The organism is Butyricicoccus faecihominis, assembly GCF_014648015.1.
GTDB classification, from domain to species: domain Bacteria; phylum Bacillota; class Clostridia; order Oscillospirales; family Butyricicoccaceae; genus Agathobaculum; species Agathobaculum butyriciproducens.
Genome location: NZ_BMQH01000006.1, coordinates 97,657 through 155,327, shown reverse-complemented (window position 1 = coordinate 155,327; position 57,671 = coordinate 97,657). Strand labels below are relative to the sequence as shown.

Sequence of the window (57,671 nt, the reverse complement as noted above, 5' to 3'; positions counted from 1 at the left end):
GTCCAATCTGGGCATTGTAGAGCTGGCTGTCGCACTCGAGCGCGAGTTTGACTCCTCACGTGACCGCATCATCTACGATGTAGGTCATCAGTGCTATGTCCACAAGATCCTGACCGGTCGGCGCGATCGCTTTGACACGCTGCGGCAGTATGGCGGCCTGTGCGGCTTTATGAAGCCGGAGGAGAGCATCACCGACCCGTGCATCACGGGACATGCCTCGGATTCGGTTTCGGTGGCGCTCGGCATGGCGCATGCACGCACGCTTAAAAACCAGAAGTACCACGTTGTCGCGGTCATCGGCGACGGTGCACTGACCGGCGGCATGGCATATGAGGCGCTGAGCAGCGCCGGCACCTCTCGGGAGCCGCTGCTCGTGGTGCTCAACGACAACAATATGTCGATCGCCAAGAATGTCGGCGGACTCAGCCGTCATTTGTCGCGCCTGCGCGTCAGCCCGCAATATCTGCGTGCAAAAACCCGCATCAAGGAGCGACTCAGCCGCATTCCGGGCGGCGGAACAATCACGCGCGCGGTATCGCGCTTCAAGGCGAAGATCAAGCGGGCTGTCCTGCCGACCTCACTGTTCGAGCAGATGGGCTTTACCTATCTCGGTCCGGTGGACGGTCATGACATCAAGAGCGTGTGTGAGTTCATCGCACTGGCGAAAAAAATGAAAAAACCGGTTCTGCTGCACGTTATGACACAGAAGGGCAGAGGCTATGCCCCGAGTGAGCAGCATCCGGAGAAATACCACGGCGTTTCCAAGTTCGACCGCGTAACAGGCGCACCGCTTGCCGCGAAGAAGGAGGACTTCTCTGCGTTCTTCGGCAAAGAGCTTTGCGCACTGGCCGAGAAGGACAACCGCATTTGCGCGATCACAGCGGCTATGCCGTCCGGCACGGGACTGACCCGCTTTGCGGAGAAATTCCCGGAACGCTTTTTCGATGTCGGCATCGCCGAGGAGCACGCCATCGGTATGGCGGCTGGTATGGCGGCACAGGGACTGGTGCCGGTAGCGGCCATTTACTCGACCTTCCTGCAGCGCGCTTACGACCAGATTGTTCACGATATTGCAATCGAAGGTCTGCACGTTGTTCTGTGCGTGGACCGCGCGGGCATTGTCGGCGCGGACGGCGCAACGCATAACGGTGTGCTGGATATCGCGTTCCTGCGGTCTGTCCCGGGCGTGAAGATTTTCTGTCCGTCCGACTTTGCGGAACTCCGAGCCATGCTGTCCCGTGCGATTTACAGGGAGACCGGACCGGTCGCTATCCGTTACCCGCGCGGCAGCGAAGGCGCGTACCGCAGGGAGCTGTCGGCACAGCCGCTCGTGTGCGTACACGAGCAATCCGGCAGCGAGGTGACGATCGTCACACACGGCATTATGGTCAATCAGGCGATCGACGCCGCGGAAATCCTCATGCACGAGGGCATCCGCGCACAGGTTTACAAGGTAAATGAAATCGGCAGCGGACTGGAACAGGCGTATGCCGAGGAGAAGGAAAAACTCGGCGGCTGGTGTGTCGTTGCGGAGGACGTTGTGCCGAACGGCAGCGTCGGCGAGTGGCTTGCCGCGCACCGCAGCGAGCGTACCGATCTTCTGAATACCGGCAACCGCTTTCTGCCGCACGGCGGCGTAAACGAGCTGTACCGTCACTGCGGCATTGATGCCGAGGGCATTGCGGCATATATCATGAAAAATCGGAATGGGAAGGAGAACAGCGTTGGCTAAGAAGAGACTGGACGTATTGCTGTTTGAAAAGGGTCTTTGTCCCTCGCGGGAGCGTGCAAAGACTGCGATCATGGAGGGAATCGTTTACATTGCAGGCCAGAAGGCGGGCAAAGCAGGCGATATGGTTGACGAAAACGCCGAACTGGAGGTTCGCGGCAACGAGAACGCATTTGTGTCCCGCGGCGGCAAGAAGATCGAGAAGGCGCTCAACTACTTTAACATCGACCCGACCGATCTGGTCGTGATGGACGTTGGTGCATCGACCGGCGGCTTTACCGACTGCCTGCTGCGCCGCGGTGCGCGCAAGGTGTATTCCATCGACGTCGGCTATGGCCAGCTGGCGTGGAGTCTGCGTCAGGATCCGCGTGTCAAGTGCATGGAGCGCACCAATATCCGCTATGTAACGCCGGATATGCTGGAGGAAACGCCGTCGCTGTGCGTCATCGACGTGTCGTTTATTTCCCTCAAGCTGGTACTGCCGGTCGTTTCCAGCCTGCTGACCGAGGACGGCCATGTTGCCAACCTTATCAAGCCGCAGTTTGAGGCCGGCAAGGGCAAGGTCGGCAAAAAGGGCGTTGTCCGTGAGCCGGAGATTCACCTTGAGGTACTGCAGAATTATGTGGAAAACGCGCATGCGGCAGGCTTTAAGGTGCTTGATGTGACGTTTTCTCCCATCAAGGGACCTGAGGGCAATATTGAATTTCTCGGCTATCTGGAAAAGCAGGGCGAGGAGCACATTCCGGATCTGGCAGACGTTGTCCGTCAGGCACATGAGGAGCTGGACGCAAAGGCATGATGAAGAACATTTTCATCTATCCCAATCTGCGCAAGGACAGCGCACGCGATATCCTGCAGCCGGTGTGCGATCAGCTGCGGCGTGACGGTGTGCGGCTTATGCTGCCCAAGCAGATGCGGGTCGTGCCGCCCATCATTGAGGACGCAGATTACATGAAAACCGAGGACGCCGTGCAGTTTGCGGATATGGCGGTCGTGCTTGGCGGAGACGGAACCATGCTCCGTCTGGCACGAGAGGCGGCACAGAATCAGCTGCCGCTGCTCGGCATCAATGTCGGTCACGTCGGCTTTATGACCGAACTGGAACCGGCTGAGCTGCCCGAAATGGAAAAGCTGTTCACCGGTGAATTTTCACTGGACAGCCGTATGATGCTGCATGTTGCTGTGCAGCGCGGCGGGCGTATCGTGTATGAGAACGACGCGCTCAATGATATTGTTATCGCAAAGGGCACCGCGTTCCGCGTGGTGCGCGTCGGCATTTCGGCAGACAACGAGGAGGTCACCCGCTTTAACGGCGACGGCGTTATTGCAGCCACGCCGACCGGTTCGACCGCCTACGGTCTGTCGGCAGGCGGCCCGGTCATTGAGCCGAGCGCGGAAAACATCGCTGTTATTCCCATCTGTGCGCACGCACTGGCGGCAAAGTCGTTCGTGTTTGCGCCCGAGCGCAGCGTATCCATCACCGCAGCCTGTGAGGGCGGCAGTGAGGTGTTCATTTCGGCAGACGGCGGACAGGGCTTTGCCGTGCGGCCGGATGATCGGGTCATTATCACCCGTTCCGACCTGCAGACGCGGCTGATTCGTCTGAAAGGCAATAGTTTTTATCGAATTTTACAGCAGAAGCTGTGAGCGGCGCTGCTATAAGAGAGGAAAACGCGAACGATGAAGTTTCAACGACAGGCAAAAATCCTCGATCTCATCGACCGGTTTGAGATTGAAACGCAGGAGGATTTGACCGCACATCTGCGGGCACTAGGCTACAACACCACGCAGGCGACCATTTCGCGCGATATCAAGGAGCTGCGGCTTATCAAGACGCTCTCCTCGGAGACCGGCAAGTACAAGTACACCTCCTCGAACGCCGGGGCGGCAGACAGCTTCACTACGCGTCTGCGCAACATTTTCCGTGAGTGCGTTACGGATATTGATGCGGCACAGAATATGGTCGTCATTAAAACACTGCCCGGTCTGGGACAGGCGGCGGCAATGGCGATTGATGCCATGCGCGCACCCGATGTGGTCGGCACGCTTGGCGGCGACGATACCGTATTCGCCGTTATGCGCGATAACGACAGCGCGCAAAAGTTCTGCAAACAGGCAAGAGACATTCTAAAGTAAGCGAGGGATAAGGCGGCAATGCTGCAATTACTCCACATTGAAAATATAGCGGTCATCGAACGTGCAGACATCGAACTCGATAAGGGTTTGACCGTGCTTTCCGGCGAGACCGGCGCGGGCAAGAGTATCGTTATTGATTCGATCGGTGCGCTGCTCGGCAAGCGCGTCAGCCGCGACTTAGTGCGCTCGGGTGCGCAGAAAGGCTTTGTCAGCGCGGTATTCACCGATCTGCCGCGTGCTCTGCGCGAACTGCTTGACGAGCTTGCACTTTCCGGTGACGAGCCTGACACGCTGTACGTCCAGCGGCAGATTTCCGCGGACGGCAAGAGCACCTGCCGCGTGAATATGAAGCCGGCCAGTGCGGCTGTCCTGCGGCAGCTGGCGCCGTATTTGATCGACATTCACGGTCAGAATGACGGTCAGAAGCTGCTCGATGAAGCACATCACATCGAATATCTGGACGGCTACGCAGGCTGTGCCGAAATACTCGAGCGATACCGCCCGAAATATCAGGCGCTGGTGACACTACGGCGGGAAATTACTGCGCTGGAGACCGGCGAGCAGGAACGCCTGCAGCGCATCGATATGCTGACCTTCCACAAGGAGGAAATCGAGCAGGCGGCACTTAAACCCGACGAGGATGAGGCGCTTGCACAGCGCAAGGCGTATTTCGATCACGCGGGCAAGATCGCGGGTGCACTCGAGCAGGCGCGTATGGCGCTCTCGGGTGACGATGAAATTGCGGGTGCGTGTGAATTGCTCGATCAGGCGGCAAACGCCATCGAGAGCCTGCGCGAAGTGTCGGACGCCTTCGACGGCATGGCCGAGCAGGCCGAGGAAGTGCGCCTGCTGGCGGCAGATTTGCGCGACAGCGTGGCAAGTCAGGGGGATAATCTGGACTTTTCTCCGGCGGAGCGCGAGATGGTCGAGCAGCGCCTGGACGAAATCTACCGTCTGAAGCAGAAATACGGCGGTACGATTCCGGAAATCCTCGCGTATCTCGAGAAGATAACCGCCGAACTGGATACACTCGAGAATGCGGACGACCGCAGGGAAGAACTGCGGGAGCAGTACCGTGGTATGCTTGCGGAAGCCAAGGGCATCGCGGCGGAACTCACCGAACAGCGCCGCAAGGCCGCAAAGCAGCTGGAGAGCGAAATCGTGCGCGAGCTGAGTGAACTGGACATGGACAAGGTGAAAATGCGGGTTGCGGTCCGTACCGGAACTAAGCTGTCCGCGCACGGCTGCGACATCGTGACGTTTGAGATTTCGGTCAATCCGGGTGAGCCGGAAAAGCCGCTCTCCAAGGTGGCCTCCGGCGGCGAGCTGAGTCGCATCATGCTGGCGCTCAAAAACGTATTGACAGCGGGCGAAGATGTTGGTATGCTGATTTTTGACGAGATCGACACCGGCGTTTCCGGCCATGCGGCTCAGCAGATCGGCCGCAAGCTGTCCGCGATTGCGAAAAAGAAGCAGACACTGTGCGTTACCCATCTGCCGCAGATTGCCGCCATGGGCGACCATCACCTGCGCATTTCCAAATCCGTGCGGGACGGCCGCAGCTACACCGATGTCAGCCCGATGGACAGAGCACACCGCGTAGACGAAATTGCACGTCTGCTCTCCGGAGAGGCAATCTCGGATGCAGCACGCCGCAATGCAGAGGAACTGCTCGATGCGGCCGGACAGGGGGCGTGAACCCGTGGTAATCATAGACGAACGCAGAAAAGAGCGTGCTCCATAACGGTATTCGGACTCTTTTATCATAGAATGCAAACAAATTGAAATACAGGAGACAGAATAATGCAGCTTTACGACGAACTGAAAGCGCGCGGTCTGATCGCGCAGGTAACGAACGAAAAAGAGATCAGCGAGATGATCAACAACGGCAAGGCAACCTTCTACATCGGCTTTGACCCGACCGCAGACAGCCTGCACGTTGGTCACTTTATGGCGCTCTGCCTGATGAAGCGCATGCAGATGGCAGGCAACAAGCCGATTGCGCTGATCGGCGGCGGCACCGCTATGATCGGCGACCCGTCCGGCCGTACCGATATGCGCTCGATGATGACCGTCGAGACCATCCAGCACAACTGTGACTGCTTCAAGAAGCAGATGGAGCGCTTCATCGAATTCGGTGAGGGCAAGGCGCAGATGGTGAACAACGCCGACTGGCTGATGAACCTTAACTACATCGAGTTCATCCGCGACATCGGCTCGTGCTTCTCGGTCAACAACATGCTCCGCGCCGAGTGCTTCAAGCAGCGCATGGAGAAGGGTCTGAGCTTCCTCGAGTTCAACTACATGCCGATGCAGTCCTACGACTTCTACTACCTGTTCAAGAACTACGGCTGCAACATGCAGTTCGGCGGCAACGACCAGTGGAGCAACATGCTTGGCGGTACAGAGCTGATCCGCCGCAAGCTGGGCAAGGACGCGCACGCGATGACCATCACTCTGCTGCTCAACTCCGAGGGCAAGAAGATGGGCAAGACCGCTTCCGGCGCAGTTTGGCTCGATCCGAACAAGACTTCTCCTTACGATTTCTACCAGTACTGGCGCAATGTGGACGATGCGGACGTGCTCAAGTGCATCCGTATGCTGACCTTCCTGCCGCTTGAGGAGATCGAGGCGATGGACAGCTGGGAAGGTGCACAGCTGAACAAGGCAAAGGAAATCCTTGCTTATGAGCTGACCGCTCTGGTGCACGGCAAGGAGGAGGCCGAAAAGGCACAGACCGCTGCCAAGGAGATCTTCGTTTCCGGCGGTGCGGCTGCCAACATGCCGACCACCACGCTGACCGATGCGGACTTTACCGACGGCCAGATTGGCGTGCTGACTCTGCTCGTCAAGTGCGGCCTTGCAGCCTCCAACGGTGAGGCGCGCAAGCTGGTGCAGGGCGGCGGCGTTTCGCTGGACGGCGAAAAGGTCGCGGACTTCAAGCAGCAGCTGGCCAAGGACTTCTTTAACGAGGAGTGCATGATTAAGAAGGGCAAAAAGACTTTCCATAAGGTTGTTCTGGGATAACGTCTGTCGCGGAACGACATTTTCAAGAAGACGCAAAGAAGCGGCACAGACCGATTGGTCTGCGCCGCTTTTGTTATCTGGTTTTAGGAAAGAAAGCGTTCAGCCACCAGCATTACCAGCGGCAGCGTTGCCACGGACAGAATGGTGGACAGGCATACATACGACACCGCCTGCCGGTAGTCCTGATCGAACTTCTGCGCAAAGATGGCTGTGCTGCTGGCCACCGGCGTTGCCGCTGCGATCAGCGTAATCAGCGTGATCTCGCCGCGGGCAAAGGGGAACAGCAGGAAGATGAGCACCGTCACCGCCGGAACGACAAGCAGGCGCACGGCAGAGACAACGTACAGCCTTGCACTCGCAAACAGGTCGCGCAGGCGCACCTTGGACAGATAGAAACCGAGAATGATCATCGCCAGAGCAGTATTGGCATCCGCGATGTAGCCGATCGTGCCGGTGACGACCGAGGGCAGCGTCGGCTGAGCCACAAACAGGATGAGACCGATCACCATGGAGATGAAAACCGGATTGACGAACACCATTTTCAGATTGATGGTTTCCTTTTTGCCTGATATAATAACAATACCGTACGTCCACTGCAGCAGATTGACAAGCGTGCTGTATGAGACAACGTAGAACGCCGCCTCCGCGCCGAATACAGCTGTGACGAGCGGAATACCGATGAAGCCGGCGTTGCCGAACGCGACCGCAAAGTTTTCAATCCGGTGCCGGGTGCCGCAGGTGAGGTACGCCACGCCGATGGACGCGACAAATGCGATCACCGCGATAACGGCCGAAATGCCCATGGCACGCAGCTTGTCCACGCTGAACTCGGACATGTAGCTGCGCAGGATAACACACGGAATGACTGCGTACAGCAGCACGTTGGACAGATCACGGCTGCCCTGTTCGGTTATCATGCCGCGGCGGGAGAGGAGCAGACCGAGCATCATCAAAAGAAACATGATGATCGTCTGCTGAAGCAGAATTTGAGTAATCATAAGGGGAATTTTCCTGTACTTTCATAGAATGGAGGGGAATGCGATGGAATTATACCAGCTTCGACAGTTTGCTGCCGTAGCAAAATACGAAAATATGACGCGCGCCGCCGAGAGCCTGAACGTGGCACAGCCCGCTGTATCCAAAACCATACGGAATCTGGAAAGCGAGCTGGGAGCCGAGTTATTCGAGCGAACGGGAAAGGGATTGCGCCGCACCGAGCAGGGAGATATCCTGCTGCGGTACGCACGGACGATACTGGAAGCCGAGCGCGACGCACGTGGCGAAATCGAGGAGAGCCTGCACCGGACAGGTGGTCTGTGCATCTGTGCGCTGTCGTGCGCGGAGCGTATCAGCGAGATACTCGCGGGTTTTTCCACCGAGTACGGCAATCTGGATTTGCGCATCAGCAGTACGCCCGAGGGCAGCGATCTGCTGCTCGATTCCGCGGTATCGCGGGACGAGGTGCCTGCAGGCGCCGTCCTGCTGTACGATGAGGAGATGTGCGTGGCTGTGCCCGAGGGACACCGGTATGCCGATCGGGAAAGCGTATCGCTGACAGAACTTGCCGATGACCCGTTTATCGCGCTGAGCAATTCGCAGTCGTTCCGGCAGATTTCCGAGCATATTTTCCGGTCAGCAGGTATGGAGATGCACGCCGCTATCGAGTGCGACAGCGCGGCCTTGCAGATCCGACTGCTGTCGTGCGGCATGGGTGTTGCACTGGTCGCGTCCGGCGAGTGGCGGCAGGTCTGCGAGGACGCAGGCGTGCGCCTGCTGCACATCAAGGACGCACAGTGCCGCCGGTATATCTATGTGCAGACGCTCGGACGGTTCCGCACGCAGAGCATTCGCGCGTTTACTGCGTATTTGGAGCGGTATTTTACGCAGATGGCGTAAATCCGCGACAGATCATGCGGCGTGGACCTCGAGAGGAACTTTTTCACCGAGTTCAAACTGATGCAGGCTTTCGAGAGAGCACTGAACCATATCGAACACCGCCTGATCGGTGAAGAACGCAACATGCGGGGTAACGATAGTGTTCTGGAAGGATTTCAGGATGATGTAATCGTGGTTGGTGACGCGACTGTTGTAATTGTGATCGACGCGGATCACGTCATCCTCACCCTCAAAGCAGTCCACGCCGACCGAGCCGACACGGCCGGACTCAATGCCGTCGATCAGAGCACGGGTGTCGATCAGCGCGCCGCGTGCGCAGTTGATGATGACAACACCCGGCTTCATCTGCTGAATAGCCTCGGTGTTGATCATGTGGTAGGTGCTGTTGTTGAGGAAGGTGTGCAGCGTGATGACATCGGACTGCGCATACAGCGATTCGAGCGAAACGTACTCCACGCCCATCTGCTTCATTTCTTCGGACGGGTACGGGTCATGTGCGATAATGCGGCAGCCAAAGCCGGACAGATTGTGAATGACGGCCTTGCCGATACGGCCGGTGCCGATGACGCCGACGGTCAGGTTCTGCATCTCCATGCCGCGTGCTGCGCCGGATGCGCCGAGCGAGTAGTCTGCGGTGTGCGAGCGGAACATGATGTAGCCAGCCTTGCGGATGCACATCAGCATGAGCATGACCGTGTAGTTGGAAACCGCATACGGCGAATATCCGGCGTGGGATACGCGGATGCCGAGACGCTCTGCAGCTTTCAGGTCTACATTATCGTAGCCGATGGTGCGCAGGGCCACATAGCGGACACCGTTCTCGGCCAGCTTTTCCAGAATCGGCGCAGGCAGGTCGCAGGTGCAGGAAATGCCGTCGTAGCCGCGGGTCAGCGCAACATTATCGAGGGTCAGCGTGTCCTTCTGCAGCGTAAGGTCCATATTGAGCGACTGACTGAAGTGATCGAAAAACGCGCGTTCGTCCGGACGGGCGTTGAATGCCATAACTTTCATTTTTATTACTCCTTGATCCATTCGTGGGTGAGCTTGCCGAGAATTTCGATGCCCTTGACGATCTGTTCATCGGTCGGGGTAGAATAGTTGAGACGGAAGGCGTTGGACACCTGCTTTTCGTCTGCCAGGAACGCCGAGCCGGGCACGCAGAGTACACCGCGCTGAATCGCCTCGCGGACAAACGGCTGCGAATCCATGCCGTCCGGCAGGAAGGCCATGGCGAACAGGCCGCCTTCCGGCTGCGAGAACGTGACCGCCGGATGGAAGGTGCGGCGCATGGTATCGAGCATGAGATTGCACTTAGCGCGGTATACGTCACGCGCTTTGTCGAGGTGCGCGGCAAAATCGTACTTGGTCATGTACTCGTTGCAGACATACTGGAACAGCACGTTGGAGTGTACATCAGTGGTCTGCTTGGCGATGGTGAGCGGCATGGTGAGCGACTTGTTGAACACAAGGAAGCCCAGTCGGAACGCCGGCGCCATCACCTTGGAAAAGCTGCCTGCATACAGGACGCGGCCTTCGGTGTCCATCGACTTGATGGTTGGCACATCCTCGCCGGAGAAGCGCAGCTCGCCGTACGGGTTGTCCTCGAGGATGGCAATGTCGTATTTGCACGCCAGCTCATACACCTTTTTGCGCTTTTCAAGCGTAGTCGTGATGCCGGACGGGTTCTGGAAGGACGGGATCGTGTACAGCAGCTTGGTCTCGGGATGCGCCTGGAGAGCGGCCTCGAGCGCATCCGTGTCCATGCCATCCTGCTGCATCGGAATGCCGATCAGCTTGGCGCCATACGAGCGGAATGTGTTCAGGCAGCCGACAAAGGCAGGGTCCTCGGTCAGAATGACATCTCCCTCGTTTACCAGAACCTTGGTGGTCAGGTCGGCGCACTGCTGACCGCCGGACAGGATGAACAGCTCATTTTCCTCAAAATCAAAACCCTGTGTGCGGGTGAGGTAGTCCTTCACGGTCTCACGCAGCGGCATGTAGCCCTCGGACAGACCGTACTGCAGAACAGAGACCGGTGCGTTCTTCATGACGTCCGCGATGATGTCCGCAATCTCGGGCACCGGGAAGGTCTCTGCGGACGGGTTGCCGCCGCCGAACGAGATCATGTTCGGGTCCGCGCCGAGCTTGAACAGCTCGCGGATGGCCGAGCCGTGCACATCGCTCATACGGTTGGAAATTTCATACTGCATATCTATCGCTCCTGTTAAGATTTGGAATACAAGAAAACAAAAAGGTGCTGAAACCCCTTAGTCGGTAGGTTTCAGCGCCTTTGCTGATGATTCTATTGTAAACCTGCACAAGAAATTTGTCCAATATCTGTTGTTTATGACGATATAACGGGAAAGAATACATGCTATGCCTTGAAGAATCACGCAAAACCTGCGATAATAGTAGGAGTTAGAATCACTCGAATATGAAAGCGAATTTTGCTATGAAACATATCTGTATTGGCATCACGGCGCACGTTGATGCCGGAAAAACCACTCTGTCGGAAGCCATGCTGTATCAGGCGGGTGCACTGAAAAAATTAGGCCGCGTGGACCATCAGGATGCGTTCCTCGACACGTTTGCGCTTGAGCGCGCGCGCGGCATCACAATTTTCTCCAAGCAGGCGGAGTTCTCCCTGCCGCACACAGAGGTGACACTGCTGGACACGCCCGGTCACGTTGACTTTTCGGCGGAGATGGAGCGCACACTGCAGGTGCTCGACTGTGCGGTGCTGGTCATCAGCGGCACGGACGGCGTGCAGGCGCACACGGAAACGCTGTGGCGGCTGCTGACGCGGCAGGGAATCCCGACGTTTCTGTTCATCAACAAGATGGATTTGGACGGCGCAGACCGAAATGCACTCCTGCAGGAGTTGAAATCGCGGCTGGACAGCGGCTGCGTGGACTTCACTTCGACGGACACAATGGCAGAGGAGCTTGCCGTGTGCGATGAGGGTCTGCTCGAGCAGTACCTCGAGACAGGAATGGTGGACGACAGCCAGATCGCACAGCTGGTTGCGGAACGAAAAGCGTTCCCGTGCTATTTCGGCTCGGCACTCAGACTGGACGGCGTGGACGCGCTGCTGGATGGTCTGGAACGCTATCTTCCTGCACCGCAGTACGGCGCGGACTTCGGTGCGCGCGTGTTCAAGATCGCGCGTGACGCACAGGGCAACCGCCTGTCATATCTCAAAATCACCGGCGGTGCGCTGTCCGTGCGCGAGCAGCTTTCGGGCGGCGAGGACGGCGGCTGGCAGGAAAAAGTGAGCGGCATCCGCATCTACTCGGGTGAAAAATTCCGCACGGCTGAGCGCGTCGAGAGCGGCATGGTATGCGCCGTAACTGGGCTCACCCATACCCGTCCGGGTATGGGTCTTGGCGCGGAAGTCGGTGCGCTGCCGCCGGTTCTGGAACCCGTTCTCGGGTACCGCGTGTGCCTGCCGGAAGGGTGCGACGCACATGTCATGCTGCGCAACCTGCGCCAGCTTGAGGAGGAGGACCCACAGCTTCGCGTGGTGTGGAACGAACGGCTCGGTGAGATACATCTGCAGCTGATGGGAGAGGTACAGCTGGAAATCCTCACCAGCGTTATCGCGGAACGCTTCGGCGTGGATGTGACCTTTGACGAGGGCAGCATCGTCTACCGCGAGACCATCACCGAGCCGGTAATCGGCATCGGTCATTTCGAGCCGTTGCGGCATTACGCCGAGGTGCATCTGCTGCTTGAACCGGCAGAGCGCGGCAGTGGCATTCAGCTGTCAACGGCGTGCCCGACCGATGTGCTTGACCTCAACTGGCAGCGCCTGATCCTGACGCATCTGGCGGAAAAACCGCATTTGGGCGTGCTGACCGGTGCACCTATCACGGATGTGAAGATAACCATCCTTGCAGGACGCGCACACGTCAAGCACACGGAAGGCGGCGACTTCCGTGAGGCAACCTACCGCGCCGTCCGCAACGGCCTTATGCGCACGGAAAGCCTGCTGCTCGAGCCGTATTACGTCTTCCGGCTGGAGCTGCCGGACGAGTGCGTCGGACGCGCCATGACCGACATTCAGCGAATGAACGGCACGTTCGAGCCGCCCGAGCAGGGTGCTCACGGTTCGATTCTGACCGGAACGGCGCCGGTTTCCACCATGCGCAACTACTGGACCGAGGTCGCGGCGTACACCAAGGGACGCGGTCGGCTGTCGTGCACGCCGAACGGCTACGCGCCTTGCCACAACGCGGAGGAAGTCATCTCGGCAGCTGCCTACGACCCGACCGCCGATGTGGAGAATACGCCGGATTCCGTGTTCTGCTCGCACGGTGCAGGCTATGTTGTCAAGTGGAATGAGGTGCCGGAGCACGCGCATATTGATACTTCAAACGTGCTTAAACCTAGGGAAGAAGAGCCGGAACAAGTCCGCCCGGTGCGTTCCTCCGGCACAGGCGGTGGAGACGGCTTCGGCGGCGACGCGGAACTGCGGGCCTTGTTTGAACGCACCTACGGTCCGGTCAAAAACCGCGGCTTTGAAGCCTTCCAGCAGAGCCGTAAAAAGGCCGCGACGCTTGAGCAGCTGTACGTCACCCGCATTCGTGAGGACGATTATCTGCTCGTGGACGGCTACAACATCATCTTCTCGTGGGACGAGCTGCGCGACATTGCCGCCCGTGATGTCAACGCAGCCCGTGAAGCGCTCGTCAACGTGCTGAGCAATTATCAGGGTGTGCGCAGATGCCATCTTATTCTCGTGTTCGATGCCTATAAGGTCAAAGGCGGCACCGGCTCAATTGAGCAGCGCGGCGGCATCCATATTGTCTACACCAAGGAGGCCGAAACTGCGGATATGTACATTGAGCAGGCGTCCTACGACCTGTCGCGCAAGCACCGTGTTCGGGTGGCTACCTCGGATGGTATGGAGCAGATGATCATTCTCGGACATGGCGCAGAGCGTATCTCCGCGACCGAGCTGCACTGGGAAGTAGAGCAGGCCAATGAGCATATTGAGGCAATTCTGAAAAAATTGTAAACAAAAATCGGTTTGGACTTGAATTCATAGTAAACCTGTGGTATATTAGTAAAAAGGGGAATTTGCAACTATGAAGATTTCAACCAAAGGAAGATATGCGCTTCGTCTGATGATCGACTTGGCGCAGCATGACGCAGGCGGCTACATTCCGCTGCGCGATATTTCCAAGCGACAGCAGATTTCGGCCAAGTATCTGGAGCAGATCGTGGTGCAGCTTTCGCGTGCGGGCTTTGTTATCTCGACGCGAGGCGCACAGGGCGGCTACCAGCTGGCGCGGCATCCTTCGGAGTATACCGTGGGCGATATTCTGCGCATTACCGAAGGCTCTCTTGCACCGGTGGCTTGTTTGGAGCATGAGCCAGTGGATTGTCCTCGTGTAGATGAATGCATTACGCTCAGCTTTTGGCGCGGATTGTATGACGCAATCAATAATTATGTTGATTCGGTCACGCTCGAGGATCTTGTCAATAACGGAACGCTTAATTTTTCCATCTAACGCAAAAAGACAGACGATTTTTCGTCTGTCTTTTTTTCGTTCCAAGAGGATAAGAAACCTTGGTATCTATCCTTTGGGGCCATCCAACCGTCCGGACGGCTCCCATTCCGCATTCGGAGCGCAAAAAAAGGGAACACCCCGCAGGTATTCCCTTTGCATATAAGCTTATGCTCGATGCAGCAGCTTTTTGACACTGAGCAGCATCTCGCGGCTGTTGAGTGCCGCAACTGCGCCGAACAGCGCAATCTGCCAGACGAGCCACAGCGGCGGCTCAAACAGCATGAGCATGGACTGCACGGTAAGCAGAATCACGGTCAGCGCCAAGCGCGGCACCTTCCAGCGGACCGGCATGAACCGCCGGCTGTCAATCGCACGGTACAGGAACAGAGCCACATAGCTGATGAGCGTTGCCAGCGCTGCACCGGTGCCCCCCATCCGCGGGATGAGCAGAGCATTCAGACCGATGTTAATAACCGCGGAGAATGCCGTGGACAGGAAGGACGCAACCGTCTTCTTTTCCAGCAGGTACACGCTTTTCTGGAAGCTGGACAGGCAGTTGAAGCCCGCGCCGACCGCCAGAATCGGGATGAACGTCCAGCCGATATAGTAGCTGGGCACGGCGAGAACTGTCATAGCCAGCTTGGCGCACATTACGCCGCCGGACGCGATGATGAACACGATGGACGAGTATGTGTTGCCGACGTTCGAGAAGAACGTGATCTGCTCCTCCTTGGTGTTGTTGTTGACCATGGATATCTGCCATGCATCAACAAAGATGGACGCGACAAGCGCAATCAGTGTTGGCACACGGTAGGCGATCGAGTAGATGGCGCTGACTGCGGTATCCTGCATGGAAGCGAGGAACACCTGATCCGAGAAGCCGATAATATACACGAGAATCGCATCCGGCACGAGCGGCAGCGAGTACGCCAGCATTCCGCGCCACAGGTGTGTGTCCAGACGCTTGAGTTTGACGTACTTCCACAAACCGGCGATAATGAACAGGCAAACAGTGGAAAGTGCGTCCGAGCAGATGATGGAGAACACATAGCCGAGGATGTTCCAGCGGAACACCTTCAGGTAGAGGATGTTCAGCATGATGGTGACGAACGTACGGAAAATGCCGTCGATCGCGTACAGGCGGACGTGACCAAGCGCACGGATGAACTGGCTGCACACGTTCTGCGTGCACGAGGTCAGAACATACAGGTAGATGATCCACTGATACTCAAGCAGTGAGCCGGTAACACCCGCCGAGGTGTTATAGTGGATGAGACTCAGCAGCGGATGGAACGGCAGTGCGATAATAAAGCCGCACAGCACTGTCACGAGCGCAATGGTGAACACGCTTCGCTTGTAATACTTGCGCTCAAGTCCGTAGCGGATGACCGCCTGTCCGATGGACAGCGACACCACCGGGTACAGAATACTGGTGGTCTTGATGATCAGGTCAGCGACACCCATTTCATCCTGCGTCATCATGCCGGTGTAGAAACGCAGCATGAGGATGACGAGAATCTTGGAACTGAACGTGCCTATCGCAAAGATAAAGGTATTGCCGAGAAGGCGTTTGTATTGATTCATTTTTTGCCCTTTCTCAGCCGGAGTGTGTGGCACTGGTCGGTAACGCGGTCGGTCAGCCATGCAGCGATAATGCCGCACAGCACGCCGATGACCGCTCCGGCCAGTACGTCGGTCGGGTAATGGACGCTGGCATACAGCCGCGAAAACGCAATGGCTGCCGCCAGCAGAAAGGCCAGAAAACCGGTTTTATAGTGGAAGAAGTACAGCGCCGAAGCTGCCGCAAACGAGCTGAGCGTGTGTCCGGACGGAAACGACCACGGGTCCTCCGGAACGAGCAGCGCCGTCAGGTCGGTGTGGGTGACAAATGGACGCGGCCGCATGACAAGGTTCTTGAGGAACACGTTGCCAAGCAGAAAGCCGACACCGAGCGCGATCAGCATCGCCGCACCGGCGCGGCGTGTTCGCCGGAAGAACAGCAGCAGTACGGCAAGCGTAATCCAGACAGCACCGTAGCTGCCCAGCAGGGAGAACACCTTCCAGACTGTGTCGGACAGACCACCGCGCCAGTGCTCCGAGATGTACGCGAGAACGCCGTAGTCAACTGAATGCACAATATCGAGCAGAATATCCATTTACCGGAATCGCCGCCTTTCAGGAGATTGGAAGTTGTTTTATGACCGGGGGATGGTCATAAAACAACTTCCCGGTTATTTTTCGGAAGCAGAACGGTCTACCTTGTCCACGATGAGGGCAATCGCCTGGTCGCCGGTGACGTTGGTAGCAGTGCCGAAGCTGTCCTGCGAGAAGTGCAGGGCGATGATAAGCTGCTGCATCGGGTCGGTGAAGCCGAGCATCGAGGTGATCAGGCCGAGTGCCGACATAACGCCGCCGCCCGGTACACCCGGAGCCGCAACCATGGTAACGCCCAGCATGAATACAAACGGAGCAAACATGGCAAAGGTCGGGTTCATGCCGCTTGCAAGCATGATGCCCATCGAGCCGAGTACGAGGCAGATGGTATCGCCGTTGAGGTTGATGGTAGCGCACAGCGGAACGACAAAGTCGGCAACGTCGTTATTTATATTGTTATTATATGCACAGTTCAGCGCAATCGGAATAGTCGATGCAGACGACTGGGTGCCGAGTGCGGTAAAGTACGCCGGAGCGGCGTTCTTCATGCTTTTGAAGTGGTTCTTGCGGCAGACAATGCTTGCCAGACCAAACTGAGACAAGATGTACAGCAGCTGCAGCACAATAATGATAGCATACAGGGAAGCGAACATCTTGACGGTAGCCGCCAGACGGCCCTCGGCTGCGATATTGGCGAACAGACCAGCAATGTGAATCGGGATCAGCGGAATGATGATGCGGCTGAGTACGCCGGTAACGATTTTCTGCAGATCGCGGAAAACGTTCAGCAGGGAATCGCCCTTAAGATTTGCCATGCCGATGCCGATCACGAACGCGAGCACAAGTGCGGTCATAACGCCGAACACCGGGTCAACCGTGATGGAGAACAGCGGCTCGAAGGCGTTGCTCTCGAGTACATCGCCGGTGATGGGCTGAATGAGCCCCGGCAGAACGGCCTTGCCGATGAAGAAGGTCAGCAGGCCGGAAATAACGGTTGTGCCGTAGGCCAGCAGCAGGGTCAGACCGAACAGACGGTTGGCCTTCTTGCCAAGCTCTGCCATGCCGACCGTGATGAACGACAGGATGATCAGCGGGATCATGAATGACAGGAAGGTTGAGAACAGCGAGGTAAAGGTTGCCAGCAGGCGGATGATGGCAACGAAGAACCCAGTGTCCGCGATGCCGAACCACTGTCCGCACATACCGATGAGGATACCGGCGATGATGCCGATAATCAGTCGAATTAACAGTCCTAATTGTTTCACTTGCATTTACTCCTCTTTTTCACAAAAATTTTAGCATACTAATAATACTATAGCAGAAAAGAGCCGTGATAGCAAGTTAAAGCGACAGATTATGACGGCGTATACCGAATTTATCCGAATTTGTGGTTGCTATCATGAATACAGGGCGCTATAATATAAAGGTATACCTGTCGAATAATGGCGGGTGCATCGAGAATCCAAAGCATATTCCAAGCATAGATTAGTTAAGAGGTATACTCATGGCAGATAAAAGCGCAAACAAACCGAAGAAGGGAGCGCATTTGATCAAAAAGCAGGCCAAAAAGCCGGAAAAACCGGCGCAGGTCATCCAGACGGAAGCGAAGCAGCCGAAGAAGAAACGTCGTGTTCCTATCGGTGTAAAGATTGCCGTCGGCGTTGTCATTGCAGCGGCAGCCGGTGCATTCGGCTATGTGTACTGCTACCCGAATGTTTTTCCGGGCGTGACTGTCGGACCAATCGCGGTCGGGGGCATGAACCGCGATGATGCGGCAAACACCATCGAGGACCAGAGTGCGCCACTGTACGAGGGCAAGAATGTCACGGTGACGATTTACGGCTCCAACTATGATATTCCGGTCGATAAGGTGCTGAAAAACGTGGACGGCATCCAGTCCGCCGAGAACGCCTATGAAATAGGCCGCACCGGCAATCCGATCGAGCGCGTGCGCGATATCATCGGCGCAATGCGCGGTCACAGAGAGGCGCAGATTGCAGCAACTGTAGACGAGGAAAGCCTGCGCGGCACGCTCAACGAAATCGCGGACACGGCGCTGACCGAACCGGTCAATCCGACCTGGGAGCTGCAGGACAGCAATCTGATCGTGCATTCCGGCAAGCCGGGCGTCAAGTTTGACACGGATGCGGTAGAGCAGGCGCTGACTGATCAGATCCGCCTGATGGACTTTGAGCCGTATGAGGTCTCGACCGATGTGACAGCCGCTCCGGCGATTGACGTTGACAAGATTGCAGCCGACATTATCGGTGCCCCGGTCAACGCTACCGTCAGCAAGGAGGACGGCAAGACCATCATCGCAGGCAAGGCAGGCGTGTCGTTCGACACCGATAAGGCCAAGGAGATCATTGGCGACGGCTCGCAAGAGACCTACACCATTCCTGTGACGATCACCCAGCCGTCCATCACGGCAGAGGCGCTCAAGGCGAAGCTGTTCCACGATACACTCGCGCGTACGGCGACCAATCTCGATGAGGGCAACGCACCGCGTACGAACAACATCCGTCTGGCGGCTAAAGCCATCAACGGCACTATCCTCAATCCGGGCGACGAGTTTTCCTATAACGGCACGGTTGGCGAGCGCACAGCCGCACGCGGTTATCAGGAGGCGCATGCCTACTCGGGCGGCAAGATTATTGACGAGTTCGGCGGCGGTGTCTGCCAGCCGTCCTCGACGCTGTACATGGCTGTACTGCGTGCCGATTTGAAGGTGACCGAACGGCATAATCATTCGTTTACCGTGTCCTACACACCGCTTGGCGAGGACGCAACCGTGGATTACGGCAATCTGGATTTCCGGTTCGTCAACAATACGGCGTATCCGGTCAAGATTCTTGCCGAGCAGACCGACGGTCAGATGATTATGACCATTGTCGGCACCAAAACGAGCGACAAGACGGTCACGACCCGCACAGAGGTGCTCGAGACCTACAAGCCGGAGACCGTTACAAAGACGGACAGCTCGATGGAGGCAGGCGACAGTCGTGTGGAGACCTCGGGCATCACGGGCTACTCGACCAAGACCTACAAGCAGATTACTGAAAACGGCAAGACGACCGAGGTGCTGGCCAACAGCTCCACCTATTCCAAGCGGGATGAGGTCGTGTACGTCGGTGAATGATAAAGAAAATGGAGAATTTTATGAACAATTTTACAGCTGAGACCCGCAGACAGCTTAAGCGGGAGCAGAAGGCGCGTGTAATGGAAAACCTTGGCCGGTGTATCGGCATCCAGCTGATGTACCTCGTGCCGTATGTGCTGCTGATGGTGATCCTGTACGTTTCCGTGTTCGGCAGAGCGTTCGCGCTCATCGCAGGCGGTGTTTCTGCGAATGATTACCAGTTGATGGCGGCACTCTCGCGTGGACTGAATACGGTATGGTTGTGCATTGCGCTTATGCTGGCGATCACGGGTCCCCTGCAGTTCGGCCTCATGCACTTTTACATCGGCCTCGCACACGGCGAGGATGTAACGGTGGGTACACTCATGTATCCGTTTACCTCGCTGAAAAGTGTCTGGGCGGGCATCCGCATGGTGTTTACGCTGTGGCTGCGCGGCATTATCTGGTCAATCGTGCCGACCGTCATCTATTCGGCAATCGTATTTTCGGTTGCTGTGGCTGTCTCGGATACGGCACAGTATCAGGTGATTGCGGGAGCGCTGCAGGTTGTGTACCTGCTGGTGATGATTCCGATTCGCGTTAAGCTGCAGACTTATAACGCAGGCTGGCTCCTGCTCGCGCAGGATGAGAACCGCAGTGCATGGGCGGCTACGCGTGAGGCTTCATGGGCGTTCCGCGGAAATCTGATGAAGCTGTTTGTGTTCGATCTCAGCTTTACCGGCTGGTATGTACTGATCGCCGTTGTTCTGTGGGGATGTATCCTGCTCGGTACGGTCGGCCTGACTGCGATGAGCACCGGCATGGCGATTGCGGTATTCGCGGCGGCTCTGGTGGCGGCGCTATGCCTGACCGCTGTGCTGAACGGTTTTCTTTCGGCGTATATGGAAAGCTCGTTCGTGCGTGTGTATGAGCATCTGACCGAACCGTCGGCGGAGTTTTATCCGGAAGGGTAAGCATCCTGCCGGGCAACCTGCATTCGTGGAGGTTATGCGGTGATAGCATCAGGAAAACGATAGGATATCATTTATGAACGTGTGAAAAGCCTCGGAGATGTATGCTCCGAGGCTTTTCCTATTGTATCGTACCCGCAGATACGCTATAATAAACCTATCTCCGGAAAGAGAGGGAACCCTGATGTTTGAATGGTTTACAGAATTTATGGAATCGCCGCTGGGAAAGCTGATTTCCACGGGAATACTGGCCGTGGCGGTGCTGCTCCTGACGCTGGCGGCGGCCGGACTGGTCAATCGGCTGATGAAAAAGCTGGTTGATCGTCACCGGAAAACGAACAGCAGTATTGCGACCGTCTTAGGATTTGTGCGCTACATAGCGGTTGCTGCGGTGTACTTTGCGGGCGGCATGGTCATCGTAGGTGCGATTCCGGTGCTGTCGAGTGCGGTGCGTACTCTGCTGGCTACCGGCGGTGTGATTGCGGTGGTTGCCGGTCTTGCTGCACAGGAAGCCCTCGGCAGCGTGGTCAGCGGCATGATGATCCTCGCATTCAAGCCGTTTAAGATGGGCGATGTCGTGCGCTATGTCGATAATGACATCACCGGCTGCGTTGAGGAGATCACGCTGCACCATACTGCGGTCCGCACGTTCGAGAACAAGCGCGTCATCATCCCAAACAGCAAGATGAACAGTGCCATCATCGAGAACGCCGACTATGCGGACAGCAAGGTCTGCGTGTTCCTGACAGTGGGGATTACCTACGAAAGCGACCTCAAAAAAGCCAAAGAGCTGCTCGCCCGCGAGGTGCGGAAGCAGCCGGCCTTCCTCGATATTCGCACCGAGCAGCAGAAAAAGGACGGCGTGCCCGATGTGCCGGTCGTTGTGCTTGAGCTGGCGGATTCCGCAGTTGTCCTGCGTGCATCGCTGTGGGCGAAGGATAACGCCACTGCATTCGCGCTCAAGTGCGCCGTGCTCGAGGGCATTAAGCTCACCTATGACACGGAAGGCATTGATATTGCATATCCGCACATGCAAGTCGTAAAAAGTGAGAAATAAGGAGGCAGAAGTGAGGAGCGGACGATGATTTCCCGTGTTGTCGGGCGGCCGGTGGTCTCCTGCGCAGCGGTAAACCACAACCGAAACTCCTGTCTCCTGCCTGTAAGAAATCGCAAGATACTGTAAGACAACCACCTGCATTCCTTTTATAATATGGTCAAAGAGCAAAGGGAGGAACATAAGATGAAGAAATTACGCGTTGGTGTAATTGGCATTGGCGACATCAGCAATGTTTACCTGAACAATCTGAAAAAGTATGACGCAGTCGAGGTGGTGGCGTGTGCCTCACGCGGACTGGAGAAGGCACAGCGCAAGGCAGCGGAGCACGGTATTCCCAAGGCATACGCCTCCGGTATGGAGCTGATCGCTGACCCGGATATTGACATTATTCTCAATCTGACAACGCCGCAGGCACATTATGAGTATAATCTGGCAGCCTTGAAGGCAGGCAAGCATGTCTACACGGAGAAGCCGCTGGCGATGACGTTTGAGCAGGGCAGGGAGCTTGTTTCGCTTGCCAAGGAGAAGGGACTGCTGATTGGCTGCGCGCCGGACACCTTCCTCGGCGGTCGCTTGCAGAACATCCGCGAGCTCATCGACAGCGGCAGACTGGGCCGCATCACGGGCGGCGGTGCGTGGTTTGTCGGTCACGGGCACGAGTTCCACCATCCGGCTCCGGCATTCTTCTATCAGCCGGGTGCGGGCCCGCTGTACGACATGGGGCCGTACTACGTCACCGCGCTGCTCAGCCTGCTCGGCCCGGTAAAGCGCGTTTGCGCAATGGCCACCAAGGCAGGAGAGACGCGCACCGTGCCGTCCGGCCCGAGCAAGGGACAGGTGCTGCCGGTGGACGTGGATACTCATATCAACGCAATTCTTGAGTTTGTGTGCGGCGCACAGGTGACGCTGACCTGCAGTTTTGACGTCTGGGATTCCGAGCTGCCGCGTATGGAGATTTACGGTACCGAGGGAACCGTTCTCATTGATGAAAAGGATCCGATTTCCGGTCCTAACCTGTTCGGTGGCGATACGCTCATGCGCACGCCCGACCAGTACCGCTGGGCGGATGCCGAGCGCCGTCCGGAGAACGTAAACGCGCCGTGGCCGGTCGTGCCGAACAGCCATCCGTACAATTCGGTCAGCCACGCCGAGAACCCGCGCGGTATCGGTCTGGTGGATCTCGTCTACGCGCTCGAGGAGGGTCGCAAGCCGCGTGCCTCCGGCGAGATGGCGCTGCATTCGCTTGAGGTGATGGAGTGCATCCTCAAGAGTGCACATGAGCACATCTTCTGTGAGCCAACAACTACATTTGAGCAGCCGAAGCCGCTTGATTGGCAGTAATTGAGGTAAAAACCCGAGAAGGATTTTCCGTTCTCAATTACACCGCATGTCTACCTGAAAAAGACACCCCAAGGGGTGTCTTTTTTATTCCGCAAGTCCCATCGTGCCGTTGCCTTGGGTGGTGATGCAGGTCAGATCATCGCGGACATACAGCACGACATCAGGCTGATATTTTGCGATATAGTCGAGGATATTCTCGCCGTCATAGTGACGGTAATCCAGACTGCGCATTTCATCGCACGAGGTATACAGGATACCCTCTAAGGGGTTCGTGAACGAATCGCCGACGACAAGCACGCGCGGCAGACCGGGACGGTTTGTCTTGATAATGGTTTCGCCAATGTCGCCGCCCATGTAGTAATCGTACACGTTGTTGAAATTCTCATTGACCACCGTGCTGGCAACCGGCTTGCCGTTATCTTCTCGCGTAAAGGGTACGGGTGTGCCGAGCGTGAAGCGGTACAGCTTGTCATCCGTGGGGTACTCGCCGAGCAGCTTGCGGGAGCGGGAACCGAGGAACGGCCGCTCAATCTGCTCGATGGTCACATCGGTGGTGACAGGTGCGTCTATGCCGAGCGTCTGCAGGTGCTCCATAGTGCGCAGATAGGTCTCATACGCGCCGTAAAAGTTGTAGTGATGGTCGGTTTTGCTGTAATATTTCTCCGAATCGGTACAGAGATAGTCCGCCATGTTCAGGCAGTCAATGCCGCGCGCATCCAGTCCGGCGAGGAAGTCCGTGCGCATGGAATCATCCGTGTAGGTGCCGGACGTGAGGTATGACGGATATTTGTACCGCAAAGCACTGCTCTGCTCGGGAATGGACAGATAGATGAACTTTGCACCGACAGTCTCACACGCCGCGCTCACCTGCGAGAGCGCATCCAGTACGGTCTGCATATTTTCATGGTCATAATCGGTGCGCGGCTTGCCGTGATAGGGCAGCAGCGTATCGCCTGCGATAACCGTGTTGCTGACGACCGGATTGTGCAGCGCAAGCTCTTTGCGGACGTTCAGCCGCAGCAGCGGAACACGGCAGGCAAAGTGGTCGCTGATATAGGTCTCTACATCGGAGAAAAACGTGCCGTCCAGCACGGTCTCGACGCTCGGCACCGGAAAGACCGCCAGCCTGCGGTTTTCGTAAAACGAGCCTTTTTCCTTCGGACTGAATACGCTGACAGCCGAAAAAACGGCCAGCGTACCGCAGAACAGCACGGTTTTGACAATATGCTTCGCGTTTTTCATGTCTCAGCCCTCCTCAGAAGCGGAAGTAGATAAATGGGTTGTAGCTGCTGGCGAGCAGGCGCATCAGGCACAGTGTGAACAGGACAGCCAGCACCGGAAACTCCAGTACACGCCAGATACGGGTGGACTTGAGACGCGGGAACACCGGTGCGGACAATACAACACCGAACAGCAGGTATGGCCAGAACCGCAGCAGATATTCGATTACGAACCGGTTGAGCGGCACCGCCGAGGTGAACATGCTGCCGAGATACTGCACTGCCAGTCCCATCGAATCGCTGCGGAAGAACACCCAGCCGATGACGATAAAAAACAGCGCATAGACATGCTGCAGCACGGACGGCAGGCGCGTAATCCATCCGGCGAGGAATTTCTTTTCCAGAATGAGCAGCACGCCAAAGTACAGACCCCATGCCATAAACGTCCAGTTGGCACCGTGCCAGAAGCCGGTCAGCGTCCATACGGCAAGCAGATTGAAAATATGCCGTGCGGGCGAGCACCGGTTGCCGCCCAGCGGAATGTACACATAGTCGCGGAACCAGGTGGACAGCGAGATATGCCAGCGGCGCCAGAACTCGGTGACTGACTTGCTGATGTACGGGTAGTTGAAGTTTTCGAGAAACTCGAAGCCGAACATTTTGCCGAGACCGATCGCCATATCCGAGTAGCCGGAGAAATCGAAGTAAATCTGCAGCGTATAGCCAATCGCGCCCATCCACGCACCGGCAGCGGACAGCTCGCTCGGTGCATATTTGAATACGCCGTCCGCAATCTGCGCGAACACATTGGACAGCAGTACCTTTTTGCTGAGCCCGAACAGGAAGCGGCTGATACCCTCGGAAAACTGCGCAAACGAGTGTTTTCGCACGGCAAGCTGCACGTTGACATCGTGGTAGCGTACGATCGGGCCTGCGATAAGCTGCGGGAACATGGAAACGTATAGCGCCAGCGAAAACGGATCGTGCTGCGGCGGAACCTCCCGGCGGTATACGTCAATGACGTAGCTGAGCGCCTGAAAGGTGTAAAACGAGATGCCGATCGGCATGACAATGTCCGGCACCGGAATACCCAGTCCGAACAGGCTGTCCGCCGTGCTGATGAAGAAATTGAGATACTTGAACACGCCCAGCAGGCTCAGATTAGCGATAACGCACAAAATGAGCAGTGGTTTTCTGTATGTACTGCGCATGGACAGGCCGAACAGGTAGTTCATCAGTATCGAAAAAATCAGCATGCCGATCAGCCTTGGCTCTCCGTAGAAATAAAAGAACAGGCTGAATAAAAGCAGCACCGCGTTCCGCACTCGGATAAATTTCTGCGGCACGATATAATAGCAGAACAGCGCCGCCGGCAAAAAGAAAAATAGAAAAATCAGACTGCTGAAAACCATGTAGCAAACATCCCTGTATGGTAAAATTGCTGTCAGAAAGGCAAAACAACCGACAAAAAGCACCTTTAGTTTACCATGTTCTGCGCGGATTTGCAATCATGCATCAGATAGCCGCATCGTTTCTGAATTGTTGTTTACTTTTCCTAAGAACCATGCTATAATAAAGAAAATCTATTGGCTTTTTCAATCAAAAGGAGGAAGATAATATGAAAAAGATGAGAATCGCACTGGCATCCATGCTGGTTGCTGCCGGCATTACGGCAACAGCCGGTGCGGCGAACTTCACAAACTGTGCGGACCGCCTGAAGGACGTGGGACTGTTCCAGGGCACGAATCAGGGTTACCAGCTTGACAAGGCACCTACCCGTGCCGAGGCTTCGGCAATGCTGGTCCGCCTGCTGGGCAAGGAGGCTGAGGCGGAAAAGCTGACCTACACCGCACCGTTTACCGATCTGAAGGGCTGGGAAAAGCCGTATGTGCAGTACCTGTACGATAACGGCCTTGCCAACGGCATGAGTGAGACTGCCTATAACCCGACCGGCAAGTGCTCTGCACAGATGTATACCACGTTCCTGCTGCGCGCACTCGGCTACTCGGATGCCAAGGGCGATTTTACCTATGCCAAAGCACTGGATTTCGGTGAGCAGGTTGGCCTGGTGGACGATGTCAATTGCAGCACCAAGAATTTCCTGCGTGACAACGTAGTTGCAATGAGCCTGACCGCGCTTGATACCGATGTCAAGGGCAGTGACAGCATTCTGCTCGATAAGCTGGTTGCAGACGGTGCGGTTGACAAGACCAAGGCTGCTTCTCTGGGCGCATTTTTCGCAGACGCGGACACATTCAACACCGCTGCGAAGAACACCTCGGCGGAGTCCAAGATGGCTATGGATATGAACATCAAGGCAAGCGTTAAACTCGGCACCACCAAGCTGCTCGATATGTCCATGCCGATGACGGTTAAGACCGATATGAACCTCAAGGAGCTGGATAAGTCCGTGATGGCATTTGGCGGCAAGCTGAACATGACGATCGACCCGTCTTTGGCGAACGGCGGCGATACCAGTATTTCGCAGGATATTAACTATTACTTCACCAATGGCACTTACTACATGGATATGGGTGCACAGGGCAAGTACAAAATGGCGATGTCCTTTGATGATGTGCTGAACGGCATGGAGATTTCTGCTATGAACAGTTCTGTTCCGGTCAGCGCGATTGAGAGCATTACCAAGGGCAACGGCGGTATGACCGTTAAGTATAACATGAACAGTGTCTTCAGTTCCGACCTGTTTGATGAGCTGCTCGGCGGCATGCTGGACGGTGTTTCCATCAAAACCCGCGATATGAATGTTACCGCGAAGGCAGTCAATGGCATGCTTACCGATACCGCGATTTCCGGTACGGTTGATATTACGGCAGAGGGCGAGACCATCAGCGCAACCCTGAACGCAACCGCTAAGGTAACCGCTACCGGCGATGCGGTTAAGATTACGCTGCCGACCGATCTGGACAGCTATGTCGATCTGCCGACCGAGATTAACTGACGGCTTGACAATTCCGCACCTTTTATGATAAACTTATTTCACTAAAATTTGTGTGGATTTTTACAGCATCTCAAGATGTTCTTTTTCGCCGCACGACCGGGATTCCGGCCGTGCGGTTTTTTTATTTGCACAAAAGGGAGGAACCGAACGTGAACCAACGCTTTATGCGGGAAAAACCGATACTGCCGCTGCTGCTCTCAATGGCGTTGCCGATGGTGGTTTCCATGCTGGTGAACTCGCTGTATAACATTATCGACAGCCTGTTTGTTGCAAAAATAGGAGAGGACGCGATAACAGCGCTGTCACTGGTCTATCCGGTACAGAATTTGATAAACGCGCTCGCTATCGGCTTCGGCGTGGGCATTAACGCAGTGATTTCGTATCATCTCGGTGCCGGTGAGATTGATAAGGCAGACGCGGCGGCGACGCGCGGTATTGCATGCTCGATTGTCCACGGCGTAGTGAGCATGATCGTGTGCATCACCGTCATGCCGCGTTTCCTGCGGCTGTTCACGGATTCCGAGCAGGTAGCGGAGATGGGTACGCAGTACGCGTCCATCGCGTTCGCGTTCTCGGTGATTATCATGGTCGGCCTCGCATTCGAGAAGATTTATCAGGCGATGGGTCGCATGCAGGTGACCATGACAGCGCTGCTGTTCGGCTGTGTGACAAATATCGTGCTGGATCCGCTGCTCATCTTCGGTATCGGGCCGTTCCCGCAGCTTGGCATGCGCGGCGCAGCGCTCGCCACCGGCATCGGCCAGCTGGTAACGCTGGCATTCTATCTGGTGATATATCGGCTGCAGCCGGTGTCCGTGCATATCACACGCAAGGGGCTGCACGGTACTCGAGGCATTACGGCACGGCTGTATGCGGTCGGCATTCCGGCGGCACTCAATCTGGCGCTGCCGTCATTGCTCATCTCGTGTCTGAATGCGCTGCTGGCTGAGCTCAGTCAGGCGTATGTGGTCGTGCTCGGCATCTATTACAAATTGCAGACTTTCCTGTATTTGCCTGCGAGCGGCATTATTCAGGGGATGCGTCCGGTGATCGGTTACAACTACGGTGCGGGTGAGCGGGAACGCGTCAGCCGTATTTTTCAGGTAGCGCTTGCGCTGTGTGCGTGCATTATGATGATCGGCACTGTGCTGTGTCTGGCGTTCGCGTCTCCGCTGATGGCACTTTTCACCGAAAATGTCCGGACGGTAGCTATCGGTGCACATGCGCTGCGCATTATCTGTGTGGGATTTCTTGTTTCAGCGGTTTCGGTTACGGCGTCCGGCGCACTGGAAGGACTCGGAAAGGGTACGGCGTCACTCGTGATTTCGCTGTGCCGGTATACCGTAGTCATTCTGCCGATCGCGGTCGTGCTGTGTAGGATTATGGGCGCGAATGGCGTCTGGCATGCGTTCTGGGTGACGGAGTTTATCTCGGCAGGAGTTGCATTGGTCGCTTGGAAGCGAGTGTAACTGCGCTGACGCCGCGCCCGCGCGGTGGGCAAGAGGGTAGACACCTACGGTTTCTACCCTCTTAACTCCCGTTTCCTTTTGTTTCCGAGTCTGGCGCAGACCAGAGATCGGCGACCGCTTCGAAAACAAGGAATGGCAGAGGATTTTTTCTACCGTAGGAGAGCACAGTGTGCTCCCATTTCTTTACCTATTCGCAGTGTCAGATCCCATTCTGCTACACAGGTCGGCGATTCTACGCTGGGTGCGGCATGACAGTGCCGCACAATTTGTTAGCGTGTTATGATAGATAGGGCCTGCGAAGATAAATTGTATCAAACGCTTAATTCGTAGGTGCCGTGCGTTACAACGTGCCAAGGATTTGCGCGACACTGTTATGTCGCGCCTGCGGAGACAAAACCGCCTGTGTAGCAGTATGGTCTCCGACACTGCGAACAGGTTGCTTAAGAGGACGGACTCCGAAGGTAGTTCGTCCGTAGCAGAGAAAAATCCTCTGTCGTTCTTCTATTTCGCAGCGGTCGCTGGTCTCTGATTTGCGCCAGACTAAGAAATAAGGGAAAGGTAGGAGTTCAAAGAGGAAGGGAAACCGCAGGTGTCCCTTCCTTTTTGCCCCCGCGGCGGGTGCCGCGCTCTCCCGCGCTTCGCAGAGCGCAACTCCCCGCTGAGGTTCAGCGAAAAACTTCCCGCCCGTTAGGGGCGAACACGCTTGCGCAGTTCGAGCACCCCGGTCAGTCGGTGCCGAAAAAGAAGCTGCCCGGATAGGGCGAACCCACCTGCGCAGTTCGGCCTCGGTCAATCGGTGCAGGGAAACGGCAGCTTTCCTATTGACACAGTAGGCATTCCCCGCTATACTTATAACTAAGCGAAAAACTGCACGAAAGGGAGAAAAAACTTGCTCAATCAATTTTCGAGAACCGAGCTGCTGCTTGGCAAGCAGGGCATGGAGCGCCTGTACAACGCGCGTGTTGCGGTGTTCGGCATCGGCGGCGTGGGTGGCTACACGGTAGAAGCGTTGGCGCGTTCGGGTGTCGGTACACTTGACCTCATCGACGATGATAAGGTGTGCCTGACCAACATCAATCGCCAGATCATCGCTACCCGCAAGACGGTCGGTCAATACAAGGTAGAGGCCGCCGCCGAGCGTATTCACGATATCAATCCGGACTGCAAGGTCAACATTTACAAAACCTTTTACACGCCTGAGACCGCTCCTCAGTTCGATTTCACCCAATATGACTATGTTGTAGACGCTATCGACACCGTAACCGGCAAACTCGAGCTGATCGAGCAGGCAACCAAGGCCGGTACGCGCATCATCAGCTGCATGGGTGCAGGCAACAAGATTCACGCCGACAAGCTGGAAGTGACGGATATTTATAAGACCTCCGGCTGTCCGCTCGCGCGTGTTATGCGCTATGAGCTGCGCAAGCGCCGCATCCGCAAGCTCAAGGTCGTGTACTCCAAGGAGCCGGCTATGACGCCCATTGACGATATGGCGATCAGCTGCCGCCAGAACTGCATCTGCCCGCCGGGCACTGCCAGAAAATGCACACAGCGCCGACAGGTTCCGGGCAGCACTGCGTTTGTGCCTGCTGTTGCGGGTCTTATCATTGCAGGTGAAGTTGTTCAGGACCTGACCGGCGTGGAGAATAAAGGATAACACAGGCAAAACAAAAAACCGTCATCTCAAATGCAGAGATGACGGTTTTTGTTACTCTTTGACAATATTTGCAGCCAATGCCGCGTCAAACTCCGGCCAGCACCGCTTGAGGATAGCCGGTTTGCCCTCGGCGTTGATAAAGCAATGGCGGCTGTCTCCGGTACAGCGCAGCGTGCCGGTCGCCTTGTCGTAGACATCATAGTGCAGCGTCATGCGTACGCCGTTGTACTGCGTGATAGATGCTTCGATTCGCACGGTTTCGCCGAATTTCGACATGGTTTTGTACTGGCAGGAGACCTCCAGCACCGGACCGCTGTAACCGGCCTCTTCAATGCGGTCGTAGCCGAAGCCGAGCTGCTCGAGCAGATCCACGCGCGCCTCCTCGAACCAGCGGATGTAGTTCGAGTGGTGGACGATGCCCATGCCATCGGTTTCATAGTATTGGACTTTGTGCTCACAGGGGTTCATAAAAACACCTCGTTATTGGAAGAAAGTGAGTTGCGAAGTTTTTGGATTGCAAGTTTATTCTTTGACGTTAAAGAATATTTGGATAGATCATGAAAAGACAATTCATAGGAGCTGTTATAGAAACCACGCTCTGTATAAATTTCTGTTGTAGGTGCTCCTGTTATAAATAATCAAGATTATTGTAGGAAACGGCACAAAGATGCGAACAAAATGAGTCGTTTGCATATATAAAGATCAAGCATTCGTGACTATTGACAGGATCAAACTCGGTTCGATATACACCGAAAGAAAGTCTATTTCGTTGGCAAATATGAGCAAGATGACAATCGAACTGTGCGAGATCGGCAGTCTCTAATATAATTGGGGAAAATGCAGGAGTATCTCGTAGAATTTGCCGCCAATATGGGGATAAACTGATATACCCCAAAACGTCGTGCATGATGCTCTTATAGTATTTCTTTTTTTATCGCTTTATTTATTGATAGGAAAGCGCCCTCGTTGAGGGCGCTTTCTGCACAGGCTTTACTTAAAGTATTTCACGCCGTTTGCAAACAGCGGCTGATACTTTTCGCCGTAGATATTCTTGCCGACGAACGGGCTGTAACGCTCGGTATGACCCATCTTGCCGAGCACACGGCCGTCCGGAGAGGTGATACCCTCGATGGCGCACATGGAGCCGTTCGGGTTCCACGCGATGTCCATTGACGGGTCACCGTTCAGATCGGTGTACTGGAACGCTACCTGACCGTTCTTGATCAGGTCGTCGATGACGTTCTGCGGTGCCACGAAGCGGCCCTCGCCGTGAGAGAATGCGATGGAGTGCAGGTCGCCGACATTGCAGGAGGACAGCCACGGAGACTTGACCGACGCAACACGGGTGGTAGCGTAGCGGCTCTGGTGGCGGCCGATGAGGTTGAAGGTCAGCGTCGGGTCGTCGCCGGTCATCTCGTCACGGATTTCGCCGTAGGGAACCAGACCAAGCTTGATGAGCGCCTGGAAGCCGTTGCAGATGCCGAGCATCAGACCGTCGCGCTTGTTCAGCAGCTCGTGGATGCTATCCTTGATGCCTGCGTCGCGCAGGAAGGACGCAATGAACTTACCGGAACCGTCCGGCTCGTCACCGCCGGAGAAGCCGCCCGGCAGGATAACCATCTGCGCCTTACGGATGGAGTTTTCGAGCTGCTCAGCGCTCTCGCGGAGGGCATCCGCGGAGAAGTTGCGGACTACGACGATCTCAGCTGCGCCGCCTGCATTCTCAACCGCACGGGCGGTGTCGTACTCGCAGTTGGTGCCGGGGAATACCGGAATAACCGCCAGCGGCTTTGCGTTCTTGACCGCCGGAGCGGAAACATTGCGCTCGGTGAAGGAAACCTTGGTCAGATGCTCGTCGGAAGCAGCCGCCTTGGTCGGGAACACGCTCTCGAGCTTGCCCTCGAAGGCATTCGTCAGCTCGTCGATGGTGACGGACTCATCGGCAACCGTGATCTTCTCATCGTCGGTGGTATAGCCGACCAGCCAGTAAGCCGGGAGTTCGGATGCGGCTTCGATCAGGATGCCGCCGAAGTTCTTGAGGTACAGCGCGTCAGACGGGAAGGAATCGTCCATCTTAAAGCCAATTTTGTTGCCGAGCGCCATTTTGCACACGCCCTCAGCGATACCGCCGGTGGACAGCGCCCACGCGGAAACCGCCTTGCCGGACGCAATCAGGTTTGCGACCTCGTTCCACATGAACTTGAGCGTGGTGTAATCCGGCGTGCCGTCCTGATTGTACGGTGAGTCGAAGAAGTAAACCGGATGGCCTGCCGCTTTGAACTCAGGAGAGATCAGGCGGGAAGCGTCCTGCGGCGCGATGGCGAACGAAACCAGCGTGGGCGGTACGTCCATATCGTCGAACGAGCCGCTCATGGAGTCCTTGCCGCCGATAGCTGCCAGACACAGGTTCTCCTGTGCGGTGTACGCGCCCAACAGGGCAGACAGCGGCTTGCCGAAACGCTTCGGGTCCTTGCCGAGACGCTCGAAATACTCCTGGAAAGTGAGGTATGCGGTCTCAAAGTCACAGCCGGCAGCAACCAGCTTAGCTACAGACTCGATTACCGCGGAAGAAGCACCGAGATACGGGTTCTGCTCGGTGAAGTAGGGGTCAAAGCCGAATGCCATGACAGAGGCGGTTTCGCATTGACCGTTCAGTGCCGGCATGGTAGCCGCCATGACCTGCGTCGGGGTCAGCTGATACTTGCCGCCGAAGGGCATGAATACCGAGCTTGCACCGATGGAGCCGTCGAAACGCTCGACCAGACCGCGCTCGAGGCAGATGCCGAGGGTAGAGGCGTGGTTCAGCAGCTTTTCCTTTTCGGAATTGCCTGCCGGAGCGCAGGAGATGGACGGAGTCGGCAGTGCGCCAACCTCTGCGTCAACGTGCTTGGAGCAGCCATTGGTGTTGAGGAAATCACGGGAAACATCCACGATCTTAACACCGTTCCAGGTCATGCACAGGCGGTTCTTGTCGGTAACGGTGGCTACGACAACAGCCTCGATATTCTCCTTGGCCGCAGCCGCAATGAACGCATCGACGTCCTTTGCGCGGACAACGACAGCCATGCGCTCCTGCGACTCGGAGATGGCCAGCTCGGTGCCATCCAGACCGTCGTACTTCTTCGGTACAGCGTTCAGGTCGATGTCCAGACCGTCGGCCAGCTCGCCAATGGCAACCGAAACACCACCCGCGCCGAAGTCGTTGCAGCGGCGGATCATGCGGGTGACATTGCCGTCACGGAACAGACGCTGAATCTTGCGCTCCTCAGGCGGATTGCCCTTCTGTACCTCAGCACCGCAGGTCTCAAGGGACTCCTCAGTGTGCTTCTTAGAGGAGCCGGTAGCGCCGCCGCAGCCGTCACGGCCGGTCTTGCCGCCGAGCAGGATGACGATGTCGCCCGGCTCGGGTACCTCGCGGATGACGTTCTCCAGCGGAGCCGCACCGACAACAGCGCCGATCTCCATGCGCTTTGCGACATAGCCCGGGTGGTAGATCTCGTGTACGAGGCCGGTCGCAAGGCCGATCTGGTTGCCGTAGGAGGAGTAGCCCGCAGCAGCGGTCTGGCACAGCTTGCGCTGCGGCAGCTTGTGCTCGAGGGTTTCAGAGAGCGGCACGGTCGGGTCGCCCGCGCCGGTTACGCGCATTGCCTGATAAACGTAGGAGCGGCCGGACAGCGGGTCGCGGATCGCACCGCCGAGGCAGGTAGCAGCGCCGCCGAACGGCTCGATCTCGGTCGGGTGGTTGTGGGTCTCGTTCTTGAACATGAGCAGCCAGTCCTCGTAGTGACCGTTCACGAGTGCCTTCACCTTAATGGAGCAGGCGTTGATCTCCTCGGACTCGTCGATATTCTTCAGGTAGCCACGCTTTTTGAGCACCTTAGCCGCAATCGTACCCATGTCCATCAGCGTAACCGGGCGCTTGGCAGCCTTTTCCTCGCCGTAGACCTCCACGCGGGCAGCCATGTAGCGGTCAAATGCGTCCTGCACCATCTGATCTTCGAACTTTACGTCATCGATCTGGGTGAGGAAGGTGGTGTGGCGGCAGTGGTCGGACCAGTAAGTATCGACCATGCGAACCTCGGTGATGGTCGGGTCGCGCTTTTCGGTGTCGCGGAAGTAGGTCTGCAGGAACTTGAGGTCGTCCAGATCCATCGCCAGACCCATATTATGCAGCAGCTCAGAGAGAGCCGTCTCGTCCATGTGAGTAAAGCCGACAACCGATGCCACGCTGGTCGGGATAGCGTACTCTACCTTGAGGGTTGCAGGCTTAGCCATCGAAGCCTCGCGGGTGTCTACGGGGTTAATCAGATAACCGCGGATCTTGTCCATGTCCTCAGCAGTGAGCTCGCCTTCCAGAACGTAGATTTTAGCAGCGGCAACGGTCGGGCGTTCGCCGCCGGTGAGCAGCTGGATGCACTGTGCGCAGGAATCGGCGCGCTGATCGAACTGACCGGGCAGCGGCTCTACCGCAAGGATGGTGTGAGCGCCTTCCGGACGGGGGAAGTCCTCGTCGTAGCACACATCAGCCATAGGCTCGGAGAATACGATGCCCTTTGCCTTCTCGTAGGTCTCAGGTGCAAGTCCCTCTGCGTCGTAGCGGCAGAGATAGCGCACATGAGTCAGGTTTTTGATTTCCAACAGGTCGTGCAGGCTGGAGAACAGGCTGCGTGCTTCGACATCGAAGCCGTTTTTTTTCTCGGAATAACAACGATTGACGCTCATGATCGTGTTCGCTCCTTTATTGCATGATACATCTATTCTACCTTTTTCACGCAGATAAATCAATCGGTGAGGGCGACAAAATATTGTTGATTTCGATGGAGAAGTTTTCTATACCGTTAGAACAAATTAGTAATCAGGAATTAGCAAACGGTAATTGACGGTGTGGTGCAGCCTTCTTCTGGGGATAGCTCATTAAAAACGGAAACCGCAGGATGTGACAAGCTGCAGCAGTGGGAAGAAGATGAAACCGTGAGGTGATCTCCACTCCTCACTCTTTTCTTTCAATTTCCAAAGAGGTGTGATATAATGTAAGTCAAGAGGAGGGCGACTGTACATGTCGCCCTCGTATTCAAAAAGACGGCGCCGTGCAAACCGGTTGAACACACAGGCGCGTCTGGTATCAAATTATGCCGCGGAACACTCTGCGGTTACAGGAGGAACTGTTATGGAAATCAAGCTCTCACCGTCTATTCTGTCCGCAGATTTTGCAAATCTTGCACGCGATATTAAAATTGCCACCGATGCCGGTGCGGAATACGTTCACGTTGACGTTATGGACGGTCACTTCGTGCCGAATATCACCATCGGCGCTCCGGTGGTTAAGGCGCTGCGCAAGGCGACCGACAAGGTGCTCGATGTACATCTAATGATCTCGGACCCCGATCAGTATCTGGACGACTTCATCAAGGCCGGCTCGGATATCATCACCGTACACTACGAGTCCAACGGTGATACGCTTGAGCAGCTGAAGAAAATCCGCGCAGCCGGTGTCAAGGCAGCCTGCGTTATCAAGCCGAAAACCCCCGCTGAGGTGCTGTTCCCGCTGCTGCCGTACTGCGATATGGTGCTCATCATGACCGTTGAGCCGGGTTTTGGCGGTCAGGGCTTTATCCCGGAGTGCATGGACAAAATCAAGGCTGTCCGCGCGGAAATCCAGAAGAACGGCTATAAGTGCGAGCTGGAGATCGACGGCGGCGCAAAGCTGAACAATACCGCTGACATCGTAGCCGCCGGTGCAGACGTTATCGTTGCAGGTTCTGCCGTGTTCGGCGGTGACATTGCAGCCAATGTCAAGGGCTTCCATGAGGTGTTCAAAGAAGGCGCAGCCAAGGCAGCCTGGAGCAAGTAATCATATAAGTGTGAACAACCCCCAATCGTTAGCCTGTCTGACCGTTGGGGGTTTTCTAATAGAGATGAGGGATAAAATGAACGAACTGACAAAGCGAATCGTTTCGTGTGTGCTGCTGATGATGATCGGACTCGGGTGCTTTTTCGGTATCTCGGGATGGCAGTCCTCACCGGAGACGCACCGGACGAGCATTGAATACTTAAACGAAAAACAGGCGACTGTGATGAAGCTGACTGCGGCTTCCACGGCAGCGTCCGCAGCTGTTTCGGCTCTGCCGGGAGACACAGGCAGCGCCATCGCGGAAAAGCTGGCTGATCTCACGTCGGATTTTCTGATCGTGCTGTGTGCCATTATGTTAGAGAAATATCTGCTCACCATTACCGGATACGCGGTTTTCCGGTTTATTTTACCGGCAGCGTGCGTGCTGCTCATCGTCCGTCAGTTCCGCAGCAGTGAGATTCTGGCGAAACTCGCATTCAAGCTGGCGCTGTTCGGCATGGCGGTTTGGCTGGCTGTTCCGGGCGGCATCACAGTATCGCGCATGATCGAGGCCACCTATGAAACCTCTCTGTCGCAGACCATTGAGGACGCGCAAAGTGCAGCGGATGATATCGATACCAGTGCGGGTTCGGACTCGGATTCAGACAGCGAAAAGAACGGTTTCTGGTCGGATATCACGTCCTCGGTGCAGAATGCGGTCTCCGGTGTGACGGAAAAGTTTGAAAAACTGCTCAGCAATGTTATGGAGGCACTCGCCGTGCTAATCGTTACCTCGTGTGTGCTGCCAGTGCTCGTACTGCTGTTCCTGCTGTGGATTGTGAAAATGCTCACCGGGATTGACTTCAATCTGCCGAAGCGGAAATCAACGGTGTAATTAAGAGTGGAGATCGGATAGTAAAGATGACGTAGCGATTTACCCTTCTTCACATGATTCTATCTTGTTATTAAAGGTATACCATAGGGGACGCTGGCTTTGCACATCGCCGCTAACCCATCTGCATAGACCTAACCGCTCGGGAGACCATTGGTCTCCCGAGCAACATAAACTCAAACACTTCCTAAAGGGAGTGACAAACGTGGGTTTCAAATATTGTCAGACCTGCAAGGTCAATCCGCCTCAAACCGGCAGCTGTAGGACCTTGTTAAAATAATAAAACCGCCTGAAAAGGCGGTTTTGGTTTTATTGTGTATTAGCTATGGTAAATTAATGTTGCGGGTGTTATTTTACGCTGTGTTTCATCTGGTATATGCATACGCCTGCATTTACAACAGCCGCCAATGGGTGGAATAGAAAGGACAATATTACGCAGCAAATAAACCCTCACATCAATTCCTAACGCTTAATTACTAATTCAGCATTGACAGAACCGCCCACAGAGGATATACTGTATGTAGAAATTAACATACTATTAAAAAGTATTTTGAAAAGAGGTGCACCATGGCAGACACAGGAAAACTCAAGCGGGAGAACACAGCTCTGCTCCGGCAGGCGATGCAGCACGGCTCTGCCGGCAAGAACGATCTTGCGCGGCTGACACATCTCAGCTTTCCGACCGTCAGCCGCATTGTGGATGAGATGGTCGAGCGCGGAGAAGCGCAAGAAATCGGCACGGCAGCCTCCACTGGCGGACGCTGCGCCATGCAGTACCGGCTGAACCCGCAGTACCGGCTGTTCCTGTGTCTGCGGCTGGAGCAGGACACGCTGCACTGGTTTGTGTGCGACCTCGACGGTACACCGCTCGAACAGGAACAGCAGACCTGCTCCGGCGATGTGCGCGAATTTCTCGACACGCTTCTGATGCGTGTTAGGGCGCGTTACCCGCGGCTTGCAGCGGTGATGCTCGGCTTTGCCGGAACAATGCATAACGGCATCGTCACCGAGAGTTTCGGCTACCCTGAGCTGCGGGGCGTAAGCCTTAGTGCGTATCTTCACGATAAAACCGGTCTGCCGTGCATGGCGGCTCGTGATATGCAGGTCGGGGCTGCAGGCTACGCGGCGCAGTACACGCCCGCACCGAAAGCCGCTGTGTGCATTTACATCGGCAAGCTGGGTGCAGGCGCAGGTATCGTGCTGAACGGAAAGGTCTGGGGCGGTGCCGCAGGCTTTGCCGGCGAACTGCATTATCTTCCAATCGAACACAATCTCGAATACGCGCAGAATCACTTTGCAGGCGCGGATATAAGCGACTATTTCACCAAGGTCATCTGCGGCTGTGCGGCGCTCATCAATCCGGACAGGGTGGTGCTGTATGCCGATTCCCGTCTGACCGATAAGGCAGCGCGGATACGCGAAAGCTGTGCGCAGGCGCTGCCGGAGCAGGCTATGCCGACCATAGAGCTGTCTCAGTCCTTCGAGCAGGACTATACCCGAGGGTTATTTACCTTGGCGAAAAAGATGGAGGAAACCACATGAAATACTTTGTTTTTGACATTGACGGCACGCTGATCGACTCCTCAAAGGTAGATCAGTGGGCCATGCGCACTGCACTTGCCGAGTTCGGCTATGAGTTCACCTACGAGCAGCTGATCTTCTCCTTCGGTATGCCCGGCAGACGCGCATTGGCGAAATTAGGCATTCCGGCCGAGCGGGTTGAGCCAATCATGGCTCGCTGGGAAGCGCTGGCGTATGACCGTCTGGACGAAATCCCGATGTACGACGGCATTCCCGAAACGATAGAGGAACTCAGAAAATCCGGCTGTTCGTGTGGCATTGTCACCTCGCGGACACGTTTGCAGCTCAAGCAGGGGATTGAACCCATTGGCTTCACGCCGTGGTTTGATGAGATCATCTGTGCGGATGATGTCGAGCATCCCAAGCCTGCGCCGGACGCTCTGCTCGAGTGTCTGCGTCGGTTCGGCTGTAAACCCGAGGACGCCGTCTATATCGGTGACAGCGAATATGATATGCAGTGCGCGAAAAGTGCAGGCGTCAAGAGCGTCCTCGCCCTGTGGGGGTGCTCCGAGGCGGAGAAGTTAATGTCGGATATGAGGTTTGAACATCCGGCAGAGATTCTGTCGCTTAGATAAATATAATTGTATATGCTTAGGGGCGGACCAATGTGTCCGCCCTCTCTTTCTGGTCTGTTCCTTGTTGTGGGTATAGGCAAAAAGAAACCCTTCCTCATTACGAGAGAGGGTTTCCTTTTGTACAGATTTACTCGGATTTATGCAGCAGATCCATAAATTCTTCGCCGGTGATGGTTTCTTTTTCCAGAAGGAAGTGCGCCAGACGGTGCAGGGCATCCATATTATTCTGCAGGATGCCGATGGCCTTCTCATGCGCGGTCTTGACGGTGGCAATCACTTCCTCATCAATCTTCGCAGCGGTCTCCGCCGAGCAAGCGAGCGCGGTATCGCCCGACAAATACTGATTCGTCACGGTTTCGAGCGCAACCATATCGAACTTGCGGCTCATGCCGTAGCGCGTGATCATCGAGCGCGTCAGCTTGGTGGCCTGCTCGATGTCGTTGGATGCACCGGTGGTAATCGAGCCGAAAATCAGCTCCTCGGCTGCACGGCCGCCGGTGAGCGTTGCCACCTTGTTCAGCAGCTCGTCCTTGCTCATCAGATTGTGCTCGCCCTCATCCACCTGCATGGTGTAGCCGAGTGCACCCGAGGTGCGCGGCACAATGGTAATCTTGGTGACAGGCGCGGAGTCGGTCTGCTTGGCAGCCACCAGTGCGTGACCAATCTCGTGATATGCAACGATCTCCTTCTCCTTGGCGCTGAGTACGGCGTTCTTGCGCTGCGCACCAGCAATGACGGTCTCAACGCTCTCATCCAGATCAGCCTGAATGACGCTGTTTCGTCCCAGACGAACGGCACGCAGAGCCGCCTCGTTGATAATGTTGGCAAGGTCAGCACCGGAAGCGCCGGAGGTTGCGCGGGCAATCGAGTTGAAGTCGATATTGCCGGACATGTGAACATCCTTAGCGTGCACCTTCAAAATTGCGATACGACCCTGCAGATCGGGCAGCTGCACCGGAATGCGGCGGTCAAAACGGCCCGGACGCAGCAGAGCCGGGTCAAGCGACTCCGGACGGTTGGTCGCCGCCAGAATAACGACGCCCTTGGTGCCGTCAAAGCCGTCCATCTCGGTCAGCAATTGGTTGAGCGTCTGCTCGCGCTCGTCGTTGCCGCCCATGCCTGCGCCGTCGCGCTTTTTACCGATGGTATCAATCTCGTCGATGAACACGATGCACGGTGCTTTTTCGCTGGCCTGCTTGAATAGATCGCGTACCTTGGCCGCGCCCATGCCGACGAACATTTCGACGAACTCCGAGCCGGAAATCGAGAAGAACGGCACATGCGCTTCGCCGGCAACGGCTTTCGCCAGCAAGGTCTTGCCGGTGCCCGGAGGGCCGACCAGCAGTGCGCCCTTGGGCAGCTTCGCGCCGATGGAGGCGTATTTGCCCGGGTTGTGCAGGAAGTCCACGATCTCGGTGAGGGCCTCCTTGGCTTCATCCTGACCGGCGACATCAGCAAAGGTCTTGCCGGTCTCGGTCTCGGCGTAAATCTTGGCGTTGGATTTGCCGAAGCTCATCATGTTGCCGCCCATGTTCTTCATCATCTTTTTCTGCAGCCATTGACCGACCGCGATAATGAGCACAATTGGCACAACGTAGCTGATGAGCATGCTCAGCAGGGGAGAGGTCTGGGTCGGGATCTCAGCGGCAAATTTAACATTGGCCCCCAGCAGACGGCCGACCAGCTCGTCATCCGGGAAGATACCGGTCTTGTAGAGCGCGTCCTTGCCCTTGTCGTTCTTGGCCTCGAAGGTGATCTCCTGGTTCTGCTTGTCATAAGCGATGGTCTCGACCTGACCCTTGTCCACCATGGAGATGAACTCGTCGTAGCCGACCTCGGTCACCTGCCGCTGCAGCAAGCTCGGAAACAGCAGCCAGTTGAGCATCATAAGCACGAGCAGCATGACAGCATAATAGAAGATCAGCGGTTTTTTGGGATTTTTTGCCCCGTTGGGGTTGTTATTCATGTGAGTTTCGTCCTTTCGAGTAAATCGTTGAGGTTTCGCTGCATTTTCTGCATCACACTGCACAGGGTCTGCATTTCCTGCTCGGAGATACCCTGCTGCAGTGTCAGCGCAAAGGTTTCGCAGCGGTGATGGAGCGCTTTGGCGGCAGCGTGTCCTTCATCAGACAGGTGCAGGTGCACCAGACGGCGGTCGTTCCCGTCGCGCACGCAGTAGAGCAGACCGCGCCTCTGCAGTCCGTCTACGCTGCGCGTCACCAGCGGCTTAGAAACGTTCCACGCCTGTGCAATGACAGTTGCGGTGTCCTGCTCGGGCGCGTTGCGGTACAGAAACAGCAGCACGAACATCTCATTTGGCGTAAAGCCGCAGTTTTCGGTCAGCTCGCGGAAGCAGCTGCGGTACAGCTGACCCGCGTGGAACGCATCGGCGGCAAAATCATGGGGAGAGCCGGGCATGCGGTGTCCTCCTTTCGGCAAACGGTTTACTTGTAAACTATAATAGACCGAAAGCGAGCGAACGTCAATCGTCCAAATGTGAACATTCTGAAAATTCAGGCATTCTCAATTCTTCATCCGAAACAAAAAAGACGCCGAGAAACTCTCAGCGTCTTTCTGCGGTTTACTTCATGGTACCGCGGGTGCCCCAGTTGGAGAACTCGGAGTACGTCAGGTAAATGCTGTCATCGTGCAGACCGGTGTGCAGCTCGACAGCATCAAACAGTGCTTCGGTCAGTGCCTTCTTGTTCTCAAACTCGGTCGAACCGTAGCAGCGAACATCAACGTACGCCAGCTTGCGCTTCTCGCCTGCAAAGTACATGGTGTGGTTATCGGAGATGTCAACCATCAGAGCAGCCTCGGTCTTGCCCGGAATCAGGGAGATCTTCTGGCCGATGGTCTTCTTCAGCTCGTCCTTCTGCTCGTCGGACAGGGCCTTGGAGGTGGTAACAGCAATATACGGCATGGGTATATCCTTCTTTCTTTTGAATTGGGCAATACAGCACTGCCCGTGATTTATTTTATTGTAGCACATCGGTCGCTGTTTGCGATATCGTAATCCTGCATAATTTGCAGTCGGGAAAGGTATTTAAAAATCAGCAATTTTTGACAGTGCATTTTTAAATGAACTGTGAACTTTATCAAAAAACAGGTGCACGATAAGTGAATTTGTGGTATAGTATTAACAGCAAAGAAGTACAGTCCATGATCGGGTGTTGTATATGAATATCAAGTGTACGCAAAATATTTACAAAAGTGCTAATGGTGTTTCCAATGTCACCTATTATATTCTTGTTCCCGAAGGAGTAGAGGTGCGCGGTATCGTGCAGCTGTCTCACGGCATGTGCGAGTATTTTTCGCGCTACACCGCGTTTGCGAAGTATCTCTGCGGACTGGGCTTCATTGTCTGCGGAAACGATCATATCGGACACGGAGCATCGGTCTCACGCACGGCGGATCTCGGTTTTTTTGCCGCCCGTGACGGTTGGAAGTATCTTGTTGAGGATGTCAAGCACCTGACCGACCTGATGCAGCGCCGCTATCCCGACCTGCCGTATTTCCTGCTCGGGCACTCGATGGGTTCGCTGATCGCACGGCTGTACCTGCTCGATTACGGAGAGAAGCTGTCCGGCTGCATTCTTATCGGAACAGTCGGCCCGATCGCTGCCTCCGGCAGCATCGTACATCTTGCGGATTCGGTAGCGCGCTCGCGCGGCATCACCTATCGCAGCGGACTGCTGTCCAATCTGGTGTTCAAGGGCTTCAACAGGAAAATCAAGCAGCCGAAAACCGTGTTTGACTGGCTCAGCCGCGATGAGGCGGTCGTGTCGCTCTATCAGTCGGATGAAAAGTGCAATTTCGTGTTCACCGCGACCGGATTCCGCGACCTGTTTACGCTCATCACCAAGGCGAACAATCCGGTGACCTTCCGAAAAACACCGAAGGACCTGCCGCTGCTGTTCATCTCGGGTGATAAGGACCCGGTTGGGCGGTACGGTGAGGGTGTGCGCCGTACGGTCAATCTGTACCGCGGCAACGGCGTGAAGAATATCGAGGTCATCTTTTATAAGGATGCGCGCCACGAGGTGCTCAACGAGCTTGACAGACTTGAAACCTTCGGAGATATTTCCCGTTGGCTGGAGACACACCTTGACGCAAGAGCTGCAAGGCAGGCTGTCGAGCAGGAGCCGGAAACGGCAGCGGAATAAAAATAAAACCTCTCTCAAAACGCTTGAGAGAGGTTTTTTGTGCTTTTTAGGCGCGGGAGACCGCCTTGCTATGCTGTCTGCCCTTGAAATACCGTGCATTGAGCACTGCCGAGACAACGAGCAGCACGCCTGCGATCAGCAGGGTAGCAAAACCCCAGCGGATACCCGCACGGTTGGCAGCGATGCCGATCGCAGCCGGAGCTATAGCTGCGCCGAAGCCGTTAAGTGTAACATAAATGCCCATGGATGCCGGATAGCGCGAGAACAAATCTCCGGCATTGGCCACCGTTGTGCCGTACATGCCGGACATGCACAGACCCAGACCAATCGTCGCAACGGTGAGAATCGGCAGCGTGGTTCCGGTGACGAGCAGCACGAGGAACGCCGCTACGCCGAAGCACATGACCGTGATCATCTGCCACGGACGGAACTTCGCAGCGATCACGCTGCACGAGAAGCGGCCGATCAGCAGCGAAACCCACAGCAGGGAAGTGATGATCTGCGCAGCGTCTGCGGCGAGCACGCCGGAATCAATGTAAAAGCTGGTCAGCCAGCCCATCATGGAAGCCTCAACAGCCTCGTAGAAAAAGCAGAGCGCTGTGCACAGCCAGAACAGCTTTTCGCGGAAAAAGCCGTAATCGGTTGCGGATTTCTGCTCGGTTTTCGTGGATTTATCGTCATCCATCTTCATAAACAGACCGAAGATAAACGAAGCCGTCAGCAGTACAATGGAAATCTCGAGCGCAAGACGCCAGCCGTTGTCACCGCCCAGCTTATGGCAGGCGAGTACGGCCAGCGGCGCCACACACGCACCAAATGCATACGCCGCGTGCATCATGTTGAGCGGGGTCGCGCTGCCGTTCGCGTATTCGCTCATTACGCGGTTGTTGTAATCCGTGATAGCGCCCTTGGAAATGCCGGTCAGGAACATGGCCGCCAGCAGCCAGACCGGCGAGCCGTTGGTTAACAGCATGACAAAGCCGACCGCGAATACATAATATAGGATGAGGTACGCGCGTTTGAGTCCCCATTTGATGGCGGCCAGACCGGACAGCAGGCCGATGCCGAGATAGCCGATCGACTGTGCGGACAGCAGCGTGCCGCCGATCTGGTAATCCAGCGCGTAGGCCGCGCGTAAATCCGGCAGCACAGAGCCGAGCATGATGGAGCTCAGCCCCTGTGCGAAATAAACGAGAAGCAGTTCCGCGACAACATAGCGCTTGCTGCGGCTCAGCGAGGATAGAAATGCTTTCATTGGTGTATCCCTTCAATTTGTGTGGAATATGCGGTTTTTTTGACCGCGATTATTAGTATAATCTCCTGTGGTGCGATGTACTACTAAATTCTTGCGATTTACATCTGCGAAAAGATAGCGTGTTTCTGCGAAAAACTGCTGAAACAGGCTACATGAGCGAAATCCTGTGTAGGGATGCTCACAGCTTTTATACAATCTTGCGATTGGGCGCAAAGAAACAGCGAACCACTATATTATGGTTCGCTGTCTGCGAATTTGCTTGTTAGATGCGGCAGGCTTCAAGAAGCTCGTTCTTGCAGCTCCACAGCTTTTTGGAGAGATCCACGAAGTAGGTCTGCGGATTTTCGAAACGCTTGATCTGATCCCACAGTGTATCGACCTCACGGATGCAGTACTTGCGGATGTCCTCAACATCCGGGCTGTTGTAAATGCACTTGCCGTGCTTGAACAGCTGTACGCGCAGCGGACGAACCGTATAATCGGTAACGATACGCTGCTTCCAGGTGTAGACCGGATGGAACAGTACATACGGCAGAGAAGCGTCGATCTGCTCATCGTGCACGGTGAGTACGTCGCCGAGCGCCTTGCCGGTCTTGTTGTCGAACAGGCGGTACACCTGCTTGAAGTGCGGTGTGGTGATCTTCTCGACGTTCTCGGAAACCTTGATCTTCGGGATGATCTCGCCGTTTTCGTCCTCAACGGCAGCCAGCTTGTATACGCCGCCGAATACCGGCTCGGACTTGGAGGTGATGAGTCGCTCGCCGATGCCGAACGAGTCTACGCGGGCACCCTGCACGAGCAGGTCGCGCACCAGATACTCATCGAGCGAGTTGGACGCCATGATCTGCATATCCTCGAAGCCTGCGGCATCGAGCATTTTGCGGGCCTCGATAGAAAGGTAAGCGATATCGCCGGAATCCAGACGGATGCCGCGTGCGCGGATGCCCTTCTCTGCTTCCAGTTCCTTGGCGACACGGATTGCGTTCGGCACACCGGACTTGAGTACATTATAAGTGTCAACCAGGAATACGCAGTTATCCGGATAAATATCCGCATAAGCCTTGAAGGCTTCGTACTCGCTGTCAAACATCTGCACCCAGGAGTGCGCCATCGTACCGCCGGCCGGAATCTTGTAGTCACGGTCGGACAGAACGCAGGCCGTGCCCTGACAGCCGCCGATGTAGGCAGCGCGGGCACCGAGGATAGCACCGTCGTAGCCCTGTGCCCGGCGGGAGCCGAACTCAAGTACGGTACGGCCCTCTGCTGCACGCGTGATGCGGTTTGCCTTGGTGGCGATCAGGGTCTGGTGGTTGATGGTCAGCAGGATCATGGTTTCGACAAACTGTGCCTGGATCATCGGACCGGCCACCGTTACGAGCGGCTCACCGGGAAATACCGGCGTACCCTCGGGTACGGCCCATACGTCGCATTCAAACTCAAAATCGCGCAGATAATTGAGGAAGGACTCCGAGAAGCACTTGCGGTTGCGAAGATATGCAATATCCTCTTCGGAAAAATGCAGGTTATTGAAGTATTCAATCAGCTGTTCCACGCCTGCCATGATGGCATATCCGCCGCCGTCCGGTACACGGCGGAAGAACATATCGAAGTATGCGCGGCGGTTGCCGATACCCTTTTCGAAGTATCCGTTCGCCATCGTAAACTCGTAAAAGTCAGTGAGCATGGTTAAATTTCTTTCGGTCATTGCGGAAAACGCCCCTTTGCGCACCATTTTTTGTGCGCTTTTATTCATTCCGTGCAATCTGTCTTGACACAGTGCATTTATAATATAATAGTACGTTTTTACAGAAAGTGCAAGCATTATTTATCAAATTCAAATTCATAGTATGCATAAATATACAATGGAGAAAATAATTATAAATTTTGCTTGCCAAATGAGTATGGCGGTAGTATAATAAAACCATCGAAAAAAACGCAGAATGCGAGGTCGAAAAACATGGAAAAGAAATATAACAAAGTTGTTCTGGCATATTCCGGCGGTCTGGATACTTCGGTACTCATTCCGTGGCTGAAGGAGCATTACGGCTGTGAGGTTATCGCGGTTTCCGGCAACGTCGGTCAGGGCACCGAGCTGGACGGTCTGGAGGAGAAGGCGCTCAAGACCGGCGCGTCCAAGCTGTACATCGAGGATCTGACCAAGGACTTCGTTGATGACTACATCATCCCGACCATGAAGGCGGGCGCAACCTACGAGCAGTACCTGCTGGGAACCTCGTTCGCTCGTCCGATCATCGCAAAGCGTATTGTTGATATTGCACTGAAGGAAGGCGCTGACGCGATCTGCCACGGCTGCACCGGCAAGGGCAACGATCAGGTTCGTTTCGAGCTGGCTATTCATGCATTTGCACCGCAGATGGACATCATTGCTCCGTGGCGTTTCTGGGAGCTGAATAGCCGTGAGAAGGAGATCGAGTATGCGGAAGCGCACAACATTCCGCTGAAGATCAACAAGGAGACCAACTACTCCAAGGATAAGAATCTGTGGCACCTCAGCCATGAGGGTCTGGATCTCGAGCTGCCGTCCAACGAAGCACCGATCAACAAGCCGGGCTTCCTCGAGCTGGGCGTTTCCCCGGAAATGGCTCCGGACAAGCCGACCTATGTTACCATTCATTTCGAGAAGGGCGTTCCGACCGCAGTTGATGGCGAGAAGCTCGAGTCCGTTGCCCTGATCGAGAAGCTGAACACGCTCGGCGGCGAGAACGGCATCGGTATCCTCGATATCGTTGAGAACCGTCTGGTCGGTATGAAGAGCCGCGGTGTTTATGAGACTCCGGGCGGTGCGATCCTGTACGCAGCACATGCAAAGCTGGAGGAGATCACCCTCGACAAGGAGACCGCACATTATAAGAATCAGGTTGCTCTCAAGTTCGGCGAGCTGGTTTACAACGGCCAGTGGTACACGCCGCTGCGCAAGGCGCTCTCTGCATTTGTTGACTCCACCCAGGAGACCGTTACCGGCGATGTTAAGCTGAAGCTGTACAAGGGCAACATCATCCCGGCTTCCGTAACCTCTCCGTACAGCCTGTACTCCGAGGATATGGCAACCTTTAACGAGGATGACTGCTACGATCAGGCCGATTCTGCAGGCTTCATCAACCTGTTCGGTCTGCCGCTCAAGGTTCGTGCCCTGAACGATCAGATCCTGTACAAGAAGACCGGTGAGCATTTCCCGTCTGTTGAAAAGTAAGTAAAAGAAATCATAGGGCGGCACGCCCGTCGTGTGCCGCCCTATGAGTGTTTTGTGAGGTAACATAAATATGGCAAAATTATGGGCAGGACGTTTCCAGAAGGAAACCGATCTGGTGGTAAACGACTTTAACTCTTCCATCCTGTTTGACTGCCGCTTATATAAGGAAGATATCACCGGCTCTATCGCGCACGCTACCATGCTGGGTAAGCAGGGCATCATCGAGGAGCATGAGGCCGAAAAGATCGTCGAGGGTCTTAAGGGCATTCTGAAGGATATCGAGGACGGCAAGGTTGAGTTCTCGCTCGATTACGAGGACATCCACATGAACGTCGAGCAGCTGCTGACCGAGCGCATCGGTGATACCGGCAAGCGTCTGCACACCGGCCGTTCGAGAAACGATCAGGTTGCACTTGATATGCGTCTGTACGTCAAGAAGGAGATCAAGGAGATCATCAAGCTGATCCTCGGCTTTATGAAGGCGCTGACTGTAAAGAGCCGTGAGAATCTCGATGCGGTTATGCCGGGCTACACCCATCTGCAGCGCGCACAGCCGACGACCTTTGCACATTATATGATGGCGTATGCCAACATGCTCAAGCGCGACGTATCCCGCCTGCAGGATTGCTACGAGCGCATGGACGAAATGCCGCTCGGCTCGGGTGCATTGGCTTCGACCACTTATCCCATCGACCGCGACTTCGTTCGTCAGCAGCTTGGCTTTGCCCGCCTGACCGACAACTCGCTCGACGGCGTATCCGACCGTGACTACTGCGTGGAACTGCTCTCCGCGCTGTCCATCCTGATGATGCATCTGTCCCGTCTGTCCGAGGAAATTATTTCGTGGTGCTCGTGGGAGTTTAAGTTTGTCGAGCTGGACGATGCGTACTCCACCGGCTCGTCCATCATGCCGCAGAAGAAGAACCCGGACGTCTGCGAGCTGATCCGCGGCAAGACCGGCCGTGTTTACGGTGCGCTGACCACCATGCTGACCGTACTCAAGGGTCTGCCGCTGGCGTATAACAAGGATATGCAGGAGGACAAGGAGGCTGTATTCGGCGCGATCGACACCGTAAAGCAGTGCCTTGAGGTATTTACGCCGATGTTCTCCACCATGACGCTGCGCCGCGACAACATGCGCAAGGCAGCCTCCCGCGGCTTTATCAACGCAACCGACTGCGCCGACTACCTGACCAAGAAGGGTGTTCCGTTCCGCGATGCGTACAAGACGGTCGGCCGTCTGGTCAACCAGTGTATCAAGGCCGATGAGACCCTCGAGACCATGACCATGCGCGACTTTGCAGCAATTTCCAACAAGTTCGGCGACGACGTATACGACGCACTCGACCTGCGCACCTGTGTTGCTGAGCGTAAGGTCATCGGCGGCCCGGCTCCGCAGGAAGTAACCCGCCAGATTGATAAAATTGACAAGTTCATCGCGGAGGTTGAGGACGATGAAGCCTAAAATTTACATCGACGGCAAAGAGGGCACGACCGGTCTCCAGATTTACGAGCGCCTCGGCGGCCGCGACGACATCGAGCTGCTGCTCATCGATGAGGATAAGCGCAAGGACACCGAGGAGCGCCGCAAGTTCCTCAATGCAGCCGACATTGCGTTTCTGTGCCTGCCGGATGCGGCGGCGAAAGAGGCGGTTTCGCTCATCGAGAATGATACCACCCGTGTCATCGATGCATCGACCGCGCATCGCACCGACCCGGACTGGGATTACGGCTTTGCCGAGCTTTCCAAGGCGCACCGCGAAGCCATCAAGAACTCCAAGCGCGTTGCCAATCCGGGCTGCCACGCAAGCGGATTTATTTCCTCGGTTTACCCACTGGTAGCAAACGGTATCATTGCCGAGGACACCGCGCTCACCTGTGCTTCGCTGACCGGTTACTCCGGCGGCGGCAAGAAAATGATCGCGGAGTATCAGGACGAGAACCGCGATCCGCGACACGATTCCGAGCGCATTTACGGTCTGAACCTGCACCATAAGCACCTGCCGGAGATGGGCTACATCTGCGGTCTGACGCAGGCGCCGGTGTTCGTGCCAATCGTAGGTGACTTTTACAAGGGTATGGCCACCACAGTTATGCTCCCGGGCGTAGATGCACATCTCGTGCATGCGACGCTCACCAGGCACTACGAGGGTCAACAGCTTGTCACCGTGGCGCCGTTCGGCGGTGAAGAGCCGATGATCTACGCCAACACACTGGCTGGTCACGACAGCCTCAAGCTGATCGTCTGCGGCCACGAGGAGCAGACCATTGTCACCGCACTGTTTGACAATCTCGGCAAGGGCGCTTCGGGCGCTGCCGTGCAGAATATGAATATCATGCTCGGTCTGGATGAAACGACCGGCTTAAACCTCTGATTTCAGCAGGGAGAATTATTATGAAAATTATCGAAGGCGGCGTTTGCGCCGCAAAGGGCTTTAAGGCGGGCAGTGTGCGCTGCGGCGTCAAGGAAAGCCGCACGAATGACGATACCGCAATCATTTTCAGCGAATGCGAATGCACCGCGGCTGCCACCTACACGATGAACCGCGTCAAGGCGGCTCCGCTGTATGTTACCATGGAGCATCTCGAGGACGGCGTAGCACGCGCGATCGTCGCCAATGCGGGCAACGCGAACGCCTGTGCACCGGACGGTATGGAGAACGCTCGCCGTATGGCGCAGGCAGCGGCCAAGCTGCTCGGCGTAGCCGAAACCGATGTTGCCGTTGCATCCACCGGTGTGATCGGTCAGCGCCTCAACATCGAGTGCATCGAGGAGCACCTGCCGGAACTGGTTCTGGAGGACAACGCCTCCGAGAAGGCAAATCGCGCCATCATGACCACCGACACCAAGCCCAAGACTGCGGCTGTTGAGTTCACCATCGGCGGCAAGACCTGTCGCATCGGCGGCATCTGCAAGGGCAGCGGCATGATTCATCCGAACATGGGCACTATGCTGTCCTTCATCACGACTGACTGCGCCATCACGCATGAAATGCTGACTGATGCACTTCAGGAGAACGTAAAAAAGACCTACAACCGTGTAACGGTTGACGGCGACACCTCCACCAACGATATGTGCATCGTGCTCGCAAACGGCATGGCAGGCAATACACTCATCGAGTGGCAGGACGAGGAATATCAGGCGTTCTGCAAGGCACTCAACGAGGTCAACACCCGCCTGGCACGCCAGATCGCCGCAGACGGCGAAGGTGCAACCAAGCTGGTTACCTGCACCGTTAAGAACTCCCGCTCCGAGGAAGCAGCTGAGCGACTGGCCAAGGCCGTTGTCGGCTCCAATCTTGTCAAGGCGGCCATGTTCGGCGCAGATGCAAACTGGGGACGCGTGCTGTGTGCAATGGGCTACTCCAAGGCGCCGTTCCGTCCGGAGTACGTTTCTGTGGTGTTCGAGTCCGCTGCAGGCAGCGTAGCAGTCTGCGACAAGGGTGCTGCTCTGGATTTTGATGAAGATCTGGCGAAGAAGGTGCTCTCCGAGAACGAGGTTACCATTGCGGTTGATGTAAATGAGGGCGAGGACAGCGCTACTGCATGGGGCTGCGACCTTACTTACGATTATGTGAAAATTAACGGAGATTATAGAACGTAATCGCTGCTTATAACAGGATAAAGGAACGAATTAGTATGGATACTCAACTTGATGCGGAGCTGCGCGCCAATATTCTGGTCGAAGCACTTCCGTATATTCAGGAATATTACGGTCAGACCGTTGTCGTAAAATACGGTGGCAACGCAATGATCAACGAGGAGCTGAAGGACGCGGTCATCCACGATCTGGTACTGCTCAATCTGGTCGGCGTCAAGGTCGTTATCGTACACGGCGGCGGCCCGGAAATCAATGAAATGCTGGGAAAGATCGGCAAGGAGAGCAAGTTTGTCAACGGTCTGCGCTATACCGATCGTGAAACCATGGATATTGTCCAGATGGTGCTGTGCGGCAAGGTCAACAAGGACCTTGTAACCCTGATCGAGAAGGCAGGCGGCCGCGGCATCGGTCTCGGCGGCATGGACGGCGGCCTGTTTCAGGCGAAGCGCCTGACCGACCGCTCGGGTACGGATTACGGCTACGTCGGCGACATTATGGACGTAGACCCGGCTCCGGTTATCGATGTGCTGCAGCAGGGCTATATCCCGGTCGTTTCTACCGTTGCACAGGGCATCGACGATGAAACCAACTACAACATCAACGCTGATACCGCAGCCAGCAAGCTGGCAGTTGCACTCGGTGCAAAAAAGCTGATTCTGCTGACCGACGTACGCGGTCTGATGCAGGACATTAACGATCCGGACAGTGTCATTCACCGTCTCAAGGTGTCCGAGGTGCCGAAGCTGGTGCGCGACGGCATCATCAAGGGCGGCATGATCCCCAAGGTAGACTGCTGTGTTGAGGCAGTCCGCAAGGGCGTTGAGCGTGCCACCATTCTGGATGGCCGTGTCAAGCATTCGATTCTGATCGAGCTGCTTTCCAAGGTCGGCGCAGGCACTATGTTTCAGTAATTGAGAATTGAAAATGGAGAATGGAGAATGATTCGCTCCGTATCTCCGATAAAAGGTGATACCCTATGACTTACAATGAATTAAAAAGCGAAGAAAATAAATATGTAATGAACACCTATGGCCGTTTCCCGATTGCACTGGACCACGGCGAGGGTGCGACCCTGTGGGACGTTGAGGGCAAGAAGTACATCGACCTTGCTTCCGGCATCGGTGTAAACTGTCTGGGTTATGCCAATCCGGCAATCATTGACGCGATCGATAAGCAGGCGCACAAGCTGATGCATGTTTCCAACCTGTTCACCACCGAGCCGATGGTTCAGGTTGCCAAGAAGCTGGTAGAAAAGACACATCTGGGTGGCAAGGTATTCTTTGCCAACTCGGGCGCTGAGGCAAACGAGGGTGCCATCAAGCTGGCGCGCAAGTACTCGTTCGACAAGTATGGTGAGGGCCGCTTCAAGGTGCTGACGCTCATCAATTCCTTCCACGGACGTACCGTAACCACGCTGAAGGCCACCGGTCAGGAGCGTTTCCACAACTATTTCTTCCCGTTTACCGAGGGCTTTGATTACGCGGTTGCCAACGACATCAAATCGGTACGCGCAAAGGCGGATGATATGACCTGCGCCATCATGATGGAGCTGATTCAGGGCGAGGGCGGTGTTCTGCCGCTTGACCGCGAGTTCGTCAAGGAGGTAGAGAAGCTCTGCCGCGAGAAGGATATGCTGCTTATCATCGACGAGGTGCAGACCGGTATCGGTCGTACCGGCAGCCTGTTTGCCTTCCAGCAGTACGATATCAAGCCGGACGTTGTCACTATGGCAAAGGGTCTTGGCGGCGGCATGCCGATCGGCGCTGTCATGGCGGCGGATACCTGCTGCAACGTCCTGACGCCGGGCACGCACGCGACCACCTTCGGCGGTACGCCGATTGTCTGCTCCGCAGCAAACGTCGTGCTCGATACTGTCGGTGACGGCCAGTTCCTGATGAAAGTGCGCGAAAAGGGCGAGTACCTTCGCAACGGCATCCTGTCCCTTGGCTCGCCGAATATCAAGGGCGTGCGCGGCATGGGTCTCATGCTCGGCATCATCGTTGAGGAAGGAAAGCACTCCGTGTTTGCCAATAAGCTGATCGAAAACGGCGTTCTGGCGATCACCGCCGGCAAAAATGCCGTTCGTCTGCTCCCGCCGCTCACCATTTCGAAGGAAGAAATGGATGAAGCACTCGCTATCATGGCAAAGGTATTTTAATCAAAGGTCTTGACAATTAGTAATTAACGTGATTATCGTACTGGTGCAGCAGCACCCAAATAATTACTAACTACTAATTATTCATTGCTAATTTGCAGAAAGGGTTTATTACAATGAAGCATTTACTGAAGCTGCTTGACTGCTCCACCGAGGAGATCATCGGTCTGCTCGATCTGGCGGATCAGCTCAAGTATGAGAGAAAGCACAACATTTCCCATCGTCACCTGGAAGGCAAGAACCTTGGCATGATCTTCCAGAAGTCCTCCACCCGTACCCGCGTTTCCTTCGAGACCGGCATGTATCAGCTGGGCGGTCAGGCGCTGTTCCTGTCCAACCGTGATCTGCAGATTGGCCGCGGCGAACCGGTACAGGATACGGCCCGCGTGCTGAGCCGCTATCTGGACGGCATCATGATCCGCACCTATGAGCAGAAGGAAGTAGAGGATCTGGCAAACTACGGCTCTATTCCGATCATCAACGGTCTGACTGATTTCTGCCATCCGTGTCAGGTTCTGGCGGACCTCATGACCATCCGTGAGAAGTTTGCCGTTCTTGAGGGTCTCAAGATGTGCTACATTGGCGACGGCAACAACATGGCAAACTCGCTGATCGTCGGCGGCCTCAAGACCGGCATGAGGGTTTCCATCGCAACGCCGGTGGACTACCGTCCGGACGCTGAGGTTATGGCATTCGCAGAGCCGAACCCGAACTTCTTCATCACCGATGACCCGATGAAGGCTGCTGAGAACGCAGACGTTGTTATCACTGATACATGGGCGTCCATGGGACAGGAAGCCGAGAAGGAAGTCCGCATGAAGGCATTCCAGGGCTATCAGGTCAATGATGAGCTGCTGGCTGCTGCAAAGCCGGGCTGCATGGTGCAGCACTGCCTGCCGGCCTACCGTGAGCAGGAGATCACCACCAAGGTGTTCGAGGAGCACGCAAACGAAATTTTCGAGGAAGCAGAAAACCGCCTGCACGCACAGAAGGCCGTTATGGTTACTCTGATGAGCAGCAAGGAAGACTGATTTCTGATAAAAAGCCGCTTTCGCAAGGGAAGGCGGCTTTTATGTTTTTTCTTGCTGAAGTGTTGACAAGTCCTTTACTGGTGACTATAATAGCAATATAAATAAATCAGTTCTGTTTCAGGGCGGAGTGAAAGTCTCCACCGGCAGTATACAGGCTTCGAGCCTGATAGTCTGCGAGCCGCAAGGCATGATGGGTTAGAATCCCAACCGACGGTTATAGTCCGGATGAGAGAAACAGATGTACCTATCGCTACGTCTGTATGCCTCTGGAGCAATCCAGGGGTTTGTTTTATTTATGGAACAGGACTCCTGAAAGGGAGAAAACAGCAATGACCAAAACCAGCAAGATCACCTACACCGCAATTTTCGCGGCTATCGCAACCGTACTGATGTACTTTGAATTTCCGATTCCGTTCATGCCGCCGTTCCTCAAGGTGGATCTGTCCGGTGCAGTCGTGCTCATCGGTGCGTTTATTTTCGGCATCGCTCCGGCGATCACGATGATCGGCATCAAGGACATCATTCATCTGACCCAGACCCAGACCGGCGGCTCCGGTGAGGTCGCAGATTTCCTGATGCTTTCCACGCTCGTTGTTATTGCCGTGCTGCTGTACCGCGGTCACAAGAGCCGCAAGATGGCTGTCCTCGGCTGTGCAGCTGGCTCGGTTGCTATGGCGTGTGTCGGCATGTTGACCAACTATTTTCTTATCATTCCGTTTTATTCGCAGGTTATGCCGCTGCAGGCTATCTTTGATGCATGCAACGCGATCAACCCGTATGTGACCGGCATGCAGGGCTATCTGCTGCTCGGCGTTCTGCCGTTCAATCTCATCAAAGGCGCAATCCTGACTGCGATTACCATGCTTGCCTACAAGAAACTGAGCGTGTTCATCAAGTCCAAGCAGATCGAATTGCACCACTCCAGACAGCGTGTCGGCTAAGTAAAAAACGAAGGTGCTCTCCAGCAAACGGAGAGCACCTTTTTGTTCAATAATCGCAAACAGTGCGGTAACATCTATGATTTCGACAAAGATCTGTATACGAATTGACAAAATGCGTGGCCAAGATTATATCACATGCGTGCATCTAATAGACTCGGTCCCGTCAAGATTTGTGCGCAAAATTGTTTGCAGGTTCTCCGGCTGAGTGAAGTCAGCCGGCAATGAAGGCGTCGTCCAGCGCCGCCTCCGAGTACTTCATGTTCATATATTTTTTCTGCCCCACTGCGTGCCCGCCACATGGCGAAGCCGAGCGAAGACCAGCATCAGAGCAGAGTTGCCGTCAGGGAATGTTCCCACCACGCGGGTTCTGCGGCGGATTTCACAATTCAGCCGCTTGATCACATTGTTGGTGCGGATGCGCGTCCAATGCTCACTGGGAAAATCGCAGTAGGTCAGCGTCTCCTCAATGCCGTCCTCGACCTTCTTGGCAGCCTCCTTCAGCTTCATGGCGCGCAGTTCGGCAACGACTTCTTTAGCCTTCTCGCGGGATGTCTGTTTGCTCTCCCGGGCGTGGATCGCCTTGAGCATTTTTTACCACAATTTTGACCTTGGATTTAGGCACAACAGAGAAAACATTGCGATAGAAATGCACTGTGCAGCGCTGGTATTTGGCGTCCGGGAACACCTCGCCCACGGTCTCCAGCATCCCCATGCACTTGTCGCCGACGATGAGTTTTACGCCGTCCAAGCCGCGTCCGCGGAGCCACTGAAAGAAGCTGACCTAGCTGGCCTTATCCTCTTTCATTCCCTCGGCGGCGCCTAAAACCTCATGGAAACCGTCATCATTCACGGCGATTGCCACCAGAATGGCTACATTTTCATACTCTCCGCCCCAGTTGCGGCGCAGATAGATGCCGTCCACGTAGACATACGGATAGCGCCCGCCCTGCAAGGGGCGGTTGCGCCAGTCCTCGATGTGGACGTAGGCTTTCTTGTTCAACTCGCTGATGGTAGCGGGTGAAACCTTGCTGCCCCACAGGGTCTCGGTGATGTCCTCTACCCGGTGCACGGAAACACGCCTGCCAGGTACATCTCGATGAGGGCCTCCTCCACGCTGCTCTCCCGGCGGCGATACCGCTCGATGATGGCGGTCTCAAAGGACACACCCTTGAGATGAGGCACGTGGAGCGTGACGTCGCCAGAGGCGGTGGTGAGATTCCGGTCATAGTGGCCGCTGCGGTAGCCCTGACGGGCCTCGCTGCGCTCGTAGCGGGCAGCCTGTGTCAGGGACCCCGTCTCCTTTTCCAGCAGCTCATTCCGGGTTTCCTCCACGCTGCTGCGGACCAATTCCTTGTTTTTCCCCTTGATAATTTCCTCATTCAGCTGTACAATTCTCTCGGACATAGTTTGTTGTCTCCTTTCAGAATGGTGTGTGGTAACTTCCTTCTACCAGAGCCTGCAAGCTATGTCTTCTTTTATGCGGTTTTCAATTTGCGCAACTTATTGTACCTTAGGGGGTGCGGACAAAATCTTGGACTATGCCGATAGGCCGAGTTTTTGTCTATACTCCAGCGGACTAAGTCCACCAAGAGATATCTTAATTCGCTTTTCCCGATACCAAGCCATATAATCTTCGACTGTATGAATGAACTCCTCTATTGAAACGTTTAGCCAGGAAACCCCATAAAACATCTCGTTCTTCATTCGCCCAAAGAAACCTTCACAGGCTGAATTATCAGGCGAGCACCCTTTCTTGGACATGGATCGATGCAAATGCGCTGCTTCCATACGACTGATCCAGCCTGGCCAGCGATAGTGGCACCCACGATCCGTATGGACAACTGGGTGCTCTCCGACTTTTAGAAGAGAAATCGCTTTGTCCAGCATTCCGTTTGTCAACTCTGCGTTCGGGCTGATGCCAATGCTCCAACAAACAGGCATGCCATCAAAGCAGTCGATGATTGGCGAAAGATAAACCTTGCCTGCAGGGATTGCAAATTCCGTAATATCTGTCAGCCACTTTTCATTGGGACGATTTGCATGGAAATCCCGTTTTAGAAGATTGGGGACAGCTGGCGTGATTTCTCCCTGATAGGAACTGTAGCTTGTCTTCTTTCTGTTCACTCCCTGCACTCCTACTTGCTTCATAAGACGGCGAATTACCTTTTCGGATAGCCGCAAGC

Annotated in this window: 45 protein-coding genes, 1 pseudogene and 1 riboswitch (1 of these 47 running past the window's edge); of the genes and pseudogenes, 29 read left to right on the top strand and 17 right to left on the bottom strand. The window is 55.5% G+C overall.

The genetic code is table 11. From position 1 onward, the window contains the following. The 6 genes from dxs to tyrS form a co-directional block, all read left to right on the top strand. Positions 1–1,732, top strand: partial view of a 1-deoxy-D-xylulose-5-phosphate synthase gene (gene dxs / locus IEY11_RS07555; protein ID WP_188886221.1) — the 3' portion only. Its footprint begins 146 nt before the window's first position; 1,732 of the gene's 1,878 nt are visible here — the last part of the coding sequence; its start codon lies off the left edge, out of view; it ends in the stop codon at positions 1,730–1,732. After that, entirely contained in the window at positions 1,707–2,528 is an 822-nt protein-coding gene (locus IEY11_RS07550) for a TlyA family RNA methyltransferase (protein WP_188886220.1), read from the top strand. The genes dxs and IEY11_RS07550 overlap by 26 nt, the downstream gene beginning before the upstream one ends. Continuing rightward, entirely contained in the window at positions 2,525–3,376 is an 852-nt protein-coding gene (locus IEY11_RS07545) for an NAD(+)/NADH kinase (protein WP_118285992.1), read from the top strand. The genes IEY11_RS07550 and IEY11_RS07545 overlap by 4 nt, the downstream gene beginning before the upstream one ends. 33 nt (positions 3,377–3,409) lie before the next feature. Continuing rightward, entirely contained in the window at positions 3,410–3,865 is a 456-nt protein-coding gene (locus tag IEY11_RS07540) for an arginine repressor (RefSeq protein WP_110436711.1), read from the top strand. 18 nt (positions 3,866–3,883) lie between these two features. Then, positions 3,884–5,563, top strand: coding sequence for a DNA repair protein RecN (recN, locus tag IEY11_RS07535; RefSeq protein ID WP_188886219.1), 1,680 nt, complete (start codon positions 3,884–3,886; stop codon positions 5,561–5,563). Between the two features lie 105 nt (positions 5,564–5,668). Next, a complete protein-coding gene (tyrS, locus tag IEY11_RS07530) occupies positions 5,669–6,892 on the top strand; it encodes a tyrosine--tRNA ligase (protein ID WP_188886218.1) in 1,224 nt (407 codons plus the stop codon). A gap of 83 nt (positions 6,893–6,975) precedes the next feature. Here the strand turns inward: tyrS and IEY11_RS07525 are convergent, their stop codons facing one another. Beyond that, the gene (locus tag IEY11_RS07525; RefSeq protein ID WP_188886217.1) at positions 6,976–7,890 is read right to left on the bottom strand and encodes an AEC family transporter; all 915 of its coding nucleotides are present in this window, start codon (positions 7,888–7,890) and stop codon (positions 6,976–6,978) included. A gap of 43 nt (positions 7,891–7,933) precedes the next feature. Here IEY11_RS07525 and IEY11_RS07520 point away from each other — a divergent pair, with 43 nt between their 5' ends. Beyond that, positions 7,934–8,788, top strand: a complete 855-nt coding sequence (locus tag IEY11_RS07520; protein WP_188886216.1) for a LysR family transcriptional regulator — start codon at positions 7,934–7,936, stop codon at positions 8,786–8,788. A 12-nt stretch (positions 8,789–8,800) separates the two neighbouring features. Here the strand turns inward: IEY11_RS07520 and IEY11_RS07515 are convergent, their stop codons facing one another. After that, entirely contained in the window at positions 8,801–9,799 is a 999-nt protein-coding gene (locus IEY11_RS07515; RefSeq protein WP_188886215.1) for a D-isomer specific 2-hydroxyacid dehydrogenase family protein, read from the bottom strand. 5 nt (positions 9,800–9,804) lie between these two features. After that, a complete protein-coding gene (locus IEY11_RS07510; RefSeq protein WP_118480186.1) occupies positions 9,805–10,998 on the bottom strand; it encodes an aminotransferase-like domain-containing protein in 1,194 nt (397 codons plus the stop codon). 242 nt (positions 10,999–11,240) lie between these two features. Between IEY11_RS07510 and IEY11_RS07505 the strand changes: the two genes are divergently transcribed. Together IEY11_RS07505 and IEY11_RS07500 are read left to right on the top strand one after the other, a co-directional pair. Further along, complete coding sequence (locus IEY11_RS07505; protein WP_188886214.1) at positions 11,241–13,808, top strand: translation factor GTPase family protein; 2,568 nt, start codon at positions 11,241–11,243, stop codon at positions 13,806–13,808. 70 nt (positions 13,809–13,878) lie between these two features. Beyond that, on the top strand, positions 13,879–14,304 hold the full coding sequence (locus tag IEY11_RS07500) for an RrF2 family transcriptional regulator (protein WP_110436718.1): 426 nt from the start codon (positions 13,879–13,881) through the stop codon (positions 14,302–14,304). 165 nt (positions 14,305–14,469) lie between these two features. Here the strand turns inward: IEY11_RS07500 and IEY11_RS07495 are convergent, their stop codons facing one another. The 3 genes from IEY11_RS07495 to IEY11_RS07485 form a co-directional block, all read right to left on the bottom strand. Next, positions 14,470–15,888: a lipopolysaccharide biosynthesis protein gene (locus IEY11_RS07495; RefSeq protein WP_158578340.1), complete on the bottom strand. Its 1,419-nt coding sequence runs from the start codon at positions 15,886–15,888 to the stop codon at positions 14,470–14,472. Next, the gene (locus IEY11_RS07490) at positions 15,885–16,460 is read right to left on the bottom strand and encodes a phosphatase PAP2 family protein (RefSeq protein ID WP_118729806.1); all 576 of its coding nucleotides are present in this window, start codon (positions 16,458–16,460) and stop codon (positions 15,885–15,887) included. The genes IEY11_RS07495 and IEY11_RS07490 overlap by 4 nt, the downstream gene beginning before the upstream one ends. Positions 16,461–16,535: 75 nt before the next feature. After that, entirely contained in the window at positions 16,536–17,723 is a 1,188-nt protein-coding gene (locus tag IEY11_RS07485; protein WP_188886213.1) for a cation:dicarboxylate symporter family transporter, read from the bottom strand. Positions 17,724–17,962: 239 nt separating this feature from the next. Here IEY11_RS07485 and IEY11_RS07480 point away from each other — a divergent pair, with 239 nt between their 5' ends. The 4 genes from IEY11_RS07480 to IEY11_RS07465 all read left to right on the top strand — a co-directional run bounded on the left by IEY11_RS07480 (position 17,963) and on the right by IEY11_RS07465 (position 22,945). Continuing rightward, on the top strand, positions 17,963–19,597 hold the full coding sequence (locus IEY11_RS07480; protein ID WP_188886212.1) for a VanW family protein: 1,635 nt from the start codon (positions 17,963–17,965) through the stop codon (positions 19,595–19,597). Between the two features lie 20 nt (positions 19,598–19,617). Then, positions 19,618–20,550, top strand: coding sequence for a DUF975 family protein (locus IEY11_RS07475; RefSeq protein WP_158578341.1), 933 nt, complete (start codon positions 19,618–19,620; stop codon positions 20,548–20,550). A 181-nt stretch (positions 20,551–20,731) separates the two neighbouring features. After that, positions 20,732–21,604 carry a mechanosensitive ion channel family protein gene (locus IEY11_RS07470; RefSeq protein WP_188886211.1) on the top strand — a complete coding sequence of 291 codons (873 nt, stop codon included), beginning with the start codon at positions 20,732–20,734 and terminating at the stop codon, positions 21,602–21,604. Between the two features lie 183 nt (positions 21,605–21,787). Then, entirely contained in the window at positions 21,788–22,945 is a 1,158-nt protein-coding gene (locus IEY11_RS07465) for a Gfo/Idh/MocA family protein (protein WP_117487949.1), read from the top strand. Positions 22,946–23,029: 84 nt separating this feature from the next. Here the strand turns inward: IEY11_RS07465 and IEY11_RS07460 are convergent, their stop codons facing one another. Continuing rightward, positions 23,030–24,187 carry a DHHW family protein gene (locus tag IEY11_RS07460; RefSeq protein WP_118729811.1) on the bottom strand — a complete coding sequence of 386 codons (1,158 nt, stop codon included), beginning with the start codon at positions 24,185–24,187 and terminating at the stop codon, positions 23,030–23,032. Between the two features lie 13 nt (positions 24,188–24,200). Further along, a complete protein-coding gene (locus IEY11_RS07455) occupies positions 24,201–25,577 on the bottom strand; it encodes an MBOAT family O-acyltransferase (RefSeq protein ID WP_118729812.1) in 1,377 nt (458 codons plus the stop codon). 206 nt (positions 25,578–25,783) lie between these two features. On the opposite strand from IEY11_RS07455, the gene IEY11_RS07450 reads away from it, so the two are divergent. From IEY11_RS07450 to IEY11_RS07440, 3 genes are all read left to right on the top strand, one after another. Then, positions 25,784–27,124, top strand: coding sequence for an S-layer homology domain-containing protein (locus IEY11_RS07450; protein WP_188886210.1), 1,341 nt, complete (start codon positions 25,784–25,786; stop codon positions 27,122–27,124). Between the two features lie 149 nt (positions 27,125–27,273). After that, positions 27,274–28,593, top strand: coding sequence for an MATE family efflux transporter (locus tag IEY11_RS07445; RefSeq protein WP_188886209.1), 1,320 nt, complete (start codon positions 27,274–27,276; stop codon positions 28,591–28,593). 889 nt (positions 28,594–29,482) lie between these two features. Next, the gene (locus tag IEY11_RS07440) at positions 29,483–30,250 is read left to right on the top strand and encodes a tRNA threonylcarbamoyladenosine dehydratase (RefSeq protein WP_188886208.1); all 768 of its coding nucleotides are present in this window, start codon (positions 29,483–29,485) and stop codon (positions 30,248–30,250) included. 51 nt (positions 30,251–30,301) lie between these two features. Here IEY11_RS07440 and IEY11_RS07435 read toward each other — a convergent pair whose 3' ends face one another. Together IEY11_RS07435 and IEY11_RS07430 are read right to left on the bottom strand one after the other, a co-directional pair. After that, positions 30,302–30,718, bottom strand: coding sequence for an acyl-CoA thioesterase (locus IEY11_RS07435; protein WP_188886207.1), 417 nt, complete (start codon positions 30,716–30,718; stop codon positions 30,302–30,304). A gap of 522 nt (positions 30,719–31,240) precedes the next feature. Then, entirely contained in the window at positions 31,241–34,972 is a 3,732-nt protein-coding gene (locus IEY11_RS07430) for a phosphoribosylformylglycinamidine synthase (RefSeq protein WP_188886206.1), read from the bottom strand. A 445-nt stretch (positions 34,973–35,417) separates the two neighbouring features. Here IEY11_RS07430 and rpe point away from each other — a divergent pair, with 445 nt between their 5' ends. The 4 genes from rpe (at position 35,418) to IEY11_RS07410 (ending at position 39,128) form a co-directional block, all read left to right on the top strand. Then, entirely contained in the window at positions 35,418–36,101 is a 684-nt protein-coding gene (gene rpe, locus IEY11_RS07425) for a ribulose-phosphate 3-epimerase (protein WP_117750831.1), read from the top strand. Between the two features lie 76 nt (positions 36,102–36,177). Beyond that, positions 36,178–36,975: a hypothetical protein gene (locus IEY11_RS07420; RefSeq protein ID WP_118729817.1), complete on the top strand. Its 798-nt coding sequence runs from the start codon at positions 36,178–36,180 to the stop codon at positions 36,973–36,975. Between the two features lie 564 nt (positions 36,976–37,539). After that, the gene (locus IEY11_RS07415) at positions 37,540–38,514 is read left to right on the top strand and encodes an ROK family protein (protein ID WP_188886205.1); all 975 of its coding nucleotides are present in this window, start codon (positions 37,540–37,542) and stop codon (positions 38,512–38,514) included. Further along, on the top strand, positions 38,511–39,128 hold the full coding sequence (locus tag IEY11_RS07410; protein WP_118729818.1) for an HAD family hydrolase: 618 nt from the start codon (positions 38,511–38,513) through the stop codon (positions 39,126–39,128). Before IEY11_RS07415 ends, IEY11_RS07410 begins: the two co-directional genes overlap by 4 nt. Positions 39,129–39,255: 127 nt before the next feature. Here the strand turns inward: IEY11_RS07410 and ftsH are convergent, their stop codons facing one another. The 3 genes from ftsH to IEY11_RS07395 all read right to left on the bottom strand — a co-directional run bounded on the left by ftsH (position 39,256) and on the right by IEY11_RS07395 (position 42,051). Further along, positions 39,256–41,094, bottom strand: a complete 1,839-nt coding sequence (gene ftsH, locus IEY11_RS07405; protein WP_188886204.1) for an ATP-dependent zinc metalloprotease FtsH — start codon at positions 41,092–41,094, stop codon at positions 39,256–39,258. After that, the gene (locus IEY11_RS07400) at positions 41,091–41,546 is read right to left on the bottom strand and encodes a MarR family winged helix-turn-helix transcriptional regulator (RefSeq protein ID WP_188886203.1); all 456 of its coding nucleotides are present in this window, start codon (positions 41,544–41,546) and stop codon (positions 41,091–41,093) included. The genes ftsH and IEY11_RS07400 overlap by 4 nt, the downstream gene beginning before the upstream one ends. A gap of 163 nt (positions 41,547–41,709) precedes the next feature. Next, complete coding sequence (locus IEY11_RS07395) at positions 41,710–42,051, bottom strand: phenylpyruvate tautomerase MIF-related protein (protein ID WP_158575149.1); 342 nt, start codon at positions 42,049–42,051, stop codon at positions 41,710–41,712. A 256-nt stretch (positions 42,052–42,307) separates the two neighbouring features. Between IEY11_RS07395 and IEY11_RS07390 the strand changes: the two genes are divergently transcribed. Further along, positions 42,308–43,294 carry an alpha/beta fold hydrolase gene (locus tag IEY11_RS07390; RefSeq protein WP_188886202.1) on the top strand — a complete coding sequence of 329 codons (987 nt, stop codon included), beginning with the start codon at positions 42,308–42,310 and terminating at the stop codon, positions 43,292–43,294. A gap of 46 nt (positions 43,295–43,340) precedes the next feature. Here the strand turns inward: IEY11_RS07390 and IEY11_RS07385 are convergent, their stop codons facing one another. After that, positions 43,341–44,549 carry an MFS transporter gene (locus IEY11_RS07385; RefSeq protein ID WP_188886201.1) on the bottom strand — a complete coding sequence of 403 codons (1,209 nt, stop codon included), beginning with the start codon at positions 44,547–44,549 and terminating at the stop codon, positions 43,341–43,343. A gap of 262 nt (positions 44,550–44,811) precedes the next feature. After that, positions 44,812–46,254 (bottom strand): nicotinate phosphoribosyltransferase, encoded by a 1,443-nt coding sequence (locus IEY11_RS07380; RefSeq protein WP_118480144.1) that lies wholly within the window; start codon positions 46,252–46,254, stop codon positions 44,812–44,814. Between the two features lie 252 nt (positions 46,255–46,506). Here IEY11_RS07380 and IEY11_RS07375 point away from each other — a divergent pair, with 252 nt between their 5' ends. The 8 genes from IEY11_RS07375 (at position 46,507) to IEY11_RS07340 (ending at position 55,488) form a co-directional block, all read left to right on the top strand. Then, positions 46,507–47,760 (top strand): argininosuccinate synthase, encoded by a 1,254-nt coding sequence (locus tag IEY11_RS07375; protein ID WP_188886200.1) that lies wholly within the window; start codon positions 46,507–46,509, stop codon positions 47,758–47,760. 70 nt (positions 47,761–47,830) lie between these two features. Further along, positions 47,831–49,225, top strand: a complete 1,395-nt coding sequence (argH, locus tag IEY11_RS07370; protein ID WP_188886199.1) for an argininosuccinate lyase — start codon at positions 47,831–47,833, stop codon at positions 49,223–49,225. Next, complete coding sequence (gene argC / locus IEY11_RS07365) at positions 49,215–50,135, top strand: N-acetyl-gamma-glutamyl-phosphate reductase (protein WP_118285805.1); 921 nt, start codon at positions 49,215–49,217, stop codon at positions 50,133–50,135. Before argH ends, argC begins: the two co-directional genes overlap by 11 nt. A gap of 20 nt (positions 50,136–50,155) precedes the next feature. Then, positions 50,156–51,364, top strand: a complete 1,209-nt coding sequence (gene argJ, locus IEY11_RS07360) for a bifunctional glutamate N-acetyltransferase/amino-acid acetyltransferase ArgJ (protein WP_188886198.1) — start codon at positions 50,156–50,158, stop codon at positions 51,362–51,364. Between the two features lie 35 nt (positions 51,365–51,399). Then, positions 51,400–52,272 carry an acetylglutamate kinase gene (gene argB, locus IEY11_RS07355; protein WP_118761622.1) on the top strand — a complete coding sequence of 291 codons (873 nt, stop codon included), beginning with the start codon at positions 51,400–51,402 and terminating at the stop codon, positions 52,270–52,272. 65 nt (positions 52,273–52,337) lie between these two features. Beyond that, positions 52,338–53,519, top strand: a complete 1,182-nt coding sequence (locus tag IEY11_RS07350; protein ID WP_118729826.1) for an aspartate aminotransferase family protein — start codon at positions 52,338–52,340, stop codon at positions 53,517–53,519. A gap of 113 nt (positions 53,520–53,632) precedes the next feature. After that, positions 53,633–54,547 (top strand): ornithine carbamoyltransferase, encoded by a 915-nt coding sequence (gene argF, locus IEY11_RS07345; protein ID WP_188886197.1) that lies wholly within the window; start codon positions 53,633–53,635, stop codon positions 54,545–54,547. Between the two features lie 109 nt (positions 54,548–54,656). Beyond that, positions 54,657–54,788: riboswitch (FMN riboswitch) on the top strand. An 88-nt stretch (positions 54,789–54,876) separates the two neighbouring features. Continuing rightward, entirely contained in the window at positions 54,877–55,488 is a 612-nt protein-coding gene (locus tag IEY11_RS07340; protein ID WP_110436750.1) for an ECF transporter S component, read from the top strand. A gap of 211 nt (positions 55,489–55,699) precedes the next feature. On the opposite strand, the pseudogene IEY11_RS07335 reads toward IEY11_RS07340, so the two are convergent. After that, positions 55,700–56,892, bottom strand: a pseudogene (locus tag IEY11_RS07335) (IS256 family transposase). Positions 56,893–57,024: 132 nt separating this feature from the next. After that, on the bottom strand, positions 57,025–57,671 hold a 647-nt coding region (locus IEY11_RS07330), incomplete at its 5' end, for an IS3 family transposase (protein ID WP_188886196.1).

Coding starts and splice junctions, on each gene's coding strand:
- IEY11_RS07550 (WP_188886220.1), top strand. CDS start 1,707: ATGGGAAGGAGAACAGCGTTGGCTAAGAAGAGACTGGACGTATTGCTG.
- IEY11_RS07545 (WP_118285992.1), top strand. CDS start 2,525: ATGATGAAGAACATTTTCATCTATCCCAATCTGCGCAAGGACAGCGCA.
- IEY11_RS07540 (WP_110436711.1), top strand. CDS start 3,410: ATGAAGTTTCAACGACAGGCAAAAATCCTCGATCTCATCGACCGGTTT.
- recN (WP_188886219.1), top strand. CDS start 3,884: ATGCTGCAATTACTCCACATTGAAAATATAGCGGTCATCGAACGTGCA.
- tyrS (WP_188886218.1), top strand. CDS start 5,669: ATGCAGCTTTACGACGAACTGAAAGCGCGCGGTCTGATCGCGCAGGTA.
- IEY11_RS07525 (WP_188886217.1), bottom strand. CDS start 7,890: ATGATTACTCAAATTCTGCTTCAGCAGACGATCATCATGTTTCTTTTG.
- IEY11_RS07520 (WP_188886216.1), top strand. CDS start 7,934: ATGGAATTATACCAGCTTCGACAGTTTGCTGCCGTAGCAAAATACGAA.
- IEY11_RS07515 (WP_188886215.1), bottom strand. CDS start 9,799: ATGAAAGTTATGGCATTCAACGCCCGTCCGGACGAACGCGCGTTTTTC.
- IEY11_RS07510 (WP_118480186.1), bottom strand. CDS start 10,998: ATGCAGTATGAAATTTCCAACCGTATGAGCGATGTGCACGGCTCGGCC.
- IEY11_RS07505 (WP_188886214.1), top strand. CDS start 11,241: ATGAAACATATCTGTATTGGCATCACGGCGCACGTTGATGCCGGAAAA.
- IEY11_RS07500 (WP_110436718.1), top strand. CDS start 13,879: ATGAAGATTTCAACCAAAGGAAGATATGCGCTTCGTCTGATGATCGAC.
- IEY11_RS07495 (WP_158578340.1), bottom strand. CDS start 15,888: ATGAATCAATACAAACGCCTTCTCGGCAATACCTTTATCTTTGCGATA.
- IEY11_RS07490 (WP_118729806.1), bottom strand. CDS start 16,460: ATGGATATTCTGCTCGATATTGTGCATTCAGTTGACTACGGCGTTCTC.
- IEY11_RS07480 (WP_188886212.1), top strand. CDS start 17,963: ATGGCAGATAAAAGCGCAAACAAACCGAAGAAGGGAGCGCATTTGATC.
- IEY11_RS07475 (WP_158578341.1), top strand. CDS start 19,618: ATGAACAATTTTACAGCTGAGACCCGCAGACAGCTTAAGCGGGAGCAG.
- IEY11_RS07470 (WP_188886211.1), top strand. CDS start 20,732: ATGTTTGAATGGTTTACAGAATTTATGGAATCGCCGCTGGGAAAGCTG.
- IEY11_RS07465 (WP_117487949.1), top strand. CDS start 21,788: ATGAAGAAATTACGCGTTGGTGTAATTGGCATTGGCGACATCAGCAAT.
- IEY11_RS07460 (WP_118729811.1), bottom strand. CDS start 24,187: ATGAAAAACGCGAAGCATATTGTCAAAACCGTGCTGTTCTGCGGTACG.
- IEY11_RS07455 (WP_118729812.1), bottom strand. CDS start 25,577: ATGGTTTTCAGCAGTCTGATTTTTCTATTTTTCTTTTTGCCGGCGGCG.
- IEY11_RS07450 (WP_188886210.1), top strand. CDS start 25,784: ATGAAAAAGATGAGAATCGCACTGGCATCCATGCTGGTTGCTGCCGGC.
- IEY11_RS07435 (WP_188886207.1), bottom strand. CDS start 30,718: ATGAACCCCTGTGAGCACAAAGTCCAATACTATGAAACCGATGGCATG.
- IEY11_RS07430 (WP_188886206.1), bottom strand. CDS start 34,972: ATGAGCGTCAATCGTTGTTATTCCGAGAAAAAAAACGGCTTCGATGTC.
- rpe (WP_117750831.1), top strand. CDS start 35,418: ATGGAAATCAAGCTCTCACCGTCTATTCTGTCCGCAGATTTTGCAAAT.
- IEY11_RS07420 (WP_118729817.1), top strand. CDS start 36,178: ATGAACGAACTGACAAAGCGAATCGTTTCGTGTGTGCTGCTGATGATG.
- IEY11_RS07415 (WP_188886205.1), top strand. CDS start 37,540: ATGGCAGACACAGGAAAACTCAAGCGGGAGAACACAGCTCTGCTCCGG.
- IEY11_RS07410 (WP_118729818.1), top strand. CDS start 38,511: ATGAAATACTTTGTTTTTGACATTGACGGCACGCTGATCGACTCCTCA.
- ftsH (WP_188886204.1), bottom strand. CDS start 41,094: ATGAATAACAACCCCAACGGGGCAAAAAATCCCAAAAAACCGCTGATC.
- IEY11_RS07400 (WP_188886203.1), bottom strand. CDS start 41,546: ATGCCCGGCTCTCCCCATGATTTTGCCGCCGATGCGTTCCACGCGGGT.
- IEY11_RS07395 (WP_158575149.1), bottom strand. CDS start 42,051: ATGCCGTATATTGCTGTTACCACCTCCAAGGCCCTGTCCGACGAGCAG.
- IEY11_RS07390 (WP_188886202.1), top strand. CDS start 42,308: ATGAATATCAAGTGTACGCAAAATATTTACAAAAGTGCTAATGGTGTT.
- IEY11_RS07385 (WP_188886201.1), bottom strand. CDS start 44,549: ATGAAAGCATTTCTATCCTCGCTGAGCCGCAGCAAGCGCTATGTTGTC.
- IEY11_RS07380 (WP_118480144.1), bottom strand. CDS start 46,254: ATGACCGAAAGAAATTTAACCATGCTCACTGACTTTTACGAGTTTACG.
- IEY11_RS07375 (WP_188886200.1), top strand. CDS start 46,507: ATGGAAAAGAAATATAACAAAGTTGTTCTGGCATATTCCGGCGGTCTG.
- argH (WP_188886199.1), top strand. CDS start 47,831: ATGGCAAAATTATGGGCAGGACGTTTCCAGAAGGAAACCGATCTGGTG.
- argC (WP_118285805.1), top strand. CDS start 49,215: ATGAAGCCTAAAATTTACATCGACGGCAAAGAGGGCACGACCGGTCTC.
- argJ (WP_188886198.1), top strand. CDS start 50,156: ATGAAAATTATCGAAGGCGGCGTTTGCGCCGCAAAGGGCTTTAAGGCG.
- argB (WP_118761622.1), top strand. CDS start 51,400: ATGGATACTCAACTTGATGCGGAGCTGCGCGCCAATATTCTGGTCGAA.
- IEY11_RS07350 (WP_118729826.1), top strand. CDS start 52,338: ATGACTTACAATGAATTAAAAAGCGAAGAAAATAAATATGTAATGAAC.
- argF (WP_188886197.1), top strand. CDS start 53,633: ATGAAGCATTTACTGAAGCTGCTTGACTGCTCCACCGAGGAGATCATC.
- IEY11_RS07340 (WP_110436750.1), top strand. CDS start 54,877: ATGACCAAAACCAGCAAGATCACCTACACCGCAATTTTCGCGGCTATC.